Source organism: Streptococcus sp. HMSC34B10 (assembly GCF_001839505.1).
Lineage (GTDB): Bacteria > Bacillota > Bacilli > Lactobacillales > Streptococcaceae > Streptococcus > Streptococcus peroris.
In genome coordinates, this window is sequence record NZ_KV841550.1 from 57,672 (window position 1) to 115,342 (window position 57,671).

Below are 57,671 nucleotides of genomic sequence, written 5' to 3' on the forward strand. Positions count from 1 at the left end.
GATTTTGAATGCCTGCCCAGTTGCATTGGACTGTCAGGTAGAACGGATCATCGAGGAAGATGGCATCTGCCATATCTTTGCTAAGATTCTTGAACGACTGGCTAATCCAGAACTCTTGGACGATAAAGGCCATTTTAAAAATGACTGCTTTGCCCCAACTTACTTTATGGGGGATGGCCATCAGCGTGTTTACCGTTATCTAGATGACCGAGTTGACCCCATGGGAAACTTTATCAAGAAAGCGAGGAAGAAGGATGGCAAGAGCTGAACTACCAGAACGAATCGAGACGGAGCGTCTCGTTTTACGAGTCCGTACAGTGGCGGATGCTGAAGATGTCTATGCCTACGCTAGTCTCCCAGAAGTCTCTTATCCAGCAGGCTTTCCACCCGTCAAGACCTTGGATGATGAGATTTACTATCTAGAGCATATCCTCCCTGAGCGCAATCAAAAGGATAATCTCCCAGCAGGTTACGGCATTGTCGTCAAAGGGACGGAAAAGGTCATTGGGTCTGTTGACTTCAACCACCGCCACGCGGACGATGTGCTAGAGATTGGCTATACCTTGCACCCAGACTATTGGGGTCGAGGTTATGTTCCAGAAGCAGCGCGTGCTTTGATTGACTTAGCCTTTAAAGAGTTGGGTCTTCACAAGATTGAACTAACTTGCTTTGGCTACAATGTCCAAAGTCAACGAGTCGCGGAGAAACTTGGATTTACTCTTGAAGCTCGTATAAGAGACCGCAAAGATGCCCAAGGCAATCGCTGTGACAGTCTGATATATGGCTTGCTGAAGAGTGAGTGGGAAAAGATATAATTGGAATAAATATTTAGGGGTGTAGATAATGAACGAAAAAATAATCTATTTTGATGCAAGTACGATTGGTCATAACGGTAATAAAGATAGAGAACAAACTAAAGTAAATGTTTTGAACGAATCAAAAACTCCATTACTTTTAAATTTAGATTTATCAGAATATTTCACTAGCCCATATGGTGTCGAAAGTGTTGATGATACAAGTGGCATAGTAATTTTAAAAGAAGGATTAACAAATAATCATGGAGAATTATTAGCTCTATTCTTTGCTATGAAAATCGCAGAACAGATTCAAGCAAAAGTTATTTGTGGAGACAGTAATAATGCGATTCAATATTGGTCAAAAGGACAGTATAATCGGAAAAATATCAAAAATAATGAAACTATTGAATTGATAGAAAAAGTAACTAAACAACGTGATAATTTTGAAAAATCTGGGGGAGAAGTTAGGAAAATTTCAGGAGATTCTAATCCCGCTGATTTGGGATATCATAGATAAAAGGAGAAAAAAATAATGTCTAAAGAACTTTCACCTAAATACAATCCAGCCGAGGTTGAGGCTGGTCGTTACCAAAAATGGCTTGATGAGGATGTTTTCAAGCCTTCAGGAGATAAAAAGGCTAAGCCTTACTCGATCGTGATTCCACCACCAAACGTTACAGGTAAACTCCACCTTGGTCACGCTTGGGATACAACTCTTCAAGATATCATCATCCGCCAAAAACGCATGCAAGGTTTTGATACGCTTTGGCTTCCAGGGATGGACCACGCAGGTATTGCCACTCAAGCCAAGGTTGAAGCTCGTTTGGCCGAAAGTGGTATTTCGCGTTACGACCTCGGGCGTGAGAAATTCCTTGAGAAAGTCTGGGAATGGAAAGATGAGTATGCGTCTACCATCAAGCAACAATGGGGCAAGATGGGGATTTCCGTGGATTACTCACGTGAACGTTTCACCCTTGACGAAGGCTTGTCAAAAGCTGTCCGCAAAGTCTTTGTAGATTTGTACAAAAAAGGCTGGATCTACCGTGGTGAATTTATCATCAACTGGGATCCAAAAGCCCGTACAGCCCTTTCTGATATCGAGGTTATTCACAAGGATGTGGAAGGTGCCTTCTACCACATGAACTACATGTTGGAAGACGGTTCACGTGCCCTTGAGGTGGCGACTACTCGTCCAGAAACCATGTTTGGTGATACTGCCGTAGCGGTTAACCCAAATGATGACCGTTACAAAGACTTGATTGGTAAAAATGTTATCTTGCCAATCTTGAACAAGCCAATTCCAATCGTTGGAGATGAGCACGCAGACCCTGAATTCGGTACTGGTGTGGTTAAAATCACTCCTGCCCACGACCCTAATGACTTCTTGGTTGGTCAACGTCATAATCTTCCGCAAGTCAACGTTATGAACGATGATGGTACCATGAATGAATTGGCTGGCGAATTCAAGGGTATGGACCGATTTGAAGCACGTAAGGCCGTTGTTAAGAAATTGGAAGAAATTGGTGCTCTTGTTGAAATCGAGAAAATGACTCACTCAGTTGGTCACTCAGAGCGTACAGGTGTCCCTGTTGAGCCACGTTTGTCTACACAATGGTTCGTGAAGATGGATCAATTGGCCAAAAATGCTATTGCTAACCAAGACACAGACGACAAGGTTGATTTCTACCCACCTCGTTTCAACGATACCTTCCTCCAATGGATGGAAAATGTCCACGACTGGGTGATTTCTCGTCAGCTCTGGTGGGGTCACCAAATCCCTGCTTGGTACAATGCTGAGGGTGAAATGTACGTTGGCGAAGAAGCTCCAGAAGGTGACGGATGGACTCAGGATGAAGACGTCTTGGATACGTGGTTCAGTTCTGCTCTTTGGCCATTCTCAACTATGGGCTGGCCTGATGTGGACTCAGAAGACTTCAAACGTTACTTCCCAACTTCAACCTTGGTAACAGGTTACGATATCATCTTCTTCTGGGTGTCTCGTATGATCTTCCAATCATTGGAATTCACTGGCCGTCAGCCATTCCAAAACGTTCTTATCCACGGTCTTATCCGTGACGAGCAAGGACGCAAGATGTCTAAATCACTCGGTAACGGGATTGACCCAATGGATGTTATCGAGAAATACGGTGCTGATGCCCTCCGTTGGTTCCTTTCAAACGGATCTGCACCAGGTCAAGACGTGCGCTTCTCATATGAGAAAATGGATGCTTCATGGAACTTCATCAATAAGATCTGGAACATCTCTCGCTACATCCTCATGAACAATGAAGGCTTGACCCTTGACCAGGCAACGGCCAATGTGGAAAAAGTTGTCAACCAGGAAGCTGGAAATATCACAGACCGTTGGATTCTCCACAATCTCAATGAAACGATCGGAAAAGTCACTGAAAACTTTGACAAGTTTGAGTTTGGTGTTGCAGGTCATATCCTCTACAACTTCATCTGGGATGAGTTTGCGGACTGGTACGTTGAGTTGACCAAGGAAGTCCTTTATAGCGATAACGAAGAAGAGAAAATCATTACACGTTCTGTTCTCCTATACACCTTGGACAAGATCCTTCGTCTCCTTCACCCAATCATGCCATTCGTGACAGAGGAAATCTTTGGACAAATTTCAGAAGGCTCTATCGTTACAGCAGCATACCCAACTGTCAATCCAGCCTTTGAAGATCTTGCGGCTCATACTGGCGTGGAAAGTCTCAAAGACTTGATCCGTGCTGTTCGTAATGCGCGTGCAGAAGTAAACGTAGCACCAAGCAAGCCTATCACGATTCTTGTTAAGACTAGCGATAGTGACTTGGAAGTCTTCTTTAACAGCAATGTCAACTACATCAAACGTTTCACAAATCCAGAGCACTTGGAAATCGCAGCTAATGTAGAAGTCCCTGAATTAGTAATGTCAAGTGTCATCACAGGAGCAGAAATCTACTTGCCACTCGCTGACCTTCTCAATGTAGAAGAAGAATTGGCTCGCCTCGACAAGGAACTGGCTAAATGGCAAAAAGAACTGGATATGGTCGGTAAGAAGCTCTCTAACGAACGCTTCGTAGCCAATGCCAAACCAGAAGTCGTCCAAAAAGAACGCGACAAACAAGCCGACTACCAAGCCAAATACGATGCGACCGTCGCACGTATTGATGAGATGAAGAAGTTGGTGAAATAGTGGCTGAAGATTACGGAAAATATAAATCGTGGTTTAATCAACCATTGAATATATTAGAGTCAAAAGACTCAAACGATGATTATTTGAATAATAATTTCAAAATGATTGATTATTATCAGGAAATATATCATGATGGGATTGTAATAGATGAACTGATTAATAAATTAAAACAAGGTCAATTTGATAGTTTAAGTATTATTGATTTAAATAGATTTAGAATATTCCTAGATGCAGTATTGTTAACTTTCAATAATGAGAAGGTTTATAATGTTTATTTGAAAGACAAATTTGCCTTTCAACCATTTTTTGACAGATTGAATGATTCAACACTATTCATACGAGAACGTCAATTTTTAGAAAATTATAAGAAGTATTTGAATAATCTTTTCAAAATACGCATTGATAAATTTAATTCATTTTTTTACTCACTAGATGGGGAAGACAGGCGAGTTTGGGATCAATTCAAGATAGTAAGAAATGCTTTCTCACATATGCAATATGGCTTTTATGCAAGTGACTCTACGGGGTTTCTAAGTAATTTTTCGATTTATAATCACGATAATGGACAAACTAAAGAAATTGGATTTGTTTTTGAACCAATTTTGCATCTTTTTATTCAGCAATTTTTTTCAAATTATAGTTTCTCAGGAGTTCCATACAAACATACTTGGTTTGAATTAAATCAAGAGAATGGGCTGATTAATTTTAATCAGGTAACTCTTTCAGATAAAGTTAATACTAAATTTTCAGGGTTTCAAAAAGATCATTTCATGAATCAATTTACTAGTATTATACAATCTGGAGATAAGACAACTATAGATAATTTTTTGAATAACAATTCTTTTAATCGTAAAATAATTTCTATTTCGCATGACGAGATTGAGCAAAAATGTTTGTTTTACTTGCAAGAAAAAAATCATAAACTTAATGATCCGATTCATTTTTTCGAGTCAATAAAGTTTTTATTTGACTTTGAAACGGAGTTTTCTAATTTTTTAGTTCATCTAATTCAATTAAACGATAGACTAATAGACTATTTAAGGGATAGAAAGTTAGGTATTAATAGAATCAATGAAATTTTTAAAAGTATTGACGAATTAACTGAGGATGAAAATAAGTTCTTGTGTTTTAGGTATTCTTTCGATTTATTAAGAATGTTTAATATCTCGTCTCGATTAGAGGATGATGATTTACCTAAAATTCAGATACCTGAAATCAGTATAAAAGGAATATACATACAAAATCCTTTGGCTTTATATGATTACTATAAAAAAATAAGATTCGTCTTCAATTACACTCACACTATGACTTGAGATCCAATTATATTATGGAAAGAATAAGAAATGCAATGATGCATGGCAATTATTGGATAGGATTAAAAGAATCAAAATTGTTTTATTTTTTTGAGGATAAATTTAATAAAAGAAATGAGATAATTGAAGTTTCACAAAATGTGCTAGAAAGTTTTGTTAAGCAAAAAATATTTCAAGATAGATGATACTTTTTATATATTACATTAGTAGGTGATGATAAAATTATTTTAGAAAGCAGGTTACTACATGACAAATTCTGTAAGTTCGAACCTCTCTGAGAAGTACAACATTGCAGCTTTCTTCTCAGGTGTTGGGGGAATTGAGTTGGGATTTGAACAGACCAACGAGTTCAGAGTGGTGTATGCCAATGAATTTGATAAGTATGCGCGTCAGACTTATCAGTTAAACCATCCAGATACTTATTTGGATGGTCGTGATATTCACGATGTTCAGCCAGAGGATATTCCAGCCGAGCGCGTGGATGTGATTATGGGAGGTTTCCCTTGCCAAGCCTTTAGTATTGCGGGCTATCGCAAGGGTTTTGATGATGATCGTGGCGACCTTTTCTTCGAATTGCTTCGCATGATTGAAGGACGTAAACCTCGTGCTATCTTCATCGAAAACGTCAAAAACATGGTCGGTCATGACCACGGAAATACCTTCAAGGTTATTCGTGAAGCCTTGACCGAGAACAACTACTTTATTAAGTGGAAGGTTCTCAACGGAAAAGACTATGGAAATATCCCACAAAACCGTGAGCGGATTTACATTGTTGGTTTTGATACCAAGGAAGCTTATGACTTATTTGAATTCCCAGAGGAAATCAAGCTGACGACTTCTCTTCAAGATGTGATTAACTTTGGTGATCAGCTAGATGAGGTCTACTACTACCGTGAAGGCAAGCAGAATTTCTACGACCAGTTAAAATTTGAAGTCACCAGCCAAGACACAGTTTACCAGTGGCGCCGTCAGTACGTCCGAGAAAATAAAAATGGAGTTGTCCCTACACTAACAGCCAATATGGGAACTGGTGGACATAATGTTCCATTGATTTTGACGGACAGTGGCGAGATTCGTAAACTGACTCCCAAAGAAACCTTTAACGTTCAAGGCTATCCTAAATCCTTTAAAATCCCAGAAGAGGTTTCTAATGGTCAGCTATACAAACAGGCTGGAAACAGTGTAGTTGTGCCCGTGATTAAACGCATCGCAGAAAATGTTGCCAAGGCCTTAAACGAAAGTCAAGGGAAATCTCAACTTAATCGTTCAGGGAAATTCGCCATTATCTACACTAAGATGAACGGTCAATTTGAAGGGCAATCCTATGTCAAGGATTTTGTGGATAGCTATGAGCAAGCTCTTGAAAAAATCAAGGCTTATGATGATGGTTTAACCCTTCTGTCAGATGAAGAGTATTTGAGACTTGTAAAAAAACAAGGCAAACTCGAATTTTACAGTATTAATTAACGAATATATAAGAGGATTAGTGAAAAACTAATCTTCTTTTGATATACTGAAAATAGAAAAGAGGGCGCTTATGTGGGAACATCTAAAGTCTGAACAAAAGGACAAATACAAAACCTTAATTACCAACTTCGCTAGCTTGAGCCAAGCTTTCTCTCAAAAGGCAGAATCCGAAGACGAGGAACAAACAGAACATTCTGTCGCTCCTATCGTCAACTCCAAATTCCAGGAGACTGTTTTCCAGAAGGCTTTTAATGCCGTTGGGGAAGATATCGCCAATACTTCCTATGATGCTTCCGTCGTTGTAGATGAAAATCATAAATACCTAGTGGGTATCAAGTCTTTTGGAATTAATTCGGGAGATCAAAAAATCGCTCAGTTTAAAAAAGATTCTCAATCTTGGACGGACTTATTGAGTGATATAAAATTCCATGCTGATATTTCAGTAGATAAAGAAGCTGCAGACAAGGAAAACTATCAACGCTATGAAGAGTTGGCACGAAAGATTGCGACCTTGAGAAACCAGAGAATCGAATCTTCTAAGGCGCAAATCAAGGGATTCAACTCTGACTCAGTCAATGTTGAAGCTGTTTACCACGTCTTGATGCCTACATCAAAAGGAGAAAATCCAAGGATTTTTGTCGGTGAAACATCTTATTTACCAGTTGATATTGATAATCTGGTCATTGAAGGATCAACTACCAAAAATAATCCAACCAATTTCCGTTTTACAGATGGGCAACACCACTACAAGTACACGGCAGCTGACAGCCAGCTCCACATGACTTTTAACAATAAAGACATTGTTGTAGACACTTGGGACGTCCATTATATCGAAGATCCTTTTTCTCTCTTTGAAAATCTTCATTTACTAATAGCTGAAAAGGAACAATCCGACATCCTAGAAACAGTATCTTGGGTGATTACAGACAAACATGGAAATGTGGAAGAAAACTCTGGTTTCAATGCCTTTAATGGTGGTTCAAAACTAGCTAAAAAATATCGTCTGCCACGGATTCTAAAGATTCAGGAAAAATTCAAAGATAGTCTGGCTCCAGAAGAACTAGCTTTTGTGACTTTCTCCCTAGAAGAAATTCTCTTGAAAAAGTGGACTAGCACGGAAAAAAATAATATGAAGGCTATTCGTGAGGACTTGATTAACTTTGTCCACGAGACTGGCAACAAAAAACTCATTAAAGAAATTGAGCAGTTAGTGTATCGTCCAGTTGGCGAAGTTTACATTCCTCTGCCTGACTCCAAGAACTTCCATGATGAAAGACCTGACTTCTTCGGACCAGGATTTGGGACCTTTGAACCTGGTACTAAAAAACTAGCTCTATCCAAAGAGGAAAGAACCTTTAAACTAAGATTTTTACCTTCTGGTGATGTCATCAATGCCTATATCAACCAAGAAGCTGGTAAGGCGATTCAGTCAACTGATAAGCAAGAAATTCTTGGAAATTGGATCTTGCGTGGTGTTTTCCAGTTGAAGGAACGAGAAATCTTGACAGGCCAACGGCTCAATGAGCTGGAAATCAACGGCATTCGATTGACCAAGTTTAAAAACGGGGAAATCGGCATCGAATTCATCTGGATTGACACCGAAAATCCACCAAGCGATGCTATCGGCTGGGTAGCAAAATAGACTTGAATAATACAAAAAAATCTCTTAGATTCATTTCTAAGAGATTTTTCCTTTCTCTCTCCCTCACAACCAGCCTTCTTCTTCGGCAGTTTTGGCTGCTTCAGTTCGGTTGCTGGCGCCTAGTTTAGAGAGGATATTGGTCATATAATTACGGACAGTGCCGTTTGAGAGGTAGAGCTTATCCGCAATTTCTTGGTTGGACAGGCCTTGGGCTACTCCATGTAAAACAGCGATTTCTTGCTCGGTCAAGGGATTAGGATGGGTCATCATGACTTCCATCAGCTCTGGAGAATATTCCTTGCGTCCCTCTAACACCGTATGTAGGGTTTGCATGAGTTCGGCGATGCTTCGCTCTTTCAAGACATAGGCGTCGACTCCTGCTTTGACCGCTCGTTCAAAATAGCCTGGACGTTTAAAGGTCGTAACGATAACCACCTTGGTTTCAGGCACTTCTTGTTTGATCCACTCGAGCGCTTCTAGTCCCGTCTTTACTGGCATTTCGACGTCAAGAATAGCAATATCTACTGCTTCTTTCTCCAAAACCTCAATAGCCTCGGCTCCATTTTTCGCCTGCAAGACAGTCTCTACATCTGGCTGAAAGCTTAAGAGCTGACACATGGCATCTCTCAGCATACTTTGATCTTCTGCGACTAATACTTTCATCTACTTTCTCTCCTTATAAGGCAGATGCACGCGTACTTCTGTGGGATCTTTCAAACTGACCAGCTCTACTTGCCCTGAGAAGGCTGCTGCACGGTCACGGACTGTATGGAGTTCATTTCCTTTTACAGTTGCAAATCCTTTCCCGTCATCTCTAACTGTCAGGACCAATTCCTGATTTGTACGTTCCAGTTTTAGATAGGCTTTTTCAGCTCTGGCATGCTTGATGATATTGGTCGCCAGTTCTAACAAAACCATAGCAGCTGTCGACTCTATATCCTGAGTCAGGCTAGCCTTGTCCAAGTGATTCTCAACTTGAACCTCAATCCCAGCAATCTCAAGCATCTTTTTGACAGTCTCAAGCTCTGAAGTTAGGGTCCGTGATTTCAGATTTTCCACAATGGTTCGCACTTCATTCATGGAATCCTTGCTGATCTGGTGAATTTCTTTTAATTCCTTTTCTACCTGTGGATAAGCCTCCATCTGAAATAACTGCAAGGCCAAATCTGTCTTGACACTGAGCATAGCAAAAGTATGTCCCAAGCTATCATGCAAATCCTGACCGATACGACTGCGTTCATTTTCAGCAAGCAATAGATTTATCTGGGCATTTTGCTTGGCCTGAGCTTCTTTCAAATCCTCGACAATGCGAATCCGAACCAAGCCAAAAGTCATTAAATCGATAAAAGTGAGAATTCCAAGTAGATAGACTAGAAACTCAACTTCAACTTCCTGAAAAATCAAAAGTTGCCCCACAACAAGGACTTGAGCAAGGAGAAAAGTTCGGACATGTAAAGAATTAAAACTACGTACGCCGAAATGATAAATTAAGAGATTGGCAAGGAAAAAGAAGAACCAGATATAATTTACACCAACAAAGGCAGTATAGCCAGCTACATAGGCTAGCATGATAACCCAACAGAGCCAGGATAAACGCTGACTCTTGGTGGTTAAAACACCTAAGTAAGCCAAGACAAATAGAATATCAATCAACAAATGCCAGCTAGGAAGCTCCCCAGTCACTACAGGAACGATGGGAAAAACCATAAAAATCAAACTGGCCCAATACATATAATCTATGCTTTTCAGTCTTACAAGCATTAAGCATTCTCCTTATGACCTTGAAGGTAAATGGTCAAACCAAACAAAACTGCTGAAAAAACAAGTAGATAAACTGTGGCTGATAAATTGATGCCACCCTCGTTTAAGAAGGTTTTGAGCAACTCCATCAACTGATAAGTTGGCAGGCACTTACCGATTGCTTGCATCCAGTCTGGAAATAAAGAGATGGGCATCCAGAGTCCGCCTAAAACAGCCAATCCTAGATAGAGGAGATTGCCCACGACAGACATCAGCTGACTAGACGGTAAGAGTGTCAGGATCAAGCCAAGCGCTACAAAGGCAACACTTCCTACTATCAGCAAGAGCGCAGCCCCAATCCAGTTTCCAAGAGACATGTCCACCCCTCTTACAAAATGCCCAACTGAGAAAACAACCAGGATTGAAACCAAATAATCAACCATCATACTTGTTATCTTTGATAGATAATATTCTACCATATTTACTGGAGTATGGCGTAATGTTTTCTGCCAGTTGTTGATTTTATCGGTATGTAAAACAGCTGGGAATGAAAACATAGCTGTCGACATCATGGAAAAGGCCGTCATAGAGATAAGGTAGTCACGCATAAAATTAGCTGGCCCATCTGGTGTATCCTGGTACATGCCTGAAAAGAATAAATAGAAGGCCGTCGGCATCCCTACGGATAATAGATAATAGACTAATTGACGTTTGGTCAATAGAAATTCGATCTTGTTTAGTGCAATCCATCGTTTCATCTTAGTCATCTCCCTTCTGTGTTTCTTCAAAGATTGTATCTAGCAAGCTACGGTTATTGACTTCAATTTCTTGTATCCTACAGCCTGCCTGAACTAACCGTTCCCAGAAAGCATCTGCTTCACGTGTGACTACTTGCAGGGCATCTTGTTTTTGTGACCAGTTATCAACCAAGTTAGACTGTTCGACGACTTCCTTGTAAGCTAGAGGTAGGATAAAGTGCTTTTCAATCTCTTCACTGCGCATGGCTAGAGGTGTTGTATCGCGAATCAACTCTCCCTTATTTAAGACCAAAATCCGGTCTGCTGTATGCTCTACTTCCTCAATATAATGAGACGAATAGAGAATGGTGACTCCCTGTGCTTTTAGATCCTGAACAATTTCCCAAAAACGTTGACGGGTAGAAGTATCCATGGCCGCAGTTGGCTCATCTAAAAAGACAAGCTTTGGTCGGCCAATCAAGGTCAAGACAAATGAAAAGAGACGCTTTTGCCCACCTGACAATTTTTCTGCCAATTGTTCTTTTTGCTGCTTGTCAAACTGCAATAGTTGATCGATCTCCTGGTTGTTCAAGGGATTTGGATAAATACTTTGAAAGAAAGCAATCAACTCTTTAACCTTTAATTTCTGAACAATGACATTTTCTTGAGGGAGGTAGCCTCTAATGTAGTCTAACTGAGAACTCGTTACTGGCAAGCCTTGGATGGATACTTGACCGCTGGTGACTAGCTTATCTCCAAGCAAACAATCCAAAAGTGTTGTCTTTCCAGCACCATTTGGACCAATCAAGGCGACGCATTCACCTTCCGCTACCTCAAAGGAAATATCCTTCAAAATAGCCTTGCCCTTGATATTTTTATTGAGGCTTTCTACCTTAATCATGTTCATGATATTCTCCTTTCAGCCACTCCTTTCCCATCGGAAAGGCGATAAAAATCATAAATCCTAATCCCCAGGCACCACGGATGAATTGGTGAAGGAAGGCTTGATCAAACCAACCTGTAAACATTTCTACCAACCATACCACTAGTGATAGTCCAATAAAAAGATAGAGAATCGCTTTTTTCATTTTTCAAACTCCTTTTTCACATCTGAGACCAATTTCAAACCTTCTCGGATCAACCAAGACATCATGCCAAATCCTGCAAATAACTCCCAAGGAAAATGATAGAAGCCTTCGTCCAATCCTGAGAACATGAGATAAGTCATGACTCCTGCTGCTACTAAACTCATTGCAACAATTACTTTATGTTTCATTTTTTCTTCCTCCATTTGATACATCTAGTATAATTCTTTGAAGGTAGAATCACTAGAAGCTTCTGTCATGAGGAAATATGACAAATGTCATTAAAAATGATGGAACAGAAATTACTAGATTGGATTGATTTTCTAGCACCAATCAGCTACTGGGTCCAAAACTCATTGCAAACGAAAAAGATCGGGAATCTTTTCCCGACCTCTTTCGTTTTCTATTTAATCTTTATTCCACACTGAAAAGATATGGGTAAACTGGTTGTTGACCGTGGTGGATTTCTACTTCGACATCTTCGAATTCTTCTGCGATTTCTTGAGCAATTTCATTTGCCAATTCTTCGCTTCCGTCTTCTCCAACATAGAAGGTTACGATTTCACTGTCCTCGTCCAACATATGCTTCAAGGTTTCAGTCAGAGTTTGGTGCATATCAGGGTTTGATACGAGGATCTTACCATCCACCATACCCAGATTGTCATTTTCATGGATTTCCAAACCATCAATAGTCGTGTCACGAACGGCTGTTGTGACGCTACCGCTGACAACGTCCCCAAGAGCCGCAGTCATGCGTTCTTGGTTTTCTTCGATAGACTTACTTGGGTCAAATGCTAGAAGGCTAGTCAATCCTTGAGGAATTGTACGAGCTTCTACTACAACAGCTGGTTGTTCCAATACTTCAGCTGCAGATTGAGCTGCCATGAAGATGTTTTTGTTGTTTGGCAAGAAGATGATGTTACGAGCATTAACTTTCTCAACAGCCTTGACAAAGTTTTCTGTCGAAGGGTTCATGGTTTGTCCACCCTCGATGACATAGTCCACACCTTGAGCACGGAAGATGTCTGCCAATCCTTGTCCAGCTACTACTGCGATAAGAGCATATTCTTTTTCTTCAGCTGGCTTGCTGACTTGAGCTTCTTTTTCTACTTGCGCTTCGTGTTGGTTACGCATGTTATCCACTTTAACCTTGACCAAGCTACCATATTTAAGACCTTCTTGCAAGACAAGTCCTGGATCTTCTGTATGGACGTGAACTTTAACGATTTCATCGTCATTGACAACAAGTAGAGAATCTCCAAGATCGTTCAAGTAGTTACGGAATTCTTCGTAGTCAAAGTCTTTCGCATAAGTTGGGCCTTGTTTAAGGGCAACCATGATTTCAGTACAGTAACCAAAAGTAATGTCTTCTGTTGCCACATGTCCAGCTACAGACTTGTGGTGTTCAGCATTGATCATCTCACTCATGTTTGCTGGAGTAGCAACAAAGTCCTCAGAAGCACTGTATTCACCAGTAAGAGCTGAAAGGAAACCTTCATAGATGAAGACCAAACCTTGACCACCTGAGTCCACAACTCCAACTTCCTTCAAAACCGGAAGCATTTCTGGAGTTTTAGCAAGGGCTGCTTTTGCTCCTTCCAAGGCCGCACGCATAACTTCAACTGCGTCATCTGTCTGTTCTGCTTTTTTCTTAGCACCGATGGCAGCTCCACGTGATACTGTCAAGATAGTTCCTTCAACGGGTTTCATAACAGCTTTGTAGGCTACTTCTACACCAGATTGGAAGGCAAGGGCCAAATCTTGACCAGTTAATTCATCTTTTTCCATGATAGCTTGTGAGAATCCACGGAAAAGTTGAGAAGTGATAACTCCTGAGTTTCCACGCGCACCCATCAATAGACCTTTAGCCAAGATACTTGCTGCTTCGCCAACGGTTGAAGCTGGTTTATCAGCTACTTCTTTGGCACCATTTTCGATGGTCATTCCCATATTCGTCCCTGTATCTCCGTCTGGAACTGGGAAAACGTTTAAGGAATTGACATATTCGGCTTGCTTATTCAAACGAGTTGAAGCAGCCTGTACCATTTCTTGAAATAAGCTTGTAGTAATATTTGACACGATTATTCTCCTACAACTTTGATATTTTGAATATAAACATTCACTGTTTGAGCTGTAATTCCTAGTTGGTTTTCCAAACTAAAACGTACACGTTCTTGAATGTTTTTTGAAACTTCACTAATTTTTGTTCCGTAACTTAATACAGTATAAACATCAACTGCAATGCTTCCATCTTCGGCTGCTTTTACGACAACACCTTTTGAATAATTTTCTTTCCCAAGTAGGGCTTGGAAATTATCTTTGAGGGCGTTTTTACTAGCCATACCGACTACACCAAAAATCTCAGTTGCTGCACCGCCTACAACGGTTGCAATCACGTCATCTGTCAGTTCGATTTGACCATCTTTTGTATTAATTTTTACAGTCATTTTCTTTACCTCAACTAGTTGATACTTTATTTTATCATATTTCAAGCCAAGTGTAAAAGCAGAATGCTGTATCAGCGGATATTTGCTTGATTTTTCAAATGATTTCAGCTTTCGAGCAAAAGAAAAAGACCTCAAAGGTCTTTGTTTCTTTATTAAACGCGTTCTACTTTTCCTGATTTCAAAGCACGAGCTGAAGCCCAAACTTTTTTAGGTTTACCATCGATAAGTACAGTAACTTTTTGAAGGTTTGGTTTTACGGCACGTTTAGTTTTGTTCATCGCGTGTGAACGGTTGTTTCCTGATACAGTCTTACGACCTGTAAAGTAACATACTTTAGCCATTATGTTTTCCTCCTATTAGATCTAATATAGCGGATGTGCTAGCACCACATACCGTACTATGTTACCACACTTTCGCATTTTTGACAAGGGGATTAGAAGATTTTTTTAATGAACATAGACAACTTCTAATTTCCCAAAAACTACGTCTCCACGGATAATCAAGGTTTTACTGGTTGGGGCTGTCGCCACTTCTACTTGCGGACTGCTAAACACTGATTCTACCCGAAGGTCCACTTTCCAATGCTCAGGGATATAAATGGTTGCACTTCCAAAAACTACGTCCACGCTTAATATTGCTACATCACCTAGAATATTTGCATTATCATAATAAATCTTAGCATCTCCAAAAACAGCTTCCGCTTGGTCTTCTACCAAGTCTTGGTCTTGATTATAAAAGGTCCCACTTCCAAAAATGATTTCCTTATCAGTAGGAACTTTTTTCTCTCTATTGTTCCAAAATTTCTTTCCACTCCAAGTTTTATTTGAGTGAGTCAACATACTTACTCCGAGAACGATTAGAACTCCCGCCCAGAACAGCGATTGATTGGGAATCGGTAAAATATCATAAAAATGATTGGCAATCAAGAGGGCCACTAAGGCTGTAAAAGAGGCTGAAGTGAAGTGGCGACGTAACAAAGCTTCAACTGATTGATAGGCAAAAAATGCAATACCTACCAAGGGCCAAATGTGCCCTCCCAAAGCAGGAATCCCAAAATTCCCCTGTAATAATACTAAAGCTGCCAATACTAGCAATACAATACCAAATGCTTTTTTTTTCATCTTCTTACCTCATGTTTCTTAGATTTTCTTTTAGGAGGGATTGGTAGTGCCTTGACACATGAACCTCCTTGTGGGTCTGATAAAAGGAAATAGTTCCTGTCCCTGAGAAGGACTTGTCCACCGAGTAGACCTGCCGAAGATTGGCAATGGTCGACTTAGATACTCGACTGAAATAGCGAGGCAGGATGGACTCTAACTCATAAAGCTTAAGTCTTACCTCATAGGCTTCTTTCTGGGTATGAGCGTAAATCTTGCTACCTTCTGTCTCAAAAAAGAGAATTTCTGACAAGTCTAAGTAGTACTCCCCCGTCCCCTTATAGAAAATTAACCTAGGAGCCTTGGTTTCTTGCAAGAGTCGTTGCAAATCAGCTATTTCATCTGTCAGGGCTGCAGCCTTGATGACAATCTCTGTCTCAGTTAGTTCACTATCAATCTCGATTCGTAACTTCATCCTATCTCCTTTCTGCATCTACTATACCAAAGCCTAGAAAACTTTACAAGAGCAAAAAAGCAAGTGGTTACTTTTAGCCCGTAAGTGGTTACGAGGCCAAGCCCACTTGCTTTGCTTTTTACAACATAAAGAAGAGAATTCCCCAGATAAGCCCACAAGCATAGCCAACCAGGACATCCTTGGGATAATGAACACCTCCTAAGACTCGCACAAGACCGAGAAAAGCTGATAAAATCAACAAAATCAAGCCCACAGGTAGATTTGCATGCAGGCAAGCCATGGAAATGATGGTGGCTGAAAAGACATGGCGACTAGGCATTGAATTACCCGAACTATCCTTGTCGAGTAAAGGGACAATCTCCCAAGCCTCGTAAGGACGAGGTTGATTGATCCACTTACGAACAAGCGTCAATAGGACAAAGCCAACAGCTGGCACCATGATATAGGTAGAAAATTCTTTCCCTAAGCCTTTACTTATAAAGTTTGTTCCCAACAAGGTCACGTAGGCTACTGGCATCAGAACTGTCATCATGCGATTAAAAACTCGCATCAGTTGCAATCCTTGTGGATGTCGAAGAAGACTTGCTTTTCTTTTATCGTACCATTCTTGATAGTGTTTCATGTTTTTCTCGTTATTCCTATTCTTTTCACAAGAAGCTTGCTAGCTTCTCCTACTCTAGTATAGTGTAGAAAAAGAAGGCCGTCAAGCCTTCTTTTGGATTACTATTCTTCTCCTTGGTCTTCTGTAAATTGACTATTGTAGAGGTCTGCATAGAAACCACCCTGAACCATCAGCTCTTCATGATTGCCTTGCTCGATGATATTTCCATCTTTCATGACTAGAATCAAATCAGCATTACGGATGGTTGACAAGCGATGGGCAATGACAAATGATGTGCGTCCTTCCATCAAATGGTCCATGGCTTTTTGAATCAATTCCTCTGTACGTGTGTCAACTGAGGATGTTGCTTCGTCCAGAATCAAGAGTGGAGCATCCTTGAGCAGGGCACGAGCAATGGTCAAGAGTTGCTTTTGACCAACTGACAAGGTCACCGTATCATCCAAGACTGTATCGTATCCATCAGGCAAGGTTGTGATAAAGTGATGAATCCCTACTGCTTTTGCTGCTTCTATCACGCGTTCGTCACTGATACCAGTTTGATTATAAATCAGATTGTCTCGAATGCTTCCTTCAAAGAGCCAGGTATCCTGCAAGACCATTGAAAAGGCATCGTGTACTTCTGAGCGCTTCATAGCCTTGGTATCCACACCATCAATGCGAATACTTCCCTTATCAATCTCATAGAATTTCATCAAGAGGTTAACAATGGTGGTCTTCCCAGCTCCGGTTGGTCCGACAATGGCGATCTTTTGACCTGCATGAGCTGTCGCAGAAAAGTCATGAATGATCGTTCGCTCCGGTGTGTAGCCAAATGAAACTCTGTCAAAGACCACTTCACCCTTCATGCCAGTCAATTGTCTTTCCTTATGAGATTCGTCTTCCATTTCAGCTTCGCCTAGAAATTCAAAAACACGAGTCATAGCTGCACTAGCCTGTTGCAAGTTCGTAATCCCTTGGGCAATTTGTGATAAGGGTTGTGAAAAGGTACGAACATAAACCATGAAGGCTACGATAATCCCGATAGTGATATGGCCTTCAAGAGCCAATGCAGCACCGACGATAATGACTAGAACATAACTAAAGTTCCCGACAAAGAACATAGCGGGCATCATAATCCCAGAGATAAATTGAGATTTCCAGATGCTATCATGTAGATTCTGATTCAGTCCTGCAAATCTTTCCTTGGTCATATCCACAGCGTTATAGCTGGTTACTACGTTGTGCCCAGAGTACATTTCTTCCACATAGCCATTTACAGCTGCGAGGTTGTTTTGTTGGGCTTTAAAGTAGCCCTGCGACTTGGCCATAATGACTGAAACAGCTGCAAAACCAACAAAAGTTGAAACTACCGTTACCAGTGCCAAAATCCAGTTCATGCCAAACATGGTAATTAAAACAGCAATTAGCAAGAAGCTAGCTGAGATAACTGTCCCTAGACTTTGATTGAGAGATTGAGCTGCCGTATCAACATCATTGGTTACTCGAGAGAGTGTATCCCCTTGAGAATGACGGTCAAAATAAGCAAGAGGCAGACGATTAATCTTTTCAGCGATAGCTGTCCGTAGACGTTTTGAGAAATGTTGGATACTAGTTGAAAAGATATAGGCTTGCGTATAGTTCAGGATAATCCCAATCACATAGAGGATAACCAAAAAGCTAGCAATACTTGAGACAGCCTCTAGGTCAATCTCTGCCATTAAGCCATCTGAGATTATGTTGGTGATTTCTTTGATCTTAGTTGGTCCATAAACCGTGATAATACTTGAACATATAGCCGCCACAACTGCGATTAGTAGGGGAAGTTGGAGACCTGCTAGAAAAGGTCTACACTGTTTCCATAAGGACATTTTCTTATTTTCCATGTTCCAATTCCTCCTTCGATAGTTGTGAATAGGCAATTTCTTGGTAAACTTCATTGCTTGCAAGAAGTTCCTTGTGGGTGCCTTGTCCCACGACTTTACCTTGATCCAAGACTAAGATCAGGTCTGCATCCATAATGGTTGAAATGCGTTGAGCAACGATTAACTTGGTCATGGATTGTGTTTTTTCAGCTAATACTTGACGCAAGATACGATCGGTCTTATAGTCCAAGGCTGAGAATGAATCATCAAAAATGAGAATCTCTGGTTTACGAGCCAAGGCGCGTGCAATGGCCAAACGTTGTCTTTGACCTCCTGAAAAGTTGGTCCCGCCTTGAGCTACTTCTGAAGCTATACCCGCTTCCTTATCTTCTATAAAGTTTTTAGATTGAGCCAATTCCAGAGCTTGCCACATGGCCGTCTCACTTAGTGGCGTTTCTTGACTCTTACCAAAGTCGAGATTGCCCTTAACATCTCCAGAAAAGAGCACAGCTTTTTGAGGGATATAGCCAACTTTATTCCGCAAATCTTCTAAGTCATAATTCTGTACATTGACGCCGTCTACTAGGATTTCTCCATCTGATACATCATAAAAACGAGGCAAGAGGTTCACAAGCGTCGATTTACCAGAACCAGTTGATCCGATAAAGGCAATGGTTTGCCCTGCTTCTGCCTTGAAGCTGACATGTTCCACAACTGCTTCTGAGTTTTTAGAGTAGCGGAAGGTTACGTCGCGGTATTCCACTTGACCTTGAATAGAAGAATCTGCCGTCTGTGGGTGATCAGGATTTTCAATAGAGGAATGAAGGCCCAAGACTTGATTGATACGACCTGCAGAAACCAAGGTACGAGGCAAGACGATAAAGAGAGCACCCATGAGTAAGAAGCCCATTACCACTTGCATAGCATAGGACATGAAGACCACCATATCGCTAAAGAGGGGTAGACGCTCTGTCAAGCTAGCGTCGTTGATAAGATAAGCACCAATCCAGTATATGGCAAGGACCAAGCCGCTAGAAATCGCCATCATAATAGGGTTCATAATGGCCATTAAGCGACTGACAAAGAGATTGAGTCGTGTGACTTCATCATTGGCTTCTTCGAATTTCTTATCTTGATATTCCTCAGCATTGTAAGCACGAACAACCCGAATCCCTGTCAAGCTTTCACGAGTAATACTGTTCAGTTTATCTGTCAATTTTTGAATGACAGATTGTTTAGGAAAGGCCAAAGTCATCAAGACAGTTGTCATCAGAACATTGACAATGACTGCCACCACTACTGCCCAAATCCAGTATTCAGACTTGCCAAGGATTTTACCAATGGCCCAAATAGCCATGATAGGACCACGAGTGACTACCTGAAGTCCCATGGTAAAGAGCATCTGAATCTGAGTGATATCGTTGGTCGTCCGAGTCAATAGACTGGGGATTGAGAAACGTTTAATTTCTATCTGTGAGTAATCCAAAACACGATTAAAAATATCGCTTCGTAGATGAGCCGTATAGGATGCTGCAACTCGAGCGGCAAAATATCCAACTATTACAGATGATAGGAAGGCTAAGAATGACAAACCCATCATCTTAGTTGCTGGCGACCAAAGGTCTCCCAACTCCGTACCTGGCGTTCCGAGTAATTCTGTTATTTTTGAAACGTAAGTCGGTACTTCTAACTCTAGATAGACCGAGCAACAGGTAAAGAGAACAGTCAAGAGAATCATTCCCCACTCTTTTCCTGTGATACGTTTAGCGAGTTTCTTCATTCTTACCTCCCATTTTCTCTACATTAGCCTGTAGTCGACCCATGACTTCTTCAAAAACAGCTAGTTTTTCCTCAGAAATTCCATCAAGTAGACTACGGTCGATCCGATCAAAGAAAGACTTGATTTGCTTCATCTGAGAGCGTGATTTTTCGGTCAAACGAACAAATTTCGCCCGTTTATCACTTGGACTCGCCTCCAACTCTACCAAACCATTTTGCACCATACGCTTGACCAAATTACTAGCAACTGACTTAGTGACATTGAGTTCTTGTTCAATATCTTTGATAAGTGTTAACTCCTGATCATGCTCACGACGATCTAAAAATCGTAGAACTTGTCCTTGTGGTCCACCCATAAATTCAATACCACAACGCTTAGCTTCCTGTTGCACCATCAGGTGAACCTGATGACCAAAACGTTTAAAAACTAACATCGGCTTATCCATGATTGCTCCTTTTTACACATAAATAGTTCTCTAGAGAACCAATAAGTTTTCATGAGAACTATTTTATCATTTTCAGAAAAGATGTCAAGAAAAAAGTTTCTATGAGAACTATTTTACTTACAATTGACATTAGCTTTTATTTTATCTATAATAAACACTATCTAATACGGAGAAAATCCTAGTCTGACTAGAAATGAGAAACTTACAAATGAAACAAAAAGAAGAAAAAATCTTAGGAATCATCGCCATCATCTTGGGAACGCTCGCGCTTCTTGGTTCCTGGTTGCCAATTATTAGTGTACTATCCTTTTTCTTTGCTATGCTTGCCATAGGTACCGGCGTGTTTGGTATTGGCCTCAATCTCAACAATCGAAAAACATTAGCCATTATCGGAACTAGCCTAGGTATTCTATCTATTTTTATTGTTTTAACAACGCAAGTACTCCCTTCTGGTGTTTTTACCGATCTAGCTAGAAATTTTCGTCATCCATATAAGAATCTGACCTCTTTAACTGAAGATGAAGAATTTGGAAACTTACCAGATTATAGATCAAATGAGGATAATGATGAAGAGGATACGAAAGATAGCGATGCCTTCACTTGGACACGAGAGCAATTTGATGCTTTGGTAGAAGGTGATACTGCAAACAGAGGAAAAGGTGGCTCCAACTACAAGGATATCATCAGCAAACATGGAATTCCAGATTCCGAAGCAGATTCATCTGTAGGAGGAAATGAGACAAAACGAATATCCTATACTTCATTTGGTTCTGATAGCAAAGCTGTTGTACTAACCTTTGCTAAACAGGATAATGGACAATTCCTTCTGATACATAAATACGCGATAGGCCTAAAGCAACAAGACAAAAAAGACTCTGGAATAAGAATTTAAAGACAACAAAAAGCGAACAGCTATTAAAGCTGTTCGCTTTTTCATTAGAATCCTTAAACAAATCTTTCAATTCATCAGGAAAGAGAATGTCGTAACAAACAAGGAACGCAGAGAAGCCCCAAAATATAAGCGTAAACAACGCCACAAACAATTCCAGAAAATTAGACACTGATTTTTTTGTTTTTCCTTTCTTTAAAATGTAAGTTAAAGAGTTGGCGAATTGTTTTATAAAACTCTTGACATTTTTAATGTATATTATTAAAATGAAAACATAATTAAAAACCTTGATAAAACCTTATATCTATCAATTCTCTTGCTCGCCAAAGCTATTTTATTTTTAGATAAGTTTTAACTTGTTTTTTTACTAACTCTTTAACTTACAAAAACTTTTTTAATATGTAACATTAACTTTGCCAAGCATTTTAATTAGAAATATTGAATATTTTTTGTCGTGTTCTCAGAAAGGTTGAAAAATCAATGTTTCAGACATTTGACAGAATTAAAGAACTTGCTAAAAAGCAAGGACTTTCAATAAATTTATTGGAAGAAAAACTAGGTTATAGTAGAAATACTATTTATAATCTAAAAAATTCAAAACCGTCCACTGAACGAATTTCAGAAATAGCAGATTACTTCAACGTGTCCACCGACTACCTCTTGGGACGCACAGATAATCCGAATATCGCTGGGGATTCAAAAGAGTATACCTGGCAAGGGAAACCACTAAATGTTGAAGAAATGTCATCTAATGTCATGATGTTCGGTGGTCGAGAATTAACAGACGAAAAGAAGAAAATCATACAGTCCATTATTGAAGGTTATCTAAAAGAAGCTAGTGATTAGAGGTACTGCTTAGTGACCGAAAAAGAAATTATAAGCCATTATCAAGTTCGTATTATTGATTTTGATGGAGATTTAATGCCTGATGAATTCGGATTTTATGAACAAGAAACTAATACAGCTTTCCTATCGAGTAAACTCAACAAAAAAGAGAGAGTTAAGGTACTATTGCATGAACTAGGACACAAGGACCACACACGTTCAGAGTACCAGAACACTCGCCTACGATGCGAAAATGAAGCTAATAGAAATATGATCCATCATCTGCTAGTTGATGCTTTGGGAGAATTGGACAATCCCCATGAATTTAATTATCTGAATTTCATGGAATACTATAATTTAAAAACCACTACTGAAAAGGTAATGGTTATGGAAGAATATCAAGCATTATTAAATTTTAACAAAGGTCAATTTTATGAAGAAGATAAAAACATTGATGACACTACTACTTCTGACTTCCTTTCTAGCTGCGTGTGAAGGAAATAAACCTAAAGTGTCTACTACAAATCAAGGACTTGCAAAATCAGAAGGAAAAGCTAAAATTAAACCTGCAAAAAATTTTAAATCTACTCCAATTGGTGAATACAAAATAGTTGATAATAATTTATATGGCGCATGGCCAGATAATACGAAATTAGTAATTGATGATAGTGTGGTTGAAGTTCTTGATCCAAGTAGCGTATTTACTAAATATTTAATATATCTGAACGGAGATAAAAATAAACCTGCTGTCTTAAAACTCTTTGTCGATGACAAGGAAAAATTTGATGTAACTAAAGTATCTAAATTTTATGTTCGTGCAAACGGAACACAAACATATAAGGGAAAAGAAATACCGCTTTTCTTAGTTGACGGATTTGAGTATTAAAAAATCCCCACACTCGCCTGCAAGCCAAAGTGTGAGGATATCTAAAAATTAAATTCAACAAAATGCTTGACAGAAGCTACCGAATAGATTATAATTTATATAATCTTAATGAACGAGTGCCGTCGCGCTCATGGAACGGGTCTTGCTGTCGCAAGACCTTTTCTTATTTTCTTGGAGGTATTCAGTGGATAAACCCTTTAAAAATATCGATGAACAATTAGACATATTACGGTCACGAAATTTAGAAATTGATGATGAAAAAGAAGCAAGAGAAGCGTTGACTATTTACGGTTATTATGAAATAGTCAACGGATATAAATCTTTTATCCTGGAATCTGGCAATAATGACAACTTCAAAGCAGGCGAAACGTTTTCTCATCTGTACTCTCTATATCAGCTAGATAAAGACATTCGGAACGGTGTTTTAGATGCTACGTTAGAAGTTGAGCTGAGTCTCAGAACAGCCATTGCTTATACAATCGCAGAAGACTTCGGAGAAAAACAAGCTGATTATCTAAACCCTAGAAACTATAGGCGAGGCCACAGACGTCAAAATTCCAACCGATATCCACTTTACCAGTTGCTAGATAAATTAAATAATATAGCGAATGACGATATCGAACCTTATAAGCATTATCGAGAAAATCACGGAAATATTCCTCCTTGGATACTTTTAAAAGGGACAAGTTTTGGAAATTTGGTGAACTTTTATAAATTGCTAAAACCAAAACAAAAAGATAAAGTTATATCAATTTGCACTGGGCTTCCTGAACAATTTATAACTGATTCAACAAAATCAATGTTCGCTCAGGCTCTTCGCCTAATTCATTCATATCGTAATCGTGCAGCACATAGTGGCAGATTATTTAGCTATCGCTCACAAAACATAATGGAATACAGCGAACCTCTACATGAAAAAATTATGGAAATCACAAGAGAAGAATATAACAATGGTGTTGGTCAAACTGGGCTCTTCACACTCCAAAATATTTTAAGTATATTTAAAAATCAGCGTTCTGGGTTCTTATTTGAATTTAATGTTTATTATTCAATAGGCTACCATTGTCAGTACTACCCATCAGATTTAGATTTATTATGTGAACAAACGATGATCAATAAAAACGATATGTTAAGAGGTATCGAAAAATACTCTAAATAAAACAAAAAAATCCCCACACTCGCCTGCAAGCTAGAATGTGAGGATGTACTGTATAGAAAGATAGGCATTAAAAAGCCCTCTTTACTATACCCATTTTATCAAGAAATGAGGTGAAAAGCAAATGTGGATGGAAAAATTACCCAATGGTAAGTATAAATTTTTCGAGCGTTATAAGGATCCGTATACCGAGAAATTAAAAAAAGTATCAGTCACAATGGAAAAGAAAACTTCCCAGTCACGAAATCAAGCAGCATTACTTTTGCAAGAAAAGATACAACAAAAACTAAATACGAAACAAGTAGAGAGTATTACTTTCGGAGAGATTTACAACCTTTTCTATCAGCAATGGGGAAAGACGGTTAAAGAATCAACAAAGCACTCTTACTCATTTATCGACAATGTTATAAAAGAAGAAATAAACGATGATATTCTTTTGATAAATATTGATAGACGTTTCATTCAAAAAAAGCTCGATAAAATCCTTGAAGCTAAATCCTATCACACTGCAAATAGAGTCCGAATCAGATTAAAGACCATCTTTGAGTATGCTCTAAAATATTCTTACATCGATAAGAACGAGGTGGATTTCACAAGTATTTCAAAGCCGTTGGAAACTGTGGAAGATATTGAGCAAAAACGCAAAAAGTTTCTAACAATGGATGAGATTAAACAACTTATTGATTCATTGAACAGTAAAAAATTCAATCAGAAATACGCTGATATGGTTCTTGTTCTAGCTCTTACTGGAATGCGTTATGGCGAACTTGCAGGCCTTCAATTAAAGAATATTGATTTCCAAAATAAAAAAATTGAAATCGCTGGAAATTTTGATTCAATTCATAAGATAAAAACAATCCCGAAGACAAGAAAATCAATCAGAACAATCCAGGTCTCTGAAGCAACACTTGAAGCCATTAAACAGCAAATAGTACGTCTCACTGAACGTTTCCAACCATTAACGAGTGATGATTATATTTTTTGCTTTGAAAGCTGGAATAGTCCAATAACATTATCGTCTTTCATTAAAATTATAAAAAAATACGGAGCAATGGCAGGAATAGATAAAAATCTATCTAGCCATGTTTTTCGACATTCTCACATTTCGTTTTTAGCAGAAGCTGGTCTTCCTATTAAGTCAATTATGGATCGTGTAGGACACGCAAATGCTAAAATGACACTAGAAATTTATTCTCATACAACTCAAGATATGGAAGATAAACTTGTTAAAAAACTAGATAGTATTTTTTAATTCTGCCTCTTTTCTGCCCCTTTTCTATTTTAAGATATAACAAAAACCCTTGAAATGATTGATATCTCAAGGGTTTGTTTTTATGTTTTTAGAATCCATCTACGTTTGTGTAGATTTTTTGCACGTCTTCGTCATCTTCAAGAACGCTGTACAATTTTTCAAATGTTTCTAAATCTTCACCTGTCAATTCTACTTCTGATTGAGGAATCATTTCAAGTTCTGTCACTTGGAATTCACTGATATCTGAGTCGCGAAGAACGCGCAGAGCTTTATGAAGGTCTGTTGGGGCAGTATAAACAGTAATTGTCCCATCTTCTGCTTCTACATCATCAACATCAACGTCTGCTTCAAGTAATTGCTCAAAGACTGCATCAGCATCGTCACCTGCAAATACGATGACACCCTTGTTATCAAAGAGGTAAGATACAGAACCTGAAGCCCCCATATTCCCTCCATTTTTACCAAAGGCTGCACGAACATTCGCAGCTGTACGGTTGACGTTTGAAGTCAAGGTATCAACAATCAGCATCGAACCATTTGGTCCAAAACCTTCGTAACGTCCTTCTGTAAAGGTTTCATCTGTGTTCCCTTTAGCTTTATCTAAGGCTTTATCGATAACGTGTTTTGGTACTTGTGCTTGTTTTGCACGTTCGATAACGAATTTCAAAGCTGAGTTTGATTCTGGATCTGGCTCACCTTTCTTAGCCGCTACATAGATTTCTACACCAAATTTTGCATATACTTTAGAGTTAGCTCCATCTTTAGCCGTTTTCTTGGCTACGATATTAGCCCATTTACGTCCCATTAGGAATCTCCTTTTTCACATTTTAATCTTTCTTATTATAACACAAGTCTGGTCAATTTTCACTAGAGGATGTGGATTTTCTTTATCAAAGAAAAGAGAATGACTGACATTTACTGGAGGGCTTGATTAGCTAAGAGTCTCTTACCTTCTTTCATCAATGGATGACGGGCAAATGACACGTACAATTGCAGAGTCATAGCTACCCAAATCAGAGGTTCACACAAGATAACACCTAGATAAGCTGACCAGGGAATAACGAACAACACGAAAGCAATCTTTCCGAATAATTCAATGAAACTAGACACAAGTGGAAGAGCTTTTTGGCCAAGACCTTGTAGACAATTTCGATAAATTAAGAGCAAACTAAGAATTGGATAGAAAGCTGAACTAATCCGAAGATATAAGCTACCGTTTTCGATGAGATAAGCATCATTGGAACTAGCAATCAAAGAAACCAAGCTAGGACTCATGAAGAATAGCAAGACACATACAAATATGCCCCATGCAATCCCTAGCCAACTTCCAATACGAATTCCTTGAACAATCCGATCCAGACGTTTAGCACCGTAATTTTGTGAAACAAAAGTTGTCATTGAAGCGGAGATCGAGGTCATCGGAAGTAGGGCAAAGGCCATAATCCGTCGTGCAGCAGTTTGAGCACTGATAATGACTGCACCGAGTGTATTGATAGATGATTGAAGGATTACACTACCAATCGAAACAATAGAACCCATCATTCCCATGGCTAGACCTTGTTCTAGCAAATCTTTATATAAGGCTTTATCCCACTTGAAATGTTGCTTATTTGGAAGCAGTTCAGGAACTTTCTTTTTGATATAATACAAGCATAAGAGAGCCGATAAACCTTGTGAGATAATCGTGGCAAGACCTGCAGACTGAACTCCCATGTGTAATTGGGTGATAAAATATAAATCTAGCACTACATTGATCAGAGCTGAAAAGATTAAAAAGCCAAGCGCAGCCAGGCTATCACCAATAGAGCGAAGTAAGCCTGCAAAAAGATTGTAGGCAAAGCTCACTCCTACACAACTCACAATCATCGATATATACTGATAGGATTGAGGCAAAATCTCTATAGGAGTCTCCAAATATTGGAGAAGGGGGTACAGACCTATAAAGCCTAGAATCATGACCAAAGCACTAAAAATAGCCCCTAAAATCCAAGTGGCAGCAACGGCTTCTTTAATTCTTACAAAATTTCGAGCACCATAGTAACGGGCAATCACAATCCCCATACCATTTCCAACGCCTAAAGTAAAGCCGATAATTAAATCAAAAATAGCCGTTGTCGCTCCAACAGCTGCTAAAGAATCTGGTCCCAAAAAATGCCCAACAATGACAATATCCGCCGTATTGTATAACTGTTGAAAAATATTAGAAAGTAGAATTGGTAAGGCAAAACTTAAGAGTGACGGCAAGATAGGGCCATGAATGAGGTCCACTGTTCGTTTTGTATTCATACAGCTATTATATCAGCTTTCTAGTAGAGGAACAAGGGAGGATTTATAGCAATTTATAGGAAAGCGCTTGCCTAGCTACTGACAATCTGGTATAATCGTGACAGAAAAGGAGTGTATGTATGAGCTTGACAAGCCAGTTAATTACTGATGTATTCCCAGACCTTGAAAAAGTTGAACACTTAAACAAGGAAGCCTTCCCTGAAGAAGAGCGAGTCTCTTTGGAAGAGTTTTTAAGTTACCAGGATAGAGATGACGCCAACTTTTTCGCCTTTTATAATGAGAAAGAATTTGTCGGCTTTGCCTTCGCTATTTCCAATCAAAAAGCTTTTTACATCAGCTTTTTTGCCATTATGCCTCACCTACGTAGTCATGGATATGGGAGAGAAATCATTGAAAAACTGACAGACTTCTATCAACGAACCATGATCCTTGAGGTGGAGCGATTGGACGAAGACTGCGATAACCTCGAACAGCGAAAGGCTCGCATGGATTTCTATCGACAAAACGGTTTTAAATCCGCAAATGCCTTTTTAGAGTATGATGGGCTGAGCTTTGAAATTCTTTACCGTGGGGATCACTTTGATGAGGAAGCCTACAGAGACATCTTTCAAAAATTACAAGATGAGAATTATTTTGATTTCCACATTAAATACCGTCGTTTCAGTGATCACTAGTTGTCATGAAACAAAAAAGTAGCAGAAAAACTGCTACTTTTTCTTTTTATTCTTCAATTTCGATTTCAAGAGCATCGCCCAAATCAAGAGTCACTTCTTGGTTAGAATCTGTATCAACCGCTACTGAACTTGCTTTAGAGCCTTCTTCCTCTTCAATCAAACCATATTGAACACGAACTTGGTGGTCAATTTCATCAAAGACTTCTGGATGATCTGCCAAGTATTTCTTGGCGTTCTCAGAACCTTGTCCGATTTTTTCACCCTTGTATGAGTACCAAGCGCCTGCCTTTTGGATGATATCCAAATCACTAGCAATCTTCAAGAGTTCACCAGTTCTAGAAATACCTTCTCCGTACATGATTTCAACAAGAGCTTCTTTGAACGGTGGAGCAACCTTGTTTTTCACAACTTTAATCTTAGTTTCTTTACCGACGTTAGTGTCTTTTTGATCACCAGTTCCCTTGATTTGTGTACTTCCACGCACATCCAAACGGACTGAAGCATAGAATTTAAGGGCGCGTCCACCAGGAGTTGTTTCTGGGTTACCAAACATAACTCCTACTTTTTCACGCAACTGGTTGATAAAGATGGCAATTGTCTTTGTCTTGTTGATAGAAGCACCAAGTTTACGCATAGCCTGGCTCATCATACGAGCTTGAAGACCAACGTGGCTATCTCCGATATCTCCATCGATTTCCGCACGAGGAACAAGAGCTGCAACTGAGTCAATAACGACAAGATCAACTGCACCTGAGTCAATCAATTTCCCTGCAATTTCAAGACCTTGCTCACCTGAATCTGGTTGTGACAAGAGCAATTCGTCAATGTTTACTCCAAGAGCTGCTGCATAAGCTGGATCAAGAGCGTGTTCCGCATCGATAAAGGCAGCAATTCCGCCTTCTTTTTGTGCCTGTGCTACAGCGTGAAGGGCTACTGTTGTCTTACCTGATGATTCTGGACCATAGATTTCAATAATACGTCCCTTTGGATAACCACCTGCACCAAGGGCAATATCAAGCGCTAAAGATCCTGAGCTCATTACTTGCACTTTTTGCTCTGCGCGTTCACCCAAACGCATGATTGACCCCTTACCAAAGTCTTTTTCAATCAATTTAAGAGCATCATTCAAAGCTTTTTCACGATCAGCTCCAAATTTTTTCCCAATTTCATCTAATTTTTTTGTTGGTTTTTTCGCCATTTTGTTCTCCTATATTTTAATGATTCTAAGAATCTTCTTCTATTATATCAAAAGTCAGTCACTTAATAAAGCTTTGCGAACTAAGTTAAAAGCATGCATAACCGCAATTTTACGAACATCTGCTCGGCTTCTTCCAGCTATATTGACCTGAACAATTTCTGTGCCTGATGCTTGAGACAAACCGATGAAAACTGTACCCGCTGGATGGCCTTCCAAACTATCTGGCCCCGCTACTCCTGTCAAGCTAACTCCAAAGTCTGATTGAGTTTTAAGCCGTGCCTGATTTGCCATATTTTCCGCTGTAAAGGCTGAAACAACTCCATGATTTTTCAGTTCTTCTCGTGGAATGTCTAACATCTTAGCTTTTTCTTCCAGACTATAAGTGACAAAACCACCTTTAAAGATAGCTGACACTCCCGAAAAATCTGCCAAAGTTGCTTGAAAAAGCCCGGCTGTCAAACTTTCTGCTGCTGTGATGGTTTTATGCTGCTTTTTCAACTCCTCAACAACTACACTGGCTAGACTTGTTTTCTCACCATAACCATAGCAAATATCCTTTAAATCAACCCCTTCAAAAGTCTGACGGTCAAGTATTTCTTTTTCCAGATTATCCAAGGCATTTCTGGCCTCGCTCTCACTGCGAGCTTTTGTAGACAAGCGAAGAGTCACCTCTCCCGTTTTTGCATAAGGGGCCAAGGTTGGATCTGTCTGTTCTTCAATTAAATCTGACAAAATGGTCACCAGCTGGCTCTCACCAATGCCAAAGAAACGCAGTACGCGTGAGTACAACTTAGCTCCTGTTGTCAATCTTGGCAACAATTCATTTAAAACCATGGGTTTTAGTTCACTTGGCGGACCTGGTAGGACAACATAAGTCACGCCATCTACCTCAATCATACCGCCAACTGCTAGCCCGGTTTCATTGGGTAGCGGGGTTGACCCCTGAACAATCTGAGCTTGACGTTCATTATTTGGAGTTCGAGCATAGTCTGGTCGATGAGCAAAGAAATCATCTAATTTGGCCTGCGCTTGAGCATCAAAAGTCAAATCACGCCCTAGAAATTTTGCCAAGGTTTGTTTGGTCAGATCATCCTCTGTTGGCCCCAATCCTCCCGTGAGGATAACTAGATTACTGCGGTTCTGAGCAATCTCCAACAGGGATAAAAGCCGAGCTTCATTATCTCCTACAGCTGTCTGGAAGTAGACATCTACTCCGATTTCAGCCAATTTTTCAGATAAAAACTGAGCATTGGTATTGACGATTTGACCTGTTAAAATTTCTGTCCCAACAGCTATTATTTCCGCTTTCATTTTTTCCTCCTACCTATCTATTCGGATTTCTTTGAAAAAATCGCAGGAAAATTCCTACGATTTGTGTATTCATTTTTTATGGCTCTAGTGGCACTTCTTGTTCCTGATCTTGAATGTAATCAGTGGTTTGTTGTATATTTCCATTAATATTTTCATATAGAACTGCATTTGTCTCTAATTTAGTTACCTCTGGTTGCCCCAGAGAACGACGTAAAATATTTTGCATTTCTAATATATGAGCAGTAGTTACAATTTGGTAAGACCCACCTTGAAGCATTGCATCCTCACCACGCAATTGCTGAGACTCAATATTCTTAAAGGAGTCTTGGTAACCCATCAACTGGGGAATCGTTGAGGTAGTAATCTCAATATTTGTCTGCATATTATCACTAAGAGCTTTCAAAATTTCTTGGTAATGACTGACACTATTCACACTAAGAATCTTCTCAACAATCTTTTGAATGACCTCACGCTGACGCTTCTGCCGACCATAGTCTCCTTCTGGGTCTTGATAGCGCATGCGTGAATAAACAAGAGCTTCTTCACCATTTAATTTTTGCTCACCAACGCCGATAGAAATCGTATTAAAAGGCTCCTGATCTTGAATAGAAATTGGGAATCCTAGAGTATTGTTTACAGTGATACCTCCCACAGCATCTACCATTTCTTGAAGTCCATGCATATTAACCATCACATAGCGGTCAATATGGATATTCATCATTTTTTGTATGGTTGATATGGCAAGCTCAGCTCCACCAGTAGCATAGGCAGCGTTTAGTTTAGCCTCCATGACACTACCATCAGGCTGTTGGATTTTTGTCAGAATATCACGTTCCAAACTCATCATAACAACTTTCTTGGTTTTGGGGTTGACTGTCACCAAAATCATAGAGTCACTGTTACCTACCCACTTGTCTGTACGCTCAACGTTTCCTGTGTCCACACCCATCAATAGGATTGTCAAAGGTTCAGTTGCCTCGATAACCTTCGTTTCTTCCCCGATTTTTTTATAGGTTTTGGCTAAAGTCTGTGTACTTTGTTGATAGATAGTGAAGGCATACGCTCCAACACCAATCACTGTTACAAGAACAAAGCCTAAAAACATTCCGATTATTTTTTTTACCATACCTTTATTCGTCTATCAGTCGACCCATTAGGTAAACGTCAAGAAACTCTCCTCCCTCTATACAAGCACCACGCTCCTGTAATCCTTCTACGATAAAGCCCATCTTTTTATATAGATGAACAGCCGCAAGATTGCGTTTTTGAACTGTCAATTGTAACCGTCGAATACTAGCACTCGTTTTAGCCCATTCAATAGCTTCTTCCATCAAAATACTTCCAAGACCATTCCCCCAGTATGCTTTTTTAATGCCCAAGAAGACATCACCAATATGTCGAACTCTCGGACGTTGATCCGCTGTAATATTGATGACACCTGCCAATTTATCATTTAAAAAAGCTAGTAAAGTAATTTGATTATCAGACTGAGACTGTTTGTCGATAAAATGCTGCATTTCGGATTTAGTCATTTCAATTCCATTTTCATCTAAACTCGTAAAGTTAGATTCCTGACCAATCTGATCTAAAAGTGCAATAAGAAATGAAGCATCTTGGACTTCTGCTTCACGGATTAAAAGATCACACTCCATCCATCAACCTCTGCAATAGTTCTGTTGCTCGTTGGCCGTGGGCATGAAAGACAACTTCACGTCCCTCACCATCTTTAAGAATTTCTAATTCGAGATAGTCTGATGGAAGAGCATCAGCTAATAGATGTCCCCATTCAATCACTGTCACACCTGAACCAAAAAGAAATTCATCCAAATCGATAGAATCTGCGTCCCCTTCGATACGATAAACATCTAAGTGATATAAAGGTAGATGTCCTTCATATTCCCGAACAATGGTATAGGTAGGACTCTTAATCATTTGATGAATACCTAATCCTTTTGCCAAACCTTTTGTTAGAGTGGTTTTCCCAGCACCTAATTCACCAGTCAAAATCAATACATCATTTTTCTCTAGCAAAGAGCCTAACTCTTGCCCAAGAGTAATGAGTTCATCTTCATTTTTTGTGTGCATGTTTTTATTATACCAAAAAGTTTTCTTTTGCGATATTTCTACTAATAAAAAAGGAGGAGAATTCTCCTCCTTTTTTTAGGTTTTATCATTATTTAAGAGCCATACTGATGTAGTTCAAGATGAACAAAGCATCCAAAATCCAAATCATGACATGTACTTCTTTGATTTTACCTTTAACAATCTTCGTCAAAGTATAAGTCAAGAAACCAACGGCAATCCCTTGTGTAATGGAGTAACTGAATCCCATAAAGATAGAAGTGAAGAAAGCTGGAACAGCTTCTGACATATCATCCCAAGGGATATTTTTCAAGTTAGAAAGCATCATAATTCCGACAATAATCAAAATTGGGGCAGTCGCAGCCGTTGGAACAATCGCTAAAAGTGGACTAAAGAAGCTAGATAAAGCAAAACAGATAGCAACAACTAGTGCTGTCAAACCAGTACGTCCACCAGCACCGATACCCGCTGCAGATTCAACATAGGTCGTAACGTTTGAAGTACCTGCAATGGCACCTACTGAAGTTGCAACCAAGTCAGAATAAAGAGCTTTATCTAATTTAACAGACTGATGATTTTCACCATTTGTTGCAACGATACCAACTTTTTCACCGGTACCGATAAGAGTACCAATAGTATCAAAAATATCTGTCAATGAGAAGGCTAGAATGGCCATCAAAGTTTCTGGTAAACGAGAAGTATTTGAAATCAGAGATCCTAATCCTTCTGAACCAAGAGCGGCACCAAATAAGGTTCCTAAATCATTTACTGCTGATGAAAGGTTATTGCTAGCGAAATCAATACTTGACACATTAACAAGACCAACCGCAATCGCAAGAACTGTCGTTGTTAAAATAGAAAGGATGATACCACCTTTGATACCTTTAACAACAAAGAAGATTGTGATGGCAAGACCTGCAAGAGCAACCAATACTGCTGAAGTATTGAAATCTACCAAACCTGGAACGGCCGCTGAATTTGCAGTAAGAGCTGCTTGAGCCTTATCTGCTCCTTCACCCGCAACCGTATAAGTACCTGGATCGATTGAAAATTTCAAAAGACCAGCATTCTTAATACCAACATAAGCAAGGAAAACACCGATACCTGCTGAAATTGCTGAACGAAGTGTTGTAGGAATGGATTCAATGATCATTTTACGAACTTTAGTCAGAGTAATCATCAGTGAAATAACTCCACAAATGAAGACCATTCCAAGAGCTTCTTTCCAAGTATAGCCCATACCAAATACGACTGTAAAGGTGAAGAAGGCATTTAATCCCATACCTGGTGCTTGTGCATATGGCAAGTTAGCGTAGAAAGCCATCATCAAAGTTCCCACTACAGAACCGATGATTGTTGCTAAGAACACACCTTGAACAGGCATGCCTGTTTGTGAAAGTATTTGAGGGTTTACAAAGAGAATATAACTCATTGCAAAGAAAGTAGTTAAACCAGCAAGAACCTCTGTACGGACATCTGTCCCATGTTCTTTTAGTTTAAAGAGTTTGTCCATTTTTAATCTCCTTTGTCATTTTACGAACAATATGAATATTATATCATCAATCATTCATCTTTTCAAGATTTTTGTACTGGATTATAAAAATCTTATGAGATATTATTCCTCTTCTTTTTAACTTATTGTCTGCTTTTCTCTCTTCTTTTTGATATAATAGAGAGCACCTTATCTGAAACTAGATTCGGGAGGATTTTATGACTAAAAAAATGATTGCCGTTGATTTAGACGGAACCCTACTCAACTCTGAAAGCAAACTTTCTGACTTTACTATTGAAACAATAAAAAAAATCTCTAAAAAAGGCCACCAAGTCGTTATTACAACTGGTCGACCTTACCGTATGGCCAAAGATTTTTATGACCAACTTGAGCTTGAAACACCTATGATTAACTTCAACGGTTCGCTCACTCACCTACCTGGTAGGGCTTGGAAACATGAAAAATGCCTTACTGTAGACAAAGAATACCTCTTGGATATCGTGAAACGAAAAGAGGAGATTGAGGCCGACTTTATCGCAGGTGAATACCGTAAAAAGTTTTACATTACAGCCCCGGACAAAGAAATTGCCGATCCTAAATTGTTTGGTATTGAAAATTTTCGCCCAGAAAATCAATTCAAGTCTGATTTAGTGACCAAGGGACCTAACTGTATTTTATTGAAAACTAGGGCCGACGATAAATATGCACTTGCAGAAGAGATGAACAGCTTCTACAAGCACCAACTTAATATTAACACTTGGGGTGGGCCTTTAAACATCCTTGAATGTACTCCTAAAGGAGTCCACAAAGCCTTTGCCCTTGAATATCTTCTCAATGTCATGAATAAAGACAAACAGGATTTGATTGCTTTTGGTGACGAACATAATGACCAAGAAATGCTTTCTTTTGCAGGCAAAGGTTATGCCATGAAAAATGCTAATCCTGCTCTATTGCCTTTCGCAGACGAGCAATTACCATTAACCAATGAAGAAGATGGCGTCGCTCAGTTTTTACAAGAGAGATTCCTCTAAAACCATGACTTATAATTCATCAGTTCCATACTTTTAGCGAAAATGAGCCCTTTAAGTATGGAACTTTTTTCATATAAAAATTTATTAAAAAAAGGATTTGTACTGATTTTATCCAGATTCAAATCCTTACAAAATATCTATTTTTTTAAAATGATACGGCCCAGAACTTCACGGTTTATGTCACCGATGATAATTTGATTTTCCTCAGCTACATAAATCTTGACATCGTCTCCGATGATGACTTTCTGACTTTCTGGTTCAAAGGTTACCTTCTTAACTTCCTGCACTCCATTTGCTTCCACTTCTGTCCATGTTCCGGTATTACCAGTAACAACGAGAGTAATGCTATCTCCCTCATCCTGCCCCTTATAGGTACCATCCATATTGACAGTTGTAGCATTCGTAGCGCTAGATGTTGTTGCTTCAGATATCTGATTTGTTATCACTTCTGAACTAGTGCTTGTTTGAGATGCCGAAGTTCTTTGTTCTTTGGTTGAGCAAGCAACTAAAAGACTAAGACTTGCCAAAACGGCAAGAGAAAGTGTGAATTTTTTTAAGGTCATAATATCTCCTTTCTTTTAGCAGGTAAATGCAGAAAAAACTATTGAAATATTTCACCTCAACTATATCAAATAAAAGAAAGCAGGTCAATCAATAGACTCATATCCCATAAGGTGTGCACGAACCTCTGATATAAAATAGAGAGAACCCGTCACAAACAGTAAATCTTGCTCCTCTGCAAAATGTTCAAATTTATCTATGAAATCTCGATAAGAAGCAATACTTGTATATCCTCCCAAATCTTGTTCTTCTAAAGAACCTTGGTAATCAAAGCTTGTCACAAAAAGAGGGAGATCTGGTAGGTGCTCTGTCAAATAACCAAGCATGCCATTGTAATCTTTACGTTTCAAAGCCCCAAAAAGAATCTGAGGGCGATAGCCTTCTTGTATTTTTTCTTGAATAAATTCAACCAGCCTTTCTAGAGCAGGAAGATTGTGAGCGCCATCCAGGTACACATGACTGGTTACTGGTTCTAGACGACCTGCCCAGTGAGTATGCTCTAACGCATGCCGTACAGCTGTTTCCTGAACCAGTTCCCCTCTTTTCACCATAAATAGCAAAAATACCTGTAAAGCTAGAGCTGCATTTTCCTCTTGATAAGCTCCTTCTAAGCCCAGCGAAAGGCCTCTCCACTCTGCCAACTCACTAGAAAAATGTCCTTTCTTAAAAGAAAAATCCTGCCCTGCTTGGTAGAGATCTACTGATAAATTTTTGGCTGTTTTTTGACAAACCAGCTGTGCTTCAGGAGCCAATTTAGCAATCACTGCTTTCTTCCCAGATTTAAAAATACCTGACTTTTGCTCCGCAATCTCCTCTAAGCTATTTCCTAAAGTTTCCTGGTGATCTAAGCCGACTGATGTTATGACTGCAATCTCACCTGTTACGACATTAGTCGTATCCAGCAGGCCACCAATTCCCACCTCAAGTAAGACCAAATCGACGTCCTGCTCTTTAAAATAAAGCAAGGCAATTAAGGTTAATAACTCAAAAAAAGATAATTGATCATGTGTTTCTAACAAACGTTTTTCCATTTTTTTGATTTCATTTGCTAGACGAATAAAATCAGCATCTGAAATAGGATTTCCGTTAATACAGATTCGATCGTGGATACTAACAATATGGGGCGAAGTAAAAGTTCCAACCCTCTTCCCATGGGCTACAAATAGCTCTCTCATAAAGGCAATGGTTGATCCCTTACCATTTGTACCCGTCACATGGATAATCGGATAGGTTTGCTCAGGATTCTCCAGCAAGTCCACTGCTTTCTGCATTCTACCTAGACCTGATCTAAAATTTAAACCGATTCGACTATGAAGCCATTCTTCAACTTCAAACATATGTATCTCCTTAATAAAAAAGCGAAGATTCTCTTCGCTTTTTGCTTCATTAGCTAGTAACTAGCTAATATTTTATTCTAGTACGTACTAAAAACGTCCACCGGACTTACTGACGGTTTTTATTTTCTAGCGCAGGGCTAAAAACGTCCACGAACCTTCCAACTCTTTCTAGTTCTAGGAGTTGGGGTAAAAACGTTCCTCGAACCTTCCAACTCTCTCCAGTTTCTCGGAGTTGGGCTGATACAGTCTCCCAGACTACCTGCGTTTCCAATTTCTAGCACAGGGCTAAAAACATCCACGAACCTTCCAACTCTCTCCAGTTTCTGGGAGTTGGGCTGATACAGTCTCCCAGACTGTATCACTCCTCCATAAAGCTGTTGAAGACTTCTTCAATCATGTCCCATTCTTCTTCAGCATCTTCAGGGATTGGTTGCAATTCACCTTCTGTTCCATCTTCATTTTCAGTGAATGAATAGGCTTGGATTTCAACTTCGCCATTTTCATCTTCTTCTGCGTTAACTGGTACAAGAAGAACATAGTTTTTACCAAATTCTTCCTTCCCATCAATAGTCAAAAGGATTTCAAATAAGGTTTCGTTTCCTTGCTCATCTACAAGTGTAATAAGTTCACGTTCTTCGTGGTCGTGGTTATGATCGTGTGACATAGCCTCTCCTTTGTATTAAAATTTTCTATCTAAATAATTTTGCAAAATCAATTGAGCCGCTAACTTATCAATGACTTTCTTACGTTTATTGCGACTAACATCTGCTTGCTCAATCAACATGCGCTCTGCAGCAACTGTAGTCAGACGTTCATCTTGATACTCTACTGGCAATCCAAAGAGTTCTTCTAGCTTAGCTCCATATGCTTGGCTAGCTTCCACCCGTGGTCCACTAGTATTGTTCATATTCTTTGGCAATCCAACTACAAAACGCTCTACTTTATAGGACTCAACCAATTCTTTTAGACGATCAAAGCCAAACTGGCCTTGGTCTTCATTGATTTGGATGATTTCGAGCCCTTGTGCTGTAAACCCTAGCGGATCGCTAATCGCTACACCGACTGTTTTGGAACCAACGTCCAACCCCATAATTCTCATAGATTATAGATCGACTCCTTGCCCCTTAAGGTAGTAACGAACCAACTCTTCGACAATCTCATCACGTTCGTATTTACGGATTTGATTTCTTGCATTATTGTAACGAGGAACATAGGCTGGGTCTCCACTGAGAACATAACCCACGATCTGATTAATAGGATTATAGCCCTTTTCGTTCAATGAAGCATAGACATCTGTCAATGTTTCGCTAATCTCTTTTTTATTGGAATCGTCCAATCTAAAACGTACGGTTTCTTCAGTAAATCCCATTCTAACACCCTCTTTCTTTAGAATAGTACTATTATAGCACATTCATAGCCTTTCTACAAATGGCACATTCTGAATTTGCTAATTTTATGCGACTTTTTTACTGAACAGTTGCCCCATTTGCAACTCGACTTGCAATATACTCTTCTGGTTCGTTTTTTAGTAGATTTTCCAAACCAACATTTTTTAAATATTCGTTTTCTCTTGCTTTTTTAAGATCCAATGTTTGGAAATCATAGCTAGTCTTGGTTTCCATTTCTTTCTCATTCAGAAGAGTCGTTTCAATAGTAAAGCCAGCAATTTTTCGAGCCGATTGGAGAGATTCGTCCTTGGATTCCTCTTCTTTTAAGGCGCTCCTCGCTTCCTCGAGTCCACGTTCTGTAATAAAGTTCTTGAGGTCTTCTGAAACTTGTCGCTTTTGCTGGATTGTTAAGGTCAAGAATTGTTTACCCTTATAGGTAATGGTCTGAGTTTGTTGAATCCCGTTTTCATCAGCAGGTAGAACAAGTGTCTTGGTTACAACTGTATTGTTATTGGCATTTTCTAGAACTGGTAAATTTGGCTGGAAGGCCTCAGTTATTGTACTTGTAGATGATTCTGCAGACTCTTTTTTCTGCCCACAACCAGCTAGTAAAAATAGAAGCCCAACTATCCCGATAACTATCTTCTTCATGTTCGTTTTTCCTTATTTACCTATCAAATAAGGCCAGGAGTCACTCCCGGCCTTTATGTTTTATAGCGCTGCACGTAAACGTGCTTCTGCATTTTCTACATTGCGGACAGAACGTGGCAAGAAAGCACGAATGTCATCTTCCTTGTAGCCGACTTGCAAACGTTTCTCATCAACAAGAATCGGACTCTTTAGAATACGTGGTGTCTCCATGATTAAGTTAAGCACTTCATTGACACTCAAATCTTCGATATCAACTCCAAGAGCTTTAGCGTAACGATTTTTTGATGATACAATGCTCGCGATTCCATTGTCTGTTTTTGTTAGAATATCTAATAATTCTTCTCTAGAAATTCCCTCTTTACCGAGGTTTTGTTCTTTATAACTTAACTGGTGGGCATTGAGCCAGGTTTTCGCTTTTTTACAGCTAGTACAACTTGAGACTGTATAAATTTTAATCATGTACCTACCCCTTTCGCTACATGTTTCTATCAGTTTATTCTATTATACCATAAAAAGCATCCAACTTGCGACCTATTTTTAAAAAAATTTAACTTTTTTCCCAGTTCTTCTCCCTTTTTATTGACAAAACACGAACTATAACCACTCTTTGTACTTTCTAATGTAAAATTTCTTAATAACTGTGACACTAAACATATACAAGAAAATAATACAGATTAAGAATAAGAAATAAGGAAGTCCTAAAGGTGCTAGACGAAGGATATTTACTAGTGGTCCATAAGGTAGACTGGTTACAAAAATGGCTGCAAGCAAAGTTGTCAAAATCACAAGCCAAGCCGGTCTACTTTGTACAAAAGGAACTTTGGCTGTACGAAGCATATGGATAACCATAGTTTGAGACCACATAGATTCGATAAACCATCCTGTTTGGAAAAAGATAATGAACTGAATGGCTGATTCAGAACCGTGAACATAATGATGACCTGTCACCAAAGGAACAATGATAAAGTAGAGGAAGATATAGGTCAAAATATCAAAGATAGATGAGATCGGGCCCATCCAAACCATAAATCTGGTAATGGATTTTGCTTCCCATGTATGGGGTTGTTTTAGGAAATCTTGATCCACATTATCAAACGGCAAGGCCACACAGGACAAATCATAGACAAGATTTAAGACAATAAGATGAACAGGGGACATTGGTAGGAATGGCAAGAAGATACTCGCAACTAGAAGCGAGAAGATATTCCCAAAGTTTGAACTAACTGTCATCTTAATATACTTGGTCATGTTGGCGTATACTTTACGTCCTTCTACCAAACCTTTTTCAAGGACCATGAGATCCTTATCCAACAAGATAACATCCGCTGTTTCCTTGGCAATATCGACTGCAGTATCAACAGAAATTCCCACATCTGCCACTTTCATGGAAGGTGCATCGTTAATACCATCTCCCATATAACCAACAATATGCCCATTTCTTTTTAACTGTAGAATGATGCGAGCTTTTTGGTCAGGAGACAATTTAGCAAATACTGTCACACTTTCAACCACTTCTGCCAATTCTTGTTCTGACATTCGATCGATATCTGCTCCCAAAAGGATATGTTCAACATCTAACCCAACTTTTTCACAGATGGCTTGTGTTACTTTTTCATTATCCCCCGTTAAAATTTTGGTCTTAACGCCATGTTCAAGTAAAGCCTTGATTGCAGGCGCTGCTGAAGGTTTTGGTGGATCCAAAAAGGCAAGATAACCGGTTAAAATCATATCACTTTCATCAGTCACGGTATAAGCATAACCTTCACGTAGATGAGACTTGTAGCCAACGCCTAAAACACGCAAACCTTGACGATTTAATTGGCTAACCTCTGTTAATACTTCTTGGCGAATTTCTTCAGTTAAAGGGATAGTTTCCCCATGGTATTCTACATGTGTCGAAATATTCAACATTTCTTCCAAAGCACCTTTAGTAACCATACTAACGGTGCCTTCATCATCTTTTACAATGACGCTCATCCGTCTACGTTCAAAGTCAAAGGGAAGCTCATCAATTTTTTGGAACGTTTGGTCTAGATTTTGTAGAAGTCTGTGTTCCTTCGCTTCTTTTTCTGTTCGTTTGATAATAGCTCGGTCCATTAGATTCTTTAAACCTGTTTGGAAATAAGAATTTAGATAAGCTCTACGTAAGACAGTTAGGTCCAAATCTCCATGGATATCCAAAGGGTACTCCAACACAATCTCGTCCTGAGTTAATGTCCCTGTTTTATCTGTACATAGAATATCGATGGCACCTAAGTCCTGAATAGCATTGAGTTTTTTAATCACGACCTTTTCTTTGGCCATGATGATAGAACCCTTTGCCAAACTAGCTGTAATGATCATCGGTAACATTTCAGGTGTAAGACCCACACCAACACTAAGGGCAAAGACCCCTGCTTCCAGCCAGTCACCATCTGTCAAACCATTGGCAAAGAATACAATAGGAACCATGACCAACATCAATCGAATGAGCAACCATGAAACGGAGTTCATTTCGCGTTCAAAGGAAGTGGGTTCATCATAAGTCGTAAGGGTTTGCTCAATAGCTCCCATCATGGTGTCATCACCAACTGCTAGAATCATAGCTGTAGCACTTCCTGAGATAACGTTTGTCCCCATGAATGCTAAAGATTCTGCTTCTAAAAGGCTATCTACATTCTGACTAGTAGCTTTATTTAAAGCTAGTTTTTCAACTGCATCACTTTCTCCAGTCAAGCCTGACTGTTGAACGAAAAAATCGCGTGATTCAAATAAGACGACATCTGCAGGAATCATATCTCCCGCACTCAATTTCACGAGATCTCCCACAACCAGTTCATCGATTGGCAACTCTTGTTCAAGGCCATCGCGAATAACAGTTGCGGTGTTGACAATCATTTTTGAAAGGTTGGTTGTTGCCTTATCACTTCGCAACTCTTGGACAAAACGGATGCCTCCTGAAATTAAAATTAAGACAACGATAATGATAGAGGTCGTTGGATCCTCTTGACCAGGTTTGGCAAGCCAGACGTTTGTAACGAGAGAGATGAAGGCAATCACAAGCAAAATAATTGTGAAAGGATTGATGATAGATTCGTAAATCTTTTTAAAGATTGAATCTTCTTGCCCCTTGGTGATGGTATTTTCACCGTAAAGATCACGATTTTCTTCAACTTGCTCTTGGCCTAATCCATCTAGACTTGTATGATAATAAGCGAGACTATCTTCTAATGGTGTTTGAATAGCTACTGCTAATCTTTCTTTTGTAGTTTTCATTGGTTTCTCCTATCTGTATGAATGGTGATTTCATACACAGAGATCAATCACTTTAATATGAGCAAAACGACACAAATCAGCGATTGGCTGTGTATGTGCGGTTCTGGATGATCGTCAATTTGCATCGTTTATCTCCTTTCTTGGTTCTAAAACAGCAGAAAATCCTGCCATAAAATGGCAGGACTAAAACTTATCATCTGTTTTCGTTCAAGCTTTAACTCCTTAGGGCAATGTAATGAGCTTAGTCTTGACCTTCGCGACCAGGACTGTTGACCAACGAGTAGTGTCTCCACTGCTTTGCGGTAGTCATCCGTATCCCTATGGTAGCCTCACCTACCGTTTTCGCCTATCAGTATAAACCTTTAAACAGTAAAAGTCAACGATTTATCTCATTTTTTCTTAGATAACAATCAATTCTTTTGGAGCAAGGGTTAATAGCTCGCAACCTGTATCTGTAATGAGGATATCATCTTCGATACGAACTCCATATTTTCCTTCAATATAAATACCTGGTTCATCTGTCAAGGCCATACCCGTTTTGATGACTTCTTTCGAAGTTTGGCTAAAGTAAGGTTCTTCATGGATATCAAGACCGATACCATGGCCAATACCATGTGTAAAGTATTCTCCATAACCTGCGTCAGTGATAATATCACGAGGAATCTTGTCAAAGTCACGGAAGCCAAGGTCCGCTTTTGCTTGGTCAATTAAGGCCTGGTTAGCCTTCAAAACTGTATTGTAAATTTCTGCTTGTTCATCACTGACATGCCCTAGGTAGATGGTACGTGTCATATCACTTACATAGTGATCATAAAGGCAGCCAAAGTCCATGGTAATAGCTTCGCCTAGTTCAACCGGCTTGTGCATAGGATGAGCATGAGGTTTAGAAGAGTTGATCCCACTTGCTAGAATCGTATCAAAAGACAAACCGGCAGCTCCCAATTCACGCATGCGGAAATCAAGAAAATTAGCAATTTCAATCTCGGTCTTGCCAGGCTTGATAAAGTCAAGCGCATCACGGAAAGCTTGGTCAGAGATAGAACAAGCCTTGCGAATGGTCGCAATCTCTGTCTCATCCTTAATCATACGAAGTGCTTCAACAAACTGAGATTGAGGAAGCAATTCCAAGCCTTCAAAGGCTGTTTGCATACGGTGATAATAAGAAACTGAAATCTCATCTTCAAAACCAATACGAGAAAGCCCCATATCTTTTACGATCTTTGCGATAGTAGCCAACTCATCACGCTCTGCAAAAATCTCAAAACCAGTTACTTCTTGCTTAGCAGCAATAATATAACGAGAATCCGTCACTAATACTTGACGATCACGACTGATAAAGACTGTTCCATTTGAACCCCAAAATCCTGTCAAATAGTAGACATTTTTAAGGTTATTAATAATAATACCATCTAGTCCTTTTTCTTCCATTTTAGCTAAAAATGCTTGTACACGTTTATTCATGATGTAACTTTCCTTTCAAATATTGTCCTGTATAGCTTGCTTCATTGGCAGCTACTTCCTCCGGTGTTCCTGTTGCGATAATAGTTCCGCCACCAACGCCACCTTCTGGTCCTAAGTCGATAATATGGTCTGCTGTTTTGATGACATCTAGATTGTGCTCGATGACAAGAACTGTATTACCATCATCGACAAAGCGAGATAAAACGGTGAGTAAGCGAGCGATATCCTCTGTATGCAACCCAGTAGTTGGCTCATCGAGAATATAGAAAGACTTACCTGTCGAGCGTTTGTGGAGTTCACTAGCCAACTTCATACGCTGGGCCTCCCCTCCAGAAAGGGTGGTAGCTGGTTGTCCCAAAGTCACATAACCTAGACCAACATCTTTGATAGTCTGAAGTTTGCGCTGAATTTTCGGAATATGTTTGAAAAATTCTACTGCATCGTTGACAGTCATATCCAAAACTTGCGAGATATTCTTTTCCTTGTAGTGAACTTCTAGCGTTTCACTGTTGTAGCGAGTCCCATGACAGACTTCGCAGGCTACGTAAACATCAGGCAAGAAGTGCATCTCAATCTTGATAATCCCATCACCCGAGCAGGCTTCACAGCGGCCACCCTTGACATTGAAACTGAAACGACCCTTCTTGTAGCCACGAATCTTGGCTTCATTTGTCTGAGCGAATAGGTCTCGAATGTCATCAAAGACACCTGTATAGGTCGCAGGATTAGACCTCGGTGTCCGTCCAATTGGACTCTGGTCAATGTCTATCAGACGGTCGATATGCTCAATTCCTGTAATATTCTTAAACTTACCTGGTTTGTCTGAATTGCGATTGAGTTTTTGAGCAATAGCTTTTTTTAAGATACTGTTAATGAGGGTAGACTTCCCTGAACCAGATACCCCTGTCACTGCAATAAATTTTCCGAGTTGGAAGCGAGCGGTGATGTTTTGCAAGTTGTTCTCACGCGCACCTGTCACCTCAATAAAGCGTCCATTCCCAACGCGACGTTCTGACGGTACAGGAATCGCGCGTTTTCCTGATAGATACTGTCCTGTAATGGATTTGCTGTTACGAGCTACCTGCTTAGGCGTTCCTGCAGCAACAATTTCTCCACCAAAGACACCTGCACCAGGGCCAACGTCAATCAGATAATCGGCTTCTCGCATGGTGTCCTCATCGTGTTCTACCACGATGAGAGTATTTCCTAAATCCCGCATCTTTTTCAGACTGGCAATCAAACGGTCATTGTCCCTCTGGTGAAGACCGATGGACGGCTCGTCTAAGATATAGAGGACTCCTGAGAGATTGGAACCAATCTGGGTTGCCAAGCGAATACGTTGGCTCTCCCCACCTGATAATGTTCCTGCTGAACGAGAAAGCGTCAGATAGTTAAGCCCCACATTATTGAGGAAGGTCAAGCGGTCCTTGATTTCCTTCAGGATTGGGCGAGCGATGATAGCTTCATTTTCAGACAGGCTTAGTTGATCAATGACCTCCAGATGGTCTGCGATGGAGAGGTCTGAAATTTCTCCGATATGGGGTCCTTTTTCTCCCCCTACTCGAACAGATAAGGCCTGGTCATTGAGACGATAACCGTGGCAGGTACCACAAGTTAGCTCATTCATATAGAGACGCATCTGAGTACGGGTGTAATCACTGTTAGTCTCGTGATAGCGACGCTTGATGTTATTGACAACCCCTTCAAAAGGAATGTCGATATCGCGCACACCGCCAAATTCATTTTCATAGTGGAAATGGAATTCTTTCCCATCAGACCCGTAGAGAATCAAGTTCTTATCTGATTCTGATAAATTCTCAAAAGGCGTATCCATATCCACTCCAAAGGCTGTCATGGCTTGTTCTAGCATATTTGGATAATAGTTCGAAGAGATAGGGTTCCAAGGTACTAGGGCTCCCTCACGAAGAGTCTTGCTAGCATCTGGTATCACTAAATCAATATCCACCTCTAGCTTGATACCCAAACCATCACACTCACTACATGACCCAAAAGGAGCATTGAAAGAGAAAAGACGAGGTTCTAGTTCTGGAACCGTAAAGCCACATACTGGACAAGCATAGTGTTCTGAGAAGAGCAACTCAGAGTCGTCCATGGTATCGATAATGACATATCCTTCAGCGATACGAAGGGCTGCCTCAATCGAGTCAAAAAGACGACTACGAATCCCATCCTTTATGATGATACGGTCCACCACCACATCGATGTTGTGTTGCTTTTTCTTTTCAAGTTCAGGAACTTCGGTCACATCGTAAACAACTCCATCGACACGGACACGGACGTAACCATCTTTTTGAATCTTTTCAATCAGCGTCTTATGCTGCCCTTTTTTCTTACGAATAACAGGAGCCAAAATCTGCAGACGCTGGCGCTCTGGCAATTCCAAGACCTTGTCGACAATCTGCTCTACAGACGAAGCTTTGATAGCCCCATGTCCGTTGATACAGTAGGGTGTTCCTACACGTGCATAGAGGAGACGTAGGTAGTCGTTGATTTCAGTCGTTGTTCCAACTGTCGAACGAGGATTTTTACTAGTCGTTTTCTGGTCAATGGAAATAGCAGGACTAAGACCATCGATAGAATCCACATCTGGCTTTTCCATATTGCCCAAAAATTGTCGCGCATAGGCAGATAGACTCTCTACATAACGACGTTGCCCTTCAGCATAGAGGGTATCAAAGGCTAAACTAGACTTTCCAGATCCAGATAGTCCCGTCACCACAACTAGCTTGTCTCGTGGTATTTCCACGTCAATATTTTTTAAATTATGGGCGCGAGCCCCATGGATGACAATCTTATCTTGCATGTTACTTCTTTCTAGTCCGTTATTGCTTTCTATTATACCAGATATAGCAAAAAATGTCGGATTCTATTACCAAAAAAAGCGTTTTTGTAGTATAATAGTACGGTGCTAAAAATTCGCTAAAATACAAAAACGGAAGGGGAGGAGATATGAAACAAGTCTTTCTCTCAACAACAACTGAATTTAAAGAGATCGATACGCTCCAACCGGGCACTTGGATCAATCTCGTCAATCCTACACAAAGCGAATCGATGGAAATCGCTTCTGCTTTTGATATTGATATCGCTGACCTCCGTGCACCACTCGATGCGGAAGAAATGTCTCGTATTACCATTGAAGATGAATACACTCTGATTATCGTAGACGTTCCCATTACCGAGGAGAGAAATAACCGTACCTACTATGTGACCATTCCCTTGGGGATTATCATCACCGAAGAGGCTATTATTACCACTTGTTTGGAACCTCTCCCACTTCTAGATGTCTTTATCAATCGGAGACTTCGGAATTTCTATACCTTTATGCGTTCGCGCTTTATCTTTCAAATCCTCTACCGCAACGCTGAAATTTATCTGACAGCCCTCCGTTCAATTGAACGTAAGAGTGAGCAAATCGAAACCCAACTTCACAAATCTACTCGAAATGAAGAATTGATTGAACTCATGGAGTTGGAAAAGACCATCGTCTACTTCAAGGCCTCTCTTAAGACAAATGAGCGCGTGATTAAAAAATTGACCAGCGCAACTAGCAATATTAAGAAATACCTTGAAGACGAAGACTTACTAGAAGATACCTTGATTGAAACGCAACAGGCCATCGAGATGGCGGATATCTATGGAAACGTCCTTCACTCTATGACAGAGACCTTTGCCTCTATCATTTCAAACAACCAGAACAATATCATGAAAACCTTGGCCCTCGTGACCATCGTTATGTCTATCCCGACTATGATTTTCTCAGCTTACGGAATGAACTTTAAGGATAATGAAATTCCTTTAAACGGAGAACCGCACGCTTTCTGGCTCATCGTTTTTATCGCCTTCGCTATGAGTGTTTCTCTCACTCTTTACCTCATCCATAAAAAATGGTTCTAAACAGGAGTTATTATGTCACAGATTGATTTAAAAGAATTAACCAAGAAAAACCAAGAATTTATCCACATTGCAACTCAACAATTTCTCAAGGACGGAAAGACAGATGCTGAAATCAAGGCTATCCTTGAAGAAGTGATTCCTCATATCCTTGAGGAGCAACCAAAGGGAGTGACTGCTCGTTCTATCTACGGAGCACCAACTCACTGGGCTCACAGCTTTAGTGAAAAAGAGCAATACGAAAAAGAACATCCAAAGGAAAATGACGATCCAAAATTGATGATGTTGGATTCAGCCCTTTTCATCACAGGACTGTTTGCAGTGGTTAGCGCCTTGATGAGCTTCTTCTCAAACCAACCCGTAGCTTACGGATTGGTAACACTTATCAGTGTAGGGGCCTTTGGTGGAGTTGCCTTTTACCTTCTCTATCACTTCATCTACCGCTACTACGGACCAGATACTGACCGTAGCCAACGCCCTCCATTCTGGAAATCACTTTTGGTTATGTTAGCAACTATGTTTGCATGGGTTCTCATTCTCTTCTTGAGCAACTTCCTTCCACAAGCCATCAACATCAGCCTCCCACCACTTGTTTTATTGGTGATTGGAGGAGCTCTCCTTGCCCTACGTTTCTACCTCAAAAAACGTTTCAACATCAAGAGCGCAAGTGCTGGACCTGCTAGATATTAAAATAAACAATAAAAGTAGTGTGTTTTACAGACAGACTACTTTTATTATGGCTCCAAAGCTTTTTTTTATTCTCCAAAGAAAAGTAGCTACATTTTCTAAAAACGTTCTAATGTAAAGTCTTTCCTTAGAATCCCGAGGTTTTGTCCTTGAATCCAAGTTGTTTTTCTGTTATACTAATAAAGTAATAAGGAGAAATATATATGACTAAACAGAGAATTAATCAAGTTGTTGGTTCAATTGGTGCCTTTATCGGGATTATTGTATTTATAGCCTACATCCCTCAAATTTTTGCCAATTTACAAGGGAACAAAGCTCAACCATTCCAACCTTTATCAGCAGCTGTCTCTTGCTTAATCTGGGTCATTTATGGATGGACAAAAGAGCCTAAGAAAGACTGGATTCTAATCATTCCAAACTCGGCTGGGGTTATCCTTGGCGGACTGACCTTCCTTACTGCTCTATAAGAATGCAACTAATATAAAAAGAAAAAGTAACCACACGATTGGTTGCTTTTTTACTATTTTCTCGATCTAAAAGTCTTCTTCTGACTCTAATTCTTGTTGTTTCCCCTCATTTTTTGTGATAAAATAGGCTCAATCTATTTCCAGGAGGATAAGATATGACTTCTACTATTGGTATTATAAGTTTATCTAGTGGGACTATGGGTGAAGACTTTGTCAAGCACGAAGTGGACTTGGGTATTCAACGTCTCAAGGACCTCGGACTCAATCCTATCTTTTTACCTCATTCGCTAAAAGGCTTAGATTTTATCAAAGAACATCCTGAAGCTCGTGCAGAGGATTTGATTCAGGCCTTTTCTGATGATAGCATCGACATGATCCTATGCGCCATTGGTGGAAACGATACCTATCGCTTACTACCTTATCTTTTTGAAAACGACCAACTACAAAAGGTTATCAAACCAAAGATTTTTCTCGGTTTCTCGGATACAACTATGAACCATCTCATGTTGCATAAACTAGGAATCAAGACTTTTTATGGTCAATCATTTATAGCAGACATTTGTGAGTTAGACAAAGAAATGTTGCCATATAGCCTCCACTACTTCAAAGAATTGATTGAGACTGGAAAAATCTCAGAAATTCGCCCTAGTAACGTTTGGTATGAGGAACGAACTGACTTCAGTCCCAAGGCTCTGGGAACACCTCGTGTCAGCCATGCAAATACAGGTTTTGACTTGTTACAAGGAACTGCTCAGTTCGAGGGGGAAATCCTCGGTGGTTGCCTCGAATCCCTCTACGATATCTTTGACAACTCTCTACACGTAGATAGCACAGACCTCTGCCAAAAATACAAACTTTTCCCTGACTTATCCGACTGGAAAGGAAAGATTCTATTGCTAGAAACAAGTGAAGAAAAGCCTGAACCTGATGATTTCAAAAAAATGTTGCAGGCTTTAAAAGAAACTGGGATATTTGAAGTCATCAGTGGACTCTTGGTCGGAAAACCTATGGATGAAACCTTCTATGACGACTATAAGAAGACTTTAATGGACACCATTGATAGCACTATCCCGATTGTCTATAATCTAAACGTTGGCCATGCCACACCAAGAGCAATTGTTCCCTTTGGAGTTCACGCGTATGTAGACGCAACGGAGCAAGTCATTTGCTTTGACTATAACAAAGAAAGCTGAGATGAATTTCTCAGCTTTTTTTCTATATTCTCCGATGTTCTAGTCATCTAACATCACTTATTCCACTTTTCCATTCACAATCATTCTCATGATCATTGACCAGGCCTGCTGCTTGTAGGTAGGATAGGACCGCAACGGGACCTGTAAACTTGAAACCACGCTTTTTGAGATCCTTGGATAACATCTCAGATAATGGCGTTTTAGCTGGTGTTTGACTGTAATCCGGGACATCATTGACGATAGTTTTCCCATCTACAAAAGACCAAAGATAAGCATCAAAGGCGCCAAATTCTTCCTGAACTTGTAAAAAAGCCTGGGCGTTAGCACGCGTCGCAAAAATCTTTGCTCGATTGCGGATGATCGCTACATTGTCCATTAAAACTTCCAGCTCTTCATCCGTCATGTCTGCGACTCGTTGGACTTGGTAACCATGAAAAGCTTGACGAAAGCCTTGACGTTTATTGAGCACCGTTTCCCAAGACAGACCTGCCTGATAGGTTTCCATACAAAGCAACTCAAAAAGCGCTCGGTCGTCATGTAGGGGTTGACCCCATTCCTCATCGTGGTAGGCTACATATAAAGGGTTGTTCATTTTAACCCAGCCACAACGTTTTGGCATAGAAATCTCCTATTTCACCAACATCTTGAGGGCCGACTTGATATAATTCTCTGCTGTATCAGTCGTTCCTTCAAAGAATTTCTTGATTTTCTTAAGCTCAGTAGCCTTGTAGCCCAAGGCTAACATGGCTTCCATAGCTTCTTCCAGTTCTTGGTTGTCACTGCTAGATGGAACTGCAACCTTAGCAGGGAGGTCGTCCCCTGCCACAACCACCTTCCCTTCTAGATCCAATACCATCTGTTGGGCTGTTTTTTTACCGATTTTAGGGAACTTGGTCAAGTAGGTGATGTTCTTAGTCTCAATAGCTTGAACGAGACCTGCATTGTCATCAGCTGCGATGATAGCCAGAGCTGAAACTGGGCCGATGCCTGATACAGATATTAAGCTGAGAAAGAGCTTTTTCTCGTCTTCTGAACGAAAACCGTAAAGTAGATGAGCATCTTCACGAACAACTTGATGCACATAGATTTGCGCTTCTTGATTGACTTGCCCTGAGTAGGCATAGGGGTTAGCTACGTGTAGGATATAGCCGATGCCGTTAGCTTCTAGGACGATGTATTTGGCAGTAATTTTGGTAATAATACCCTTTAGATATTCGTACATAATTTTCCTTTATTGTTTGTTCAATACTTGCCCAATTCCCGTAAGCTCGTATGATTTTCCTGAATACGACGGAACATCTTTTCCATATCCGACTTGGTAAAGTGGACCAAAACAGGACGTCCGTGTGGACAGTTATACGGATTGTCACATTGGGAGAGTTGATAGAGGAGTTGTCTAGCCGAGTAATCATCAAGGCTATGATTAGCCTTGATGGACCGTTTGCAGGACATCATAATGGCCAACTCTGCTCGGTATTTCTTAATAGAAACTTCCTTGGTCAAGAGGAGCATGTCGCACATCTCATAGATTCCAGACTCGATTTCCTCCTCTGCCATCCAAATAGGATGTTCGCGCAAGATAAATTGATTCTCCCCGTACTCTGCTAGAAAGACTCCCACTTCCTCTAAGAGAGGCATTCTTTCCTTAAGACGAAGGGCATCATCCGCAGGAAATTCAAAGATATAGGGCACTAGGAGTTGCTGCTGACTCTGGTCAACATTGCCAATGCTCTCACGGTACTCCTCGTACTTAACCCGCTCCTGGGCTGCGTGTTGGTCTATGATGTAGAGACCATCTCGACCTTGAGCAAAGAGATAGGTTCCGTGCATCTGACCGAAAAATTCTAATTCTGGGAAGTTCGAAGACTCTTCCCGCTCTAACTTGTCATAAGCCTTATCTAAACTAGCTAGATCTAACTCCGGGTGATCCAGTTGGTCGTAGCCGACAGGCTTTCTCTCTGCAAAATGCAATTTAGCCGGCTTGGTCATCTGATCCAAGGTTTCCTTGGCAAAGAGGTTCAAATCCTGTCTATCTTCGGACAGATTCACCTGATGATCTGCCACCTCAGCTTGTGTCGGTCTGGTCGGTTCATTTTTTTCATAGTAGAGCGTATTTTCTCTCAGTGGCAAAGTCGTTTGCTCTACCTTTTCACGATTTCTGACCGCAGATTTGGCCAGATTTTCCAAGGCATCTGGAATCAAGGTCTGTTCCTTGAGACTCTTTGCGATAGCTTCTGAAACCAGCTCCATCAATTCTCTTTCCTTAGAAATTCGCACCTCTTGCTTGGTCGGGTGCACATTGACATCTGCTAGATAAGGATCAATCTGGATATGAATAACAGCCAGCGGAAAACGCCCCACCATTAGCTTGCTACCGTAACCATCTAAAATAGCACGATTGAGTAGGAAGTTTTTGATATAACGGCCATTGATAAAAAGACTAATATAGTTACGATTAGCACGTGTTAATTCCGGCAATGAGACAAAGCCTGAAATTTCAAAGTCTAGGTCATCATTCTCAATTTCAACCATTTTTTTAGCACTGGCTAAACCATAAATTCCAGCAATGGCTTGACGCAGTTGACCCGTACCAGCTGTTCGTGTCATTTCCTTGCCATCACTAATCAAACTAAAGGAAATCTCAGGATGGGCCAAGCCTAGACGGTTGACAATATCAATAATATGAGACAACTCCGCCTGCTGACTCTTCATATACTTGAGGCGAGCTGGTGTGTTAAAAAAGAGATCTTCTACGCAAACCTTAGTCCCCACAGGACTGGTCGCTGGGCTAATCTCTTCAACTTCTCCCCCACGAGCGACGAGCTTGGTTCCATGACTTGCTCCCTCTACTGCAGTCAAAAGAGTCAGCACACTAACAGATGCGATAGAAGGCAGAGCTTCACCACGAAAACCGAGAGTCCGAATCCGAAAAAGATCCGCTTGATTTTTGATCTTGCTAGTTGCATGACGGCGGAGAGCCAACTCGACTTCATCGTGAGCAATCCCGTGTCCGTTATCTGTAATTTGGATTCTCTTAAGTCCAGCTTCCTCAATCTCAACGATAATCTGGCTAGATCCAGCATCGATAGCATTTTCGACTAACTCTTTAACAACGCTAGCAGGACGTTCGATAACCTCTCCTGCCGCGATCTGGTTAGCCAAGATTTCTGGCAATTCAATAATATGAGACATCTTTCAGCCCCTTTCTCAACTATTTTTATCTATTTCTCTGAAAACAACACTCTTCAAAAATCTCTTCAAACCACGTCAGTCTCGCCTTGCCGTATATGTGTTACTGACTTCGTCAGTTCTATCCACAACCTCAAAACTGTGTTTTGAGCAACCTGCGGCTAGCTTCCTCGCTTGCTCTTTAATTTTCATTGAGTATAAGCTAGTGCTATTATACCATATTTCACTCGTTTCCAAAAAAGTCCGAGTAGCAACTTTCTTCCCGATTTTACTAGGTTATTTGCCAAGTTTGTGGTAAAATAGGTAGAAACAATATTTTAAAAAGGAGAAAAGACACATGCACATTTTTGATGAGCTAAAAGAGCGTGGTTTGATTTTTCAAACGACCGATGAAGAAGCTTTGCGTAAAGCCCTAGAAGAAGGTCAAGTTTCTTATTATACTGGCTACGATCCAACTGCTGACAGCCTTCACCTAGGTCACCTTGTCGCTATCTTGACAAGTCGTCGTTTGCAGCTAGCAGGTCACAAACCCTATGCGCTCGTTGGCGGTGCAACAGGTCTCATCGGAGATCCGTCCTTCAAAGATGCTGAACGTAGTCTCCAAACAAAAGACACAGTAGAGGGCTGGGTCAAGTCTATCCAAGGGCAACTCTCTCGCTTTCTTGACTTTGAAAACGGCGATAACAAAGCAGTCATGGTCAACAACTACGACTGGTTTGGTAGCATCAGCTTCATTGACTTCCTCCGTGATATCGGAAAATATTTCACTGTCAACAATATGATGAGCAAAGAATCTGTTAAAAAACGGATTGAAACAGGGATTTCATATACTGAGTTTGCTTACCAAATCATGCAAGGCTATGACTTCTACGTTCTTAACCAAGAGCACAATGTAACCCTTCAAATCGGTGGTTCTGACCAGTGGGGAAATATGACAGCGGGTACTGAGTTGATGCGTCGTAAAGCAGATAAGACTGGTCACGTCATCACTGTTCCCCTCATCACGGACGCAACTGGTAAGAAATTTGGTAAATCTGAAGGGAATGCTGTTTGGCTCAACCCTGAAAAGACTTCTCCATACGAAATGTACCAATTCTGGATGAATGTCATGGACGCTGACGCTGTTCGCTTCTTGAAGATCTTCACTTTCTTGTCACTGGATGAGATTGAAGAAATCCGCAAACAGTTTGAGGCTGCTCCTCATGAACGCTTGGCTCAAAAAGTTTTGGCTCGTGAAGTTGTCACACTTGTTCACGGAGAAGAAGCCTACAAAGAAGCCCTTAACATCACTGAGCAACTATTTGCAGGAAACATCAAAAACCTTTCTGTCAAAGAGCTTAAACAAGGACTTCGTGGTGTGCCAAACTACCAAGTACAAGCAGACGAAAATCACAACATCGTTGAACTTCTTGTATCTTCTGGCGTGGTTAACTCAAAACGCCAAGCCCGTGAAGATGTACAAAACGGAGCCATCTACGTCAACGGTGACCGTATCCAAGACCTTGACTATATCTTGAGTGACGCAGATAAGTTAGAGAATGAATTGACTGTTATCCGCCGTGGTAAGAAGAAATACTTTGTTTTGACTTACTAAACTATTCAACATTTACCTATAAACAAAGGAGTTACCCTCGAGAAAGGTAACTCCTTTTTGCTGTTAATAACTCTCATCTATCTAGCCTTAATAGACAGGCTACGCAGTACAATGCGCAAGGTTGTTAGATTATGTAAGATAGAGAGATTTGAAGGACTGAGCCAATTAAACAAGCCAAAGCCAATCAAACTACTATTTACGACAACGGTATCTTGAATATTCTTCTTGATAAGTGTTTGCAAAGATGATGATAGCCAATCCAACTCTTGGAAGAAATCCAAACGATTATCTAACAATAAGATATCGCTCATCTGCTTAGAAATATCTGCACTCTCATTCATCACCACACCGATATCTGATAGGGTTAGAGCCGCTGAGTCATTCAAGCCATCTCCAACCATCAAAATAGTGTGACCTGCTTTCTGCAGTTCCTCTACTAACTCAAATTTCCCATCAGGTTTCAAGTCTGTATAGACCTGATCAAAGGGCAAATCTTTGACTAATTCCTCTGTTCTAACCAAGGTGTCCCCTGTGGCCAGAATCAATTTTTTCCCTTGTGCCTTAAGTTTCTCCAAGGCTGCTTTTGCTTCTTTTCTCAAAGGAGTATGAATGCAGAACATTCCAATCAATTCATTCTGATAAGCCAAGAATAAGAGATTGTAGTGGCTCTTGTACTCTTCAATTAAAGCATTTTGTTCTGAACTGATATGAATTTGCTCATCCTGCATCAAGACATAATTTCCAATAAGAACTGGTTGCCCATCTATATGAGATTTGATCCCCTTGCTTGCGATATATTGGAGTTTCCCATGCATTTCCTCATGTTCAATCCCCTCTATCTCAGCTTGCTTGACGACGGCATTAGCAATAGGATGATAAATGTGTTCCTCAAGACAGGCACTGATTCTGAGAATATCTTCCTCACTATAGTCCCCAAAAGGTAACACCTTTTCAACTATAGGATAACTAGTTGTGATTGTTCCCGTCTTATCAAACAAGAAAGTATCAACTTCCAGATATTTCTCCAGAACATCTCCATCCTTAATCACCATTTCACGATTCAATCCCTCCTTGATAGCTGTCAAATAAGCTACAGGAGTAGAGATTTTCAAAGCGCAGGAGAAATCGACCAATAGGAAAGAAATAGCCTTAGAAAAAGAACCTGTCAATAGGTAAGTCAGCCCAGCCCCCAAGAAATTATATTTGACGACCTTGTCCGCCATTTTGATGAAATAGCGTTGTTTCGTTTTCTTGTTTTCTTCAGATTTCTTCATCAACTCAATCAGTTGTAAAATCCGGCTGTTCATCTGATTATCGGTTACACGAATGCGCAACTCTCCAGTTTCTAATACTGTATTTGCACAAACCAAATCAGACTCTCTTTTTTCAACTGGAAAACTCTCTCCCGTCAAGGAACTTTCGTTGACCATACCTAAACCTGAAACTACTTGTCCATCAAACAAAATTTCATTTCCTTGAGATAGGACCAAGACATCTCCTATTTGAACATCGGAACTCTTGATACTAACAACCGTATCGCCCTGTACTAGGAATACATCGCTCTCTTTTGCAAGAAGGCTTTGTTCTAAATCTGTTGCAGTTTTTTTCAAGGACCACTGATCTAAATGATTCCCCAAATCAAGCATAAACATGATATTGCCAGCTGTCTTGGATTGGTTCATAAACAAGGACAATAAAATCGCCGAGCAGTCCAAGACCTCCATCGTTAGTTCCTTACGCGCTAGTGTTTGATAGGCTTCTCTAATATAGCTAAAAGCCTGATAACAAGTCCATATATAGCGAATAGGATACGGCACAAAACTACGAAAAAGTATACGCTTAATCGCTGCACCTGAAACAATAGAATAAGCACTCTCTTCTCTACGAATGGGAAGAGTCATCAACTCAGAAACTTTCCCTTTATCAATTCTTTTTAAAAAGGCTTCTGCATTATCTAATACAGAAAAACCTTCTTTTATGCGTAGAGTAAAGTGCTGTTGATCCATGTAAAACTGGATAGACTCAATCCCCTTTTCATCTCTCACCAAGGAACGAAGATAGTCTTGAATATCCAAGGTGAGTGAAAAAGAAGATGATAGTCGGATATGTTGGTATCCTCTATGTAGCACTTTAAAAGACATATTATTCTCCTAAAAGGCTATCTAATTGCTCTTCTTTTTTCTCTTGCTCGTACAAATATTTGGCATCTTGCAAGACATCGT

General features: G+C 40.0%; 59 protein-coding genes and 1 riboswitch (2 of these 60 cut by a window edge). Of the genes, 21 read left to right on the plus strand and 38 right to left on the minus strand.

What is annotated here, in order from left to right:
• From HMPREF3237_RS02895 to HMPREF3237_RS02925, 8 genes are all read left to right on the plus strand, one after another.
• Window positions 1-268: the 3' end of a flavin reductase family protein gene (locus HMPREF3237_RS02895; protein ID WP_070888771.1), read on the plus strand. The gene continues 311 nt to the left of window position 1, outside the view; the window shows 268 of its 579 coding nt (coding positions 312-579); its start codon lies off the left edge, out of view; it ends in the stop codon at window positions 266-268.
• Window positions 255-815 carry a GNAT family N-acetyltransferase gene (locus HMPREF3237_RS02900; protein WP_070888772.1) on the plus strand — a complete coding sequence of 187 codons (561 nt, stop codon included), beginning with the start codon at window positions 255-257 and terminating at the stop codon, window positions 813-815. The genes HMPREF3237_RS02895 and HMPREF3237_RS02900 overlap by 14 nt, the downstream gene beginning before the upstream one ends.
• 28 nt (window positions 816-843) lie before the next feature.
• Entirely contained in the window at window positions 844-1,314 is a 471-nt protein-coding gene (locus HMPREF3237_RS02905; RefSeq protein WP_070888773.1) for a ribonuclease H family protein, read from the plus strand.
• 15 nt (window positions 1,315-1,329) lie between these two features.
• A complete protein-coding gene (locus HMPREF3237_RS02910) occupies window positions 1,330-3,981 on the plus strand; it encodes a valine--tRNA ligase (RefSeq protein ID WP_070888774.1) in 2,652 nt (883 codons plus the stop codon).
• Window positions 3,981-5,294 (plus strand): hypothetical protein, encoded by a 1,314-nt coding sequence (locus HMPREF3237_RS02915; RefSeq protein WP_006146183.1) that lies wholly within the window; start codon window positions 3,981-3,983, stop codon window positions 5,292-5,294. The genes HMPREF3237_RS02910 and HMPREF3237_RS02915 overlap by 1 nt, the downstream gene beginning before the upstream one ends.
• A 14-nt stretch (window positions 5,295-5,308) precedes the next feature.
• Window positions 5,309-5,479 (plus strand): hypothetical protein, encoded by a 171-nt coding sequence (locus HMPREF3237_RS08980; protein WP_006146182.1) that lies wholly within the window; start codon window positions 5,309-5,311, stop codon window positions 5,477-5,479.
• A 61-nt stretch (window positions 5,480-5,540) separates the two neighbouring features.
• Window positions 5,541-6,761 (plus strand): DNA cytosine methyltransferase, encoded by a 1,221-nt coding sequence (locus HMPREF3237_RS02920; protein ID WP_070888775.1) that lies wholly within the window; start codon window positions 5,541-5,543, stop codon window positions 6,759-6,761.
• A 70-nt stretch (window positions 6,762-6,831) separates the two neighbouring features.
• Window positions 6,832-8,403, plus strand: a complete 1,572-nt coding sequence (locus HMPREF3237_RS02925) for a hypothetical protein (RefSeq protein WP_070888776.1) — start codon at window positions 6,832-6,834, stop codon at window positions 8,401-8,403.
• Between the two features lie 63 nt (window positions 8,404-8,466).
• Here HMPREF3237_RS02925 and HMPREF3237_RS02930 read toward each other — a convergent pair whose 3' ends face one another.
• The 15 genes from HMPREF3237_RS02930 to HMPREF3237_RS03000 form a co-directional block, all read right to left on the minus strand.
• Entirely contained in the window at window positions 8,467-9,066 is a 600-nt protein-coding gene (locus tag HMPREF3237_RS02930; RefSeq protein WP_070888777.1) for a response regulator transcription factor, read from the minus strand.
• On the minus strand, window positions 9,067-10,164 hold the full coding sequence (locus HMPREF3237_RS02935; protein ID WP_070888778.1) for a sensor histidine kinase: 1,098 nt from the start codon (window positions 10,162-10,164) through the stop codon (window positions 9,067-9,069).
• Complete coding sequence (locus HMPREF3237_RS02940) at window positions 10,164-10,901, minus strand: ABC transporter permease (protein ID WP_070888779.1); 738 nt, start codon at window positions 10,899-10,901, stop codon at window positions 10,164-10,166. The genes HMPREF3237_RS02935 and HMPREF3237_RS02940 overlap by 1 nt, the downstream gene beginning before the upstream one ends.
• Before the next feature lies 1 nt (window position 10,902).
• Window positions 10,903-11,787, minus strand: a complete 885-nt coding sequence (locus HMPREF3237_RS02945) for an ABC transporter ATP-binding protein (RefSeq protein WP_070888780.1) — start codon at window positions 11,785-11,787, stop codon at window positions 10,903-10,905.
• Complete coding sequence (locus tag HMPREF3237_RS02950) at window positions 11,774-11,968, minus strand: hypothetical protein (RefSeq protein ID WP_006146175.1); 195 nt, start codon at window positions 11,966-11,968, stop codon at window positions 11,774-11,776. The genes HMPREF3237_RS02945 and HMPREF3237_RS02950 overlap by 14 nt, the downstream gene beginning before the upstream one ends.
• Window positions 11,965-12,171, minus strand: coding sequence for a hypothetical protein (locus HMPREF3237_RS02955; protein ID WP_025170070.1), 207 nt, complete (start codon window positions 12,169-12,171; stop codon window positions 11,965-11,967). Before HMPREF3237_RS02955 ends, HMPREF3237_RS02950 begins: the two co-directional genes overlap by 4 nt.
• A gap of 208 nt (window positions 12,172-12,379) precedes the next feature.
• Window positions 12,380-14,044, minus strand: a complete 1,665-nt coding sequence (locus tag HMPREF3237_RS02960; protein WP_070888781.1) for a DAK2 domain-containing protein — start codon at window positions 14,042-14,044, stop codon at window positions 12,380-12,382.
• Window positions 14,045-14,046: 2 nt separating this feature from the next.
• Window positions 14,047-14,412, minus strand: coding sequence for an Asp23/Gls24 family envelope stress response protein (locus HMPREF3237_RS02965; protein WP_025168752.1), 366 nt, complete (start codon window positions 14,410-14,412; stop codon window positions 14,047-14,049).
• Between the two features lie 152 nt (window positions 14,413-14,564).
• Window positions 14,565-14,753, minus strand: coding sequence for a 50S ribosomal protein L28 (gene rpmB, locus HMPREF3237_RS02970; protein ID WP_006146171.1), 189 nt, complete (start codon window positions 14,751-14,753; stop codon window positions 14,565-14,567).
• Between the two features lie 105 nt (window positions 14,754-14,858).
• Window positions 14,859-15,533 carry a LiaF transmembrane domain-containing protein gene (locus HMPREF3237_RS02975; RefSeq protein ID WP_006146170.1) on the minus strand — a complete coding sequence of 225 codons (675 nt, stop codon included), beginning with the start codon at window positions 15,531-15,533 and terminating at the stop codon, window positions 14,859-14,861.
• A gap of 4 nt (window positions 15,534-15,537) precedes the next feature.
• Window positions 15,538-15,984 (minus strand): LytTR family DNA-binding domain-containing protein, encoded by a 447-nt coding sequence (locus tag HMPREF3237_RS02980; protein ID WP_016466337.1) that lies wholly within the window; start codon window positions 15,982-15,984, stop codon window positions 15,538-15,540.
• Window positions 15,985-16,102: 118 nt separating this feature from the next.
• Complete coding sequence (locus HMPREF3237_RS02985) at window positions 16,103-16,606, minus strand: phosphatase PAP2 family protein (RefSeq protein ID WP_070888782.1); 504 nt, start codon at window positions 16,604-16,606, stop codon at window positions 16,103-16,105.
• Between the two features lie 101 nt (window positions 16,607-16,707).
• Window positions 16,708-18,468: an ABC transporter ATP-binding protein gene (locus HMPREF3237_RS02990; protein ID WP_006146167.1), complete on the minus strand. Its 1,761-nt coding sequence runs from the start codon at window positions 18,466-18,468 to the stop codon at window positions 16,708-16,710.
• Window positions 18,458-20,227: an ABC transporter ATP-binding protein gene (locus tag HMPREF3237_RS02995; protein ID WP_070888783.1), complete on the minus strand. Its 1,770-nt coding sequence runs from the start codon at window positions 20,225-20,227 to the stop codon at window positions 18,458-18,460. Before HMPREF3237_RS02995 ends, HMPREF3237_RS02990 begins: the two co-directional genes overlap by 11 nt.
• A complete protein-coding gene (locus tag HMPREF3237_RS03000; protein ID WP_070888784.1) occupies window positions 20,211-20,672 on the minus strand; it encodes a MarR family winged helix-turn-helix transcriptional regulator in 462 nt (153 codons plus the stop codon). The genes HMPREF3237_RS02995 and HMPREF3237_RS03000 overlap by 17 nt, the downstream gene beginning before the upstream one ends.
• Window positions 20,673-20,880: 208 nt before the next feature.
• Here HMPREF3237_RS03000 and HMPREF3237_RS03005 point away from each other — a divergent pair, with 208 nt between their 5' ends.
• The 6 genes from HMPREF3237_RS03005 to HMPREF3237_RS03030 all read left to right on the plus strand — a co-directional run bounded on the left by HMPREF3237_RS03005 (window position 20,881) and on the right by HMPREF3237_RS03030 (window position 25,680).
• Window positions 20,881-21,564 (plus strand): hypothetical protein, encoded by a 684-nt coding sequence (locus HMPREF3237_RS03005; RefSeq protein WP_070888785.1) that lies wholly within the window; start codon window positions 20,881-20,883, stop codon window positions 21,562-21,564.
• Between the two features lie 477 nt (window positions 21,565-22,041).
• Window positions 22,042-22,407 (plus strand): helix-turn-helix domain-containing protein, encoded by a 366-nt coding sequence (locus tag HMPREF3237_RS03010; protein ID WP_070888786.1) that lies wholly within the window; start codon window positions 22,042-22,044, stop codon window positions 22,405-22,407.
• Window positions 22,408-22,419: 12 nt separating this feature from the next.
• Entirely contained in the window at window positions 22,420-22,881 is a 462-nt protein-coding gene (locus HMPREF3237_RS03015; protein WP_070888787.1) for an ImmA/IrrE family metallo-endopeptidase, read from the plus strand.
• A 16-nt stretch (window positions 22,882-22,897) separates the two neighbouring features.
• Window positions 22,898-23,272: a hypothetical protein gene (locus HMPREF3237_RS03020; protein ID WP_070888788.1), complete on the plus strand. Its 375-nt coding sequence runs from the start codon at window positions 22,898-22,900 to the stop codon at window positions 23,270-23,272.
• Window positions 23,273-23,456: 184 nt separating this feature from the next.
• A complete protein-coding gene (locus tag HMPREF3237_RS03025; protein ID WP_180364192.1) occupies window positions 23,457-24,431 on the plus strand; it encodes an Abi family protein in 975 nt (324 codons plus the stop codon).
• Between the two features lie 121 nt (window positions 24,432-24,552).
• Entirely contained in the window at window positions 24,553-25,680 is a 1,128-nt protein-coding gene (locus HMPREF3237_RS03030; RefSeq protein ID WP_070888790.1) for a tyrosine-type recombinase/integrase, read from the plus strand.
• A gap of 88 nt (window positions 25,681-25,768) precedes the next feature.
• Here HMPREF3237_RS03030 and HMPREF3237_RS03035 read toward each other — a convergent pair whose 3' ends face one another.
• On the minus strand, window positions 25,769-26,485 hold the full coding sequence (locus HMPREF3237_RS03035) for a YebC/PmpR family DNA-binding transcriptional regulator (protein WP_070888791.1): 717 nt from the start codon (window positions 26,483-26,485) through the stop codon (window positions 25,769-25,771).
• 110 nt (window positions 26,486-26,595) lie between these two features.
• Window positions 26,596-27,966 (minus strand): MATE family efflux transporter, encoded by a 1,371-nt coding sequence (locus tag HMPREF3237_RS03040; protein WP_070888792.1) that lies wholly within the window; start codon window positions 27,964-27,966, stop codon window positions 26,596-26,598.
• A gap of 119 nt (window positions 27,967-28,085) precedes the next feature.
• On the opposite strand from HMPREF3237_RS03040, the gene HMPREF3237_RS03045 reads away from it, so the two are divergent.
• Complete coding sequence (locus HMPREF3237_RS03045; RefSeq protein ID WP_070888793.1) at window positions 28,086-28,640, plus strand: GNAT family N-acetyltransferase; 555 nt, start codon at window positions 28,086-28,088, stop codon at window positions 28,638-28,640.
• A gap of 46 nt (window positions 28,641-28,686) precedes the next feature.
• Here the strand turns inward: HMPREF3237_RS03045 and recA are convergent, their stop codons facing one another.
• The 6 genes from recA to HMPREF3237_RS03075 all read right to left on the minus strand — a co-directional run bounded on the left by recA (window position 28,687) and on the right by HMPREF3237_RS03075 (window position 34,744).
• Window positions 28,687-29,838: a recombinase RecA gene (gene recA, locus HMPREF3237_RS03050; RefSeq protein ID WP_070888794.1), complete on the minus strand. Its 1,152-nt coding sequence runs from the start codon at window positions 29,836-29,838 to the stop codon at window positions 28,687-28,689.
• 54 nt (window positions 29,839-29,892) lie between these two features.
• Entirely contained in the window at window positions 29,893-31,149 is a 1,257-nt protein-coding gene (locus tag HMPREF3237_RS03055) for a competence/damage-inducible protein A (protein WP_070888795.1), read from the minus strand.
• A gap of 76 nt (window positions 31,150-31,225) precedes the next feature.
• Entirely contained in the window at window positions 31,226-32,275 is a 1,050-nt protein-coding gene (locus tag HMPREF3237_RS03060) for a glycopolymer--peptidoglycan transferase LytR (RefSeq protein WP_070888796.1), read from the minus strand.
• A 4-nt stretch (window positions 32,276-32,279) separates the two neighbouring features.
• Window positions 32,280-32,801: a GNAT family N-acetyltransferase gene (locus HMPREF3237_RS03065; protein ID WP_070888797.1), complete on the minus strand. Its 522-nt coding sequence runs from the start codon at window positions 32,799-32,801 to the stop codon at window positions 32,280-32,282.
• On the minus strand, window positions 32,791-33,234 hold the full coding sequence (gene tsaE / locus HMPREF3237_RS03070) for a tRNA (adenosine(37)-N6)-threonylcarbamoyltransferase complex ATPase subunit type 1 TsaE (RefSeq protein WP_070888798.1): 444 nt from the start codon (window positions 33,232-33,234) through the stop codon (window positions 32,791-32,793). The genes HMPREF3237_RS03065 and tsaE overlap by 11 nt, the downstream gene beginning before the upstream one ends.
• A gap of 88 nt (window positions 33,235-33,322) precedes the next feature.
• Window positions 33,323-34,744, minus strand: coding sequence for an NCS2 family permease (locus HMPREF3237_RS03075; protein WP_070888799.1), 1,422 nt, complete (start codon window positions 34,742-34,744; stop codon window positions 33,323-33,325).
• Between the two features lie 197 nt (window positions 34,745-34,941).
• Between HMPREF3237_RS03075 and HMPREF3237_RS03080 the strand changes: the two genes are divergently transcribed.
• The gene (locus HMPREF3237_RS03080) at window positions 34,942-35,754 is read left to right on the plus strand and encodes a Cof-type HAD-IIB family hydrolase (RefSeq protein ID WP_006146154.1); all 813 of its coding nucleotides are present in this window, start codon (window positions 34,942-34,944) and stop codon (window positions 35,752-35,754) included.
• A gap of 137 nt (window positions 35,755-35,891) precedes the next feature.
• Here HMPREF3237_RS03080 and HMPREF3237_RS03085 read toward each other — a convergent pair whose 3' ends face one another.
• From HMPREF3237_RS03085 to uvrA, 10 genes are all read right to left on the minus strand, one after another.
• The gene (locus HMPREF3237_RS03085) at window positions 35,892-36,317 is read right to left on the minus strand and encodes an SP_0198 family lipoprotein (protein WP_070888800.1); all 426 of its coding nucleotides are present in this window, start codon (window positions 36,315-36,317) and stop codon (window positions 35,892-35,894) included.
• A gap of 84 nt (window positions 36,318-36,401) precedes the next feature.
• On the minus strand, window positions 36,402-37,652 hold the full coding sequence (locus tag HMPREF3237_RS03090) for a bifunctional folylpolyglutamate synthase/dihydrofolate synthase (RefSeq protein WP_070888801.1): 1,251 nt from the start codon (window positions 37,650-37,652) through the stop codon (window positions 36,402-36,404).
• Window positions 37,653-38,010: 358 nt separating this feature from the next.
• Window positions 38,011-38,316, minus strand: coding sequence for a DUF1292 domain-containing protein (locus tag HMPREF3237_RS03095; protein WP_006146150.1), 306 nt, complete (start codon window positions 38,314-38,316; stop codon window positions 38,011-38,013).
• Between the two features lie 15 nt (window positions 38,317-38,331).
• Entirely contained in the window at window positions 38,332-38,751 is a 420-nt protein-coding gene (ruvX, locus tag HMPREF3237_RS03100; protein ID WP_070888802.1) for a Holliday junction resolvase RuvX, read from the minus strand.
• A 3-nt stretch (window positions 38,752-38,754) separates the two neighbouring features.
• Window positions 38,755-39,021: an IreB family regulatory phosphoprotein gene (locus HMPREF3237_RS03105; RefSeq protein ID WP_025168751.1), complete on the minus strand. Its 267-nt coding sequence runs from the start codon at window positions 39,019-39,021 to the stop codon at window positions 38,755-38,757.
• A 97-nt stretch (window positions 39,022-39,118) separates the two neighbouring features.
• On the minus strand, window positions 39,119-39,691 hold the full coding sequence (locus HMPREF3237_RS03110) for an SP0191 family lipoprotein (protein ID WP_070888803.1): 573 nt from the start codon (window positions 39,689-39,691) through the stop codon (window positions 39,119-39,121).
• Window positions 39,692-39,751: 60 nt separating this feature from the next.
• Window positions 39,752-40,150 (minus strand): transcriptional regulator Spx, encoded by a 399-nt coding sequence (spx, locus tag HMPREF3237_RS03115; RefSeq protein WP_000591164.1) that lies wholly within the window; start codon window positions 40,148-40,150, stop codon window positions 39,752-39,754.
• A gap of 135 nt (window positions 40,151-40,285) precedes the next feature.
• Window positions 40,286-42,946, minus strand: coding sequence for a magnesium-translocating P-type ATPase (gene mgtA, locus HMPREF3237_RS03120; protein WP_070888804.1), 2,661 nt, complete (start codon window positions 42,944-42,946; stop codon window positions 40,286-40,288).
• Window positions 42,947-43,137: 191 nt separating this feature from the next.
• Window positions 43,138-43,291, minus strand: a riboswitch (M-box (ykoK) riboswitch).
• Window positions 43,292-43,345: 54 nt separating this feature from the next.
• Window positions 43,346-44,407 (minus strand): M24 family metallopeptidase, encoded by a 1,062-nt coding sequence (locus HMPREF3237_RS03125; RefSeq protein WP_070888805.1) that lies wholly within the window; start codon window positions 44,405-44,407, stop codon window positions 43,346-43,348.
• Entirely contained in the window at window positions 44,400-47,231 is a 2,832-nt protein-coding gene (uvrA, locus tag HMPREF3237_RS03130) for an excinuclease ABC subunit UvrA (protein WP_070888806.1), read from the minus strand. Before uvrA ends, HMPREF3237_RS03125 begins: the two co-directional genes overlap by 8 nt.
• A gap of 146 nt (window positions 47,232-47,377) precedes the next feature.
• Here uvrA and HMPREF3237_RS03135 point away from each other — a divergent pair, with 146 nt between their 5' ends.
• From HMPREF3237_RS03135 to HMPREF3237_RS03150, 4 genes are all read left to right on the plus strand, one after another.
• A complete protein-coding gene (locus tag HMPREF3237_RS03135) occupies window positions 47,378-48,322 on the plus strand; it encodes a magnesium transporter CorA family protein (RefSeq protein ID WP_004250490.1) in 945 nt (314 codons plus the stop codon).
• 12 nt (window positions 48,323-48,334) lie between these two features.
• The gene (locus tag HMPREF3237_RS03140) at window positions 48,335-49,009 is read left to right on the plus strand and encodes a DUF1129 domain-containing protein (protein WP_016466360.1); all 675 of its coding nucleotides are present in this window, start codon (window positions 48,335-48,337) and stop codon (window positions 49,007-49,009) included.
• Between the two features lie 200 nt (window positions 49,010-49,209).
• On the plus strand, window positions 49,210-49,473 hold the full coding sequence (locus tag HMPREF3237_RS03145; RefSeq protein WP_016466361.1) for a SemiSWEET family transporter: 264 nt from the start codon (window positions 49,210-49,212) through the stop codon (window positions 49,471-49,473).
• Between the two features lie 155 nt (window positions 49,474-49,628).
• A complete protein-coding gene (locus HMPREF3237_RS03150) occupies window positions 49,629-50,666 on the plus strand; it encodes a S66 family peptidase (RefSeq protein WP_070888807.1) in 1,038 nt (345 codons plus the stop codon).
• Window positions 50,667-50,709: 43 nt separating this feature from the next.
• On the opposite strand, the gene HMPREF3237_RS03155 is transcribed toward HMPREF3237_RS03150, so the two are convergent.
• The 3 genes from HMPREF3237_RS03155 to mutL are packed head-to-tail and all read right to left on the minus strand — an operon-like array spanning window position 50,710 to window position 53,858.
• Window positions 50,710-51,285, minus strand: coding sequence for a DNA-3-methyladenine glycosylase I (locus tag HMPREF3237_RS03155; RefSeq protein ID WP_070888808.1), 576 nt, complete (start codon window positions 51,283-51,285; stop codon window positions 50,710-50,712).
• 9 nt (window positions 51,286-51,294) lie between these two features.
• Window positions 51,295-51,888, minus strand: a complete 594-nt coding sequence (gene ruvA / locus HMPREF3237_RS03160; protein WP_070888809.1) for a Holliday junction branch migration protein RuvA — start codon at window positions 51,886-51,888, stop codon at window positions 51,295-51,297.
• Window positions 51,889-51,908: 20 nt separating this feature from the next.
• Window positions 51,909-53,858 carry a DNA mismatch repair endonuclease MutL gene (gene mutL, locus HMPREF3237_RS03165; RefSeq protein ID WP_070888810.1) on the minus strand — a complete coding sequence of 650 codons (1,950 nt, stop codon included), beginning with the start codon at window positions 53,856-53,858 and terminating at the stop codon, window positions 51,909-51,911.
• A 334-nt stretch (window positions 53,859-54,192) separates the two neighbouring features.
• Here mutL and tyrS point away from each other — a divergent pair, with 334 nt between their 5' ends.
• Window positions 54,193-55,449 carry a tyrosine--tRNA ligase gene (gene tyrS / locus HMPREF3237_RS03170; RefSeq protein ID WP_070888811.1) on the plus strand — a complete coding sequence of 419 codons (1,257 nt, stop codon included), beginning with the start codon at window positions 54,193-54,195 and terminating at the stop codon, window positions 55,447-55,449.
• Window positions 55,450-55,526: 77 nt separating this feature from the next.
• Here tyrS and HMPREF3237_RS03175 read toward each other — a convergent pair whose 3' ends face one another.
• Together HMPREF3237_RS03175 and HMPREF3237_RS03180 are read right to left on the minus strand one after the other, a co-directional pair.
• The gene (locus HMPREF3237_RS03175; protein ID WP_070888812.1) at window positions 55,527-57,590 is read right to left on the minus strand and encodes a heavy metal translocating P-type ATPase; all 2,064 of its coding nucleotides are present in this window, start codon (window positions 57,588-57,590) and stop codon (window positions 55,527-55,529) included.
• A 1-nt stretch (window position 57,591) separates the two neighbouring features.
• Window positions 57,592-57,671, minus strand: partial view of a DUF6110 family protein gene (locus HMPREF3237_RS03180; protein ID WP_070888813.1) — the 3' end only. It continues 199 nt past the right edge of the window; only the last 80 of its 279 coding nucleotides appear in the window; its start codon lies off the right edge, out of view — the gene reads right to left on this strand; the stop codon is at window positions 57,592-57,594.

Bases quoted from the DNA above. Each gene is read 5' to 3' on its own strand.
- HMPREF3237_RS02900 (WP_070888772.1), top strand. From the start codon at position 255: ATGGCAAGAGCTGAACTACCAGAACGAATCGAGACGGAGCGTCTCGTT.
- HMPREF3237_RS02905 (WP_070888773.1), top strand. From the start codon at position 844: ATGAACGAAAAAATAATCTATTTTGATGCAAGTACGATTGGTCATAAC.
- HMPREF3237_RS02910 (WP_070888774.1), top strand. From the start codon at position 1,330: ATGTCTAAAGAACTTTCACCTAAATACAATCCAGCCGAGGTTGAGGCT.
- HMPREF3237_RS08980 (WP_006146182.1), top strand. From the start codon at position 5,309: ATGGAAAGAATAAGAAATGCAATGATGCATGGCAATTATTGGATAGGA.
- HMPREF3237_RS02920 (WP_070888775.1), top strand. From the start codon at position 5,541: ATGACAAATTCTGTAAGTTCGAACCTCTCTGAGAAGTACAACATTGCA.
- HMPREF3237_RS02925 (WP_070888776.1), top strand. From the start codon at position 6,832: ATGTGGGAACATCTAAAGTCTGAACAAAAGGACAAATACAAAACCTTA.
- HMPREF3237_RS02930 (WP_070888777.1), bottom strand. From the start codon at position 9,066: ATGAAAGTATTAGTCGCAGAAGATCAAAGTATGCTGAGAGATGCCATG.
- HMPREF3237_RS02935 (WP_070888778.1), bottom strand. From the start codon at position 10,164: ATGCTTGTAAGACTGAAAAGCATAGATTATATGTATTGGGCCAGTTTG.
- HMPREF3237_RS02940 (WP_070888779.1), bottom strand. From the start codon at position 10,901: ATGAAACGATGGATTGCACTAAACAAGATCGAATTTCTATTGACCAAA.
- HMPREF3237_RS02945 (WP_070888780.1), bottom strand. From the start codon at position 11,787: ATGAACATGATTAAGGTAGAAAGCCTCAATAAAAATATCAAGGGCAAG.
- HMPREF3237_RS02950 (WP_006146175.1), bottom strand. From the start codon at position 11,968: ATGAAAAAAGCGATTCTCTATCTTTTTATTGGACTATCACTAGTGGTA.
- HMPREF3237_RS02955 (WP_025170070.1), bottom strand. From the start codon at position 12,171: ATGGAGGAAGAAAAAATGAAACATAAAGTAATTGTTGCAATGAGTTTA.
- HMPREF3237_RS02965 (WP_025168752.1), bottom strand. From the start codon at position 14,412: ATGACTGTAAAAATTAATACAAAAGATGGTCAAATCGAACTGACAGAT.
- rpmB (WP_006146171.1), bottom strand. From the start codon at position 14,753: ATGGCTAAAGTATGTTACTTTACAGGTCGTAAGACTGTATCAGGAAAC.
- HMPREF3237_RS02975 (WP_006146170.1), bottom strand. From the start codon at position 15,533: ATGAAAAAAAAAGCATTTGGTATTGTATTGCTAGTATTGGCAGCTTTA.
- HMPREF3237_RS02980 (WP_016466337.1), bottom strand. From the start codon at position 15,984: ATGAAGTTACGAATCGAGATTGATAGTGAACTAACTGAGACAGAGATT.
- HMPREF3237_RS02985 (WP_070888782.1), bottom strand. From the start codon at position 16,606: ATGAAACACTATCAAGAATGGTACGATAAAAGAAAAGCAAGTCTTCTT.
- HMPREF3237_RS02990 (WP_006146167.1), bottom strand. From the start codon at position 18,468: ATGGAAAATAAGAAAATGTCCTTATGGAAACAGTGTAGACCTTTTCTA.
- HMPREF3237_RS02995 (WP_070888783.1), bottom strand. From the start codon at position 20,227: ATGAAGAAACTCGCTAAACGTATCACAGGAAAAGAGTGGGGAATGATT.
- HMPREF3237_RS03000 (WP_070888784.1), bottom strand. From the start codon at position 20,672: ATGGATAAGCCGATGTTAGTTTTTAAACGTTTTGGTCATCAGGTTCAC.
- HMPREF3237_RS03005 (WP_070888785.1), top strand. From the start codon at position 20,881: ATGAAACAAAAAGAAGAAAAAATCTTAGGAATCATCGCCATCATCTTG.
- HMPREF3237_RS03010 (WP_070888786.1), top strand. From the start codon at position 22,042: ATGTTTCAGACATTTGACAGAATTAAAGAACTTGCTAAAAAGCAAGGA.
- HMPREF3237_RS03030 (WP_070888790.1), top strand. From the start codon at position 24,553: ATGTGGATGGAAAAATTACCCAATGGTAAGTATAAATTTTTCGAGCGT.
- HMPREF3237_RS03035 (WP_070888791.1), bottom strand. From the start codon at position 26,485: ATGGGACGTAAATGGGCTAATATCGTAGCCAAGAAAACGGCTAAAGAT.
- HMPREF3237_RS03040 (WP_070888792.1), bottom strand. From the start codon at position 27,966: ATGAATACAAAACGAACAGTGGACCTCATTCATGGCCCTATCTTGCCG.
- HMPREF3237_RS03045 (WP_070888793.1), top strand. From the start codon at position 28,086: ATGAGCTTGACAAGCCAGTTAATTACTGATGTATTCCCAGACCTTGAA.
- recA (WP_070888794.1), bottom strand. From the start codon at position 29,838: ATGGCGAAAAAACCAACAAAAAAATTAGATGAAATTGGGAAAAAATTT.
- HMPREF3237_RS03055 (WP_070888795.1), bottom strand. From the start codon at position 31,149: ATGAAAGCGGAAATAATAGCTGTTGGGACAGAAATTTTAACAGGTCAA.
- HMPREF3237_RS03060 (WP_070888796.1), bottom strand. From the start codon at position 32,275: ATGGTAAAAAAAATAATCGGAATGTTTTTAGGCTTTGTTCTTGTAACA.
- HMPREF3237_RS03065 (WP_070888797.1), bottom strand. From the start codon at position 32,801: ATGGAGTGTGATCTTTTAATCCGTGAAGCAGAAGTCCAAGATGCTTCA.
- tsaE (WP_070888798.1), bottom strand. From the start codon at position 33,234: ATGCACACAAAAAATGAAGATGAACTCATTACTCTTGGGCAAGAGTTA.
- HMPREF3237_RS03075 (WP_070888799.1), bottom strand. From the start codon at position 34,744: ATGGACAAACTCTTTAAACTAAAAGAACATGGGACAGATGTCCGTACA.
- HMPREF3237_RS03080 (WP_006146154.1), top strand. From the start codon at position 34,942: ATGACTAAAAAAATGATTGCCGTTGATTTAGACGGAACCCTACTCAAC.
- HMPREF3237_RS03085 (WP_070888800.1), bottom strand. From the start codon at position 36,317: ATGACCTTAAAAAAATTCACACTTTCTCTTGCCGTTTTGGCAAGTCTT.
- HMPREF3237_RS03090 (WP_070888801.1), bottom strand. From the start codon at position 37,652: ATGTTTGAAGTTGAAGAATGGCTTCATAGTCGAATCGGTTTAAATTTT.
- HMPREF3237_RS03095 (WP_006146150.1), bottom strand. From the start codon at position 38,316: ATGTCACACGATCATAACCACGACCACGAAGAACGTGAACTTATTACA.
- ruvX (WP_070888802.1), bottom strand. From the start codon at position 38,751: ATGAGAATTATGGGGTTGGACGTTGGTTCCAAAACAGTCGGTGTAGCG.
- HMPREF3237_RS03105 (WP_025168751.1), bottom strand. From the start codon at position 39,021: ATGGGATTTACTGAAGAAACCGTACGTTTTAGATTGGACGATTCCAAT.
- HMPREF3237_RS03110 (WP_070888803.1), bottom strand. From the start codon at position 39,691: ATGAAGAAGATAGTTATCGGGATAGTTGGGCTTCTATTTTTACTAGCT.
- spx (WP_000591164.1), bottom strand. From the start codon at position 40,150: ATGATTAAAATTTATACAGTCTCAAGTTGTACTAGCTGTAAAAAAGCG.
- mgtA (WP_070888804.1), bottom strand. From the start codon at position 42,946: ATGAAAACTACAAAAGAAAGATTAGCAGTAGCTATTCAAACACCATTA.
- HMPREF3237_RS03125 (WP_070888805.1), bottom strand. From the start codon at position 44,407: ATGAATAAACGTGTACAAGCATTTTTAGCTAAAATGGAAGAAAAAGGA.
- uvrA (WP_070888806.1), bottom strand. From the start codon at position 47,231: ATGCAAGATAAGATTGTCATCCATGGGGCTCGCGCCCATAATTTAAAA.
- HMPREF3237_RS03135 (WP_004250490.1), top strand. From the start codon at position 47,378: ATGAAACAAGTCTTTCTCTCAACAACAACTGAATTTAAAGAGATCGAT.
- HMPREF3237_RS03140 (WP_016466360.1), top strand. From the start codon at position 48,335: ATGTCACAGATTGATTTAAAAGAATTAACCAAGAAAAACCAAGAATTT.
- HMPREF3237_RS03145 (WP_016466361.1), top strand. From the start codon at position 49,210: ATGACTAAACAGAGAATTAATCAAGTTGTTGGTTCAATTGGTGCCTTT.
- HMPREF3237_RS03150 (WP_070888807.1), top strand. From the start codon at position 49,629: ATGACTTCTACTATTGGTATTATAAGTTTATCTAGTGGGACTATGGGT.
- HMPREF3237_RS03155 (WP_070888808.1), bottom strand. From the start codon at position 51,285: ATGCCAAAACGTTGTGGCTGGGTTAAAATGAACAACCCTTTATATGTA.
- ruvA (WP_070888809.1), bottom strand. From the start codon at position 51,888: ATGTACGAATATCTAAAGGGTATTATTACCAAAATTACTGCCAAATAC.
- mutL (WP_070888810.1), bottom strand. From the start codon at position 53,858: ATGTCTCATATTATTGAATTGCCAGAAATCTTGGCTAACCAGATCGCG.
- tyrS (WP_070888811.1), top strand. From the start codon at position 54,193: ATGCACATTTTTGATGAGCTAAAAGAGCGTGGTTTGATTTTTCAAACG.
- HMPREF3237_RS03175 (WP_070888812.1), bottom strand. From the start codon at position 57,590: ATGTCTTTTAAAGTGCTACATAGAGGATACCAACATATCCGACTATCA.